The sequence below is a fragment of the Psychrobacillus sp. Z3-81 genome (assembly GCF_056620325.1).
On the sequence record NZ_JBWQPU010000019.1, the window covers coordinates 1 to 57671 of the forward strand.

The window sequence follows — 57671 nt, forward strand, 5'->3', positions numbered from 1 at the left end:
TTTTCTTTCATCCCCCACCAATCATTAGTTGAACCAATCGGGCTTTTAGGGACAGTTGATCTCCCACTTAGCTGTCTAATTTCTTTGTCATCTTGAAGTGGGGGTCTTACTGTCCCTTAATGCGGGATAAAACTTTTCATTTATTATAGAGAAGATATGTTTTCTACTATAACTATACATAACTAACTCAAAAAGGAGTCTAGAGATACCATATGTTTATCCTCATTCTACTTATCGCTTTGCTACTATATGGAGGCCTTGTCTATTATATCGGTTTCCGTGGGTACCGCTGGCTTCGTCCGAAAACATCAAGTCGGCGTTTCAAAATCCTCTATATTTTCGTCGTTGTGCTGGCAGCTACTTCTTTTATCGTCGGTCGTATGTCTGGCCTCGTTTTTATAAATATTATCGGTGCTTATTGGATGGCGTGCTTTTATTTATTGCTTCTATTCGTTCCTCTAGCACATTTGACAGTTGTTCTTTTACGTTTTACTCGTTTATCAAAGCATCGAACAGAGAAATGGGCAGGCACCGTTACTGTTGGGCTGCTTGTTTTATTTCTAGCATTCGGCACATATAACGCTTATAGCCCTGTTGTTCGTAGCTATGATATAAAGATAGAAAAAGGTACTTCCGCTCTTGATAGTCTTCATATTGTGATGGCAGCAGATACACATTTCGGCCTGCTATCAGGTAAAAATCACGCTGAACGTTTGGTTAAGGAAGTTAATGCTCTTCATCCTGATGTAATTCTGTTGCCAGGCGACCTCTTCGATGACGATATCCAACCTTTCCTTGACCAGAAAATGGACAAGACTTTATCCAAGCTTCATGCACCATATGGGGTATATGCATCGCTTGGAAATCATGACAGGCATGATGGGACGATGGAAGAACTAATCAACACATTAGAGAACAGTGGAATTCAGATACTATACGATGAGAAATTAGACGTTGAAGGGCTTTTCACACTTCTCGGACGCAAGGACCGAATTGACCAAGACAGACTACCCCTAGACTCACTAATGAATGATGTGAATCTTACGAAGCCTATTATTTTAATGGATCATCAGCCATATGATTTGGAAATAGCACAACAGACTGGGATTGATTTGATGGTTTCCGGTCATACCCATGGAGGACAAGTTTTCCCGGGAAATATAATTACAGGGGCAATTTATGAAAACGACTGGGGATATTTACAGAAAGAACAGATGCACTCCGTTGTGACATCTGGTTTTGGTTTTTGGGGACCGCCTATTAGAATTGGTACACGCTCTGAAATCGTGTCCATTCAGATTGAGTTTGAATAAAGGAGGAATTCCTTCTTTTCAATAGAAGACATAGAGACCTGGACCGGGCAAAGACTTGCGTATTTAGACATTTTCACCTAATCCCAAGAAGCAAGTTCCCGTTGCGGTTACTGGGCTAATTAATATAGAATTTTAATTGAAGTATTGCATTCTATGCCAAAACTTTTAGGAACAATTTAATAGAAGGATGATAGTAATGAGCGGTCTCCAATTAACCTTATATATTATAATTGCGTCATTGCTAATTTTTATTATTAGCGGGCAATTGATTGGCTCGAAAGTGAACTTAGCCAAACGCATACTATCTGTTGTGATCAGCGTTTCGTTTACAACATTTGTGTTTTGGTTTACCTATCTTCGCGATAACCAAATAAATACGGAGGGGCTTACTGATAGCGTGCTAAACGTCGCAACACTTTTGTGGTTCGGCAGCATGCTTCTGATTTCGATGCTTCTTTATTTATTTTTTGAGCTGATTGATCCGATCAAGTTAAATGAAAAGGGGTATCCCGTTAAAGGAAAACCGAATATTTTTAAGCGTATTATTGTTTCAAGGAGAAGACAGAAGCGGTTGCGCTTTGTGTTGAAAGTCGCGGTGACGAATGGTATTACACGTACCATGAAGTTTGTACGAAATCGGGAAGATGAAAGGGAATTGGCTTTAACGCTCCGGTTGACGTTAGAGCAATGTGGAGGGGTATTTGTAAAGTTTGGTCAAGTATTATCCACAAGAAAAGAGCTACTTTCTCCCGTCTTTATTGAGGAGTTAGAGAAGCTGCAACAACGGGTCCCTCCTTTATTGAAAGAACAGGTAGATGCTCTTTTGCAACATCATTTACCCGCACCAGTAGAAGAGATTTTTAGCTACTTTAGCGAAGTACCTTTAGCTGCTGCGTCCATTGGTCAAGTACATATGGCTGTTTTACGCCAAACAAATGAACCGGTTGTAGTCAAAATATTACGTCCTGAAGTAAAAGAAGTGATGCAAGATGATTTAGGCATCTTATTAGAGTTTGCAACTTGGATATCCAATAAATCCGCATGGGTAGAGAGCTTTGGATTTAAGGATCTCGCCAATGCTTTTGCAGCATCATTACGAGAAGAAGTTGATTTTGAAATTGAGGCTCGCAATATGATGCAAGTGGCCAATATCATGCGAAAAACAGGCTTACAGGTAAATATTCCACGTGCGCACCTGGAGTACAGCAATGCTAATATACTTGTAATGGATTATGTAGATGGAAAGTCCGTGGCAGATGCCAGTGAGGTCTTTGATACATTCCAAATCAACCGTCATGAATTTGCCCAAAATGTACTATCTGCTTTTTTAGAGCAGATCCTAATTTCAGGTATATTCCACGCTGACCCACACCCTGGGAATATTTATGTAGAAAATCATACAGGTATGTTAACCTTTTTGGATTTTGGTGCCGTTGGGCGTTTAACGGCAAGTCAACAGGAAGGACTAAAGCTACTATTAGCTGGGATACATCATATTGATGTAGACACTTTAGTAGATGGGATTGCGTTGCTTGTAGAGAACGCTGACAAAATCGAACAAGATAAATTGGAGCAAGCGGTTAGCCAAGTATTATCGAAGATTTCTTATGTCCAACGTGTGCCTACAGATGAGCTAATTTATTCCATCTTTTTGATTGTACGCGAATTCAGCTTACGTTTTTATCCGGCGGTAAGTGTGGCATTGCGTGCAGTTGTAACGCTTGATGGTACACTGAGAAATATTGACCCGGACTTTGATATTTTCCATGAGGCAAAGCTATTTACAAACGAATATGTAAGAAATAGTTTCAAACAACCATTCAAAGAACCAAGAGCTACAAAGGAACGCTTAGAAGAAGAAATCGCGCTCATTTTACCAAATATCCGCAAGATCCCTCGTCGTATCGATCAGCTGATGAAGAAGGTAGAGAGTGGAAAAATTACGATGCACCACGATATTTTCTCCGATAAGACAAATGCTAGCTTTGTTATGCAGCTGTTTTCCCAATTTGTATTACTGCTTGTAGGGATAACATTTGGTATTATATCAGTTGCACTACTTGCGATTTCACAATTTATGCATTCCGCCTATGCAGTTTATTTAAATACAGCGGCGTATTTAGGTCTATTCCTTTGTGCCATTTTACTTGTCCGCCTAGCAATCCAAGCGATTCGTAATATGAAAAAAACATATTGAAATTAGGTAGTACAAACGTTGGTTTGTACTACTCTTTTTTGATGGAAGTGATAGGTATCGCCCCTAAAAATACAACCCATACAGCGGTTTACTTTACACCCTTATTTGAATCAGAACCAGCACCTATACACTTCCGAAATGTACGCACTAAAACCTATGTTGACGGCGTTTATTATAAATAAATACGGGCGTGGTTGCGCTATTATGATGAGCTATATCATCGACAAGATTTTATATAAAGCATTCATTTTCAGGAGGAATGTTTCGTGACAATTTTTACTGTCTTCACAATCACGCTTTATATTATAAATTTTTTATTAGCTTCCGCAGTGATTTTTATAAGCCGTAAAAGCGCCTCTGCCACTTGGGCATGGCTATTCGTATTATTTTTCATCCCAATTGTCGGCTTTCTATTATTTATGATATTGGGACGAGAATTACAGTTGAAAAGCTTTATCGGCTGGCGCTTACTGAAACAGGTTGAAACGCTTGAGCCTTATAAAGAACAACGGAATGCACTTCAAGAAAAGACCTTTGAATTTCCAAATGAAGTATCCCAGAATTATGCCGATCTCGTTCGAATGAACGTGGAAAGGAACTACGCCTTATTAACAAATCACAATGAAGCTCAGTTATTTTCCGTTGGTCAAGATAAGTTCAAGGCATTGCTACATGATATTGAAAAGGCGAAACACCATATACATGTTCAATACTATATTTTCAAAATGGATTTGATAGGAGAAAACATTTATAAGGCCCTAATCAAGAAGGCCAAGGAAGGTGTAATGGTACGCATATTGTTTGACGATTTAGGCTCAAGAAAATTGAAGGTGTGCGATTTCCAGGAATTAATTGATGCTGGCGGCGAAGTTTGTGCGTTTTTCCCAGCATTTTTATCAATGATTAATCCACGCTTAAATTGCCGGAATCACCGAAAAATTGTAGTTATTGATGGTGAAATTGGATACACTGGCGGTTTTAATATTGGCAAAGAGTATGCTGGACTTGATGAGGGCTTTGGCTTATGGCGAGATCTGCATGTGAGAATCAAGGGAGAGGCTGTGCATCATTTGCAGCTACATTTTTTATTCGACTGGCATCAAGCGATGAATATTGACTATGTCGAGATGAATTCAGCTTACTTTCCTGAATCTAAAGTGGAGAAAGTGCTTCCGATTCAAATAATATCAAGTGGACCAGATACCGAGTTTGAATCAATAAAAGACAGCTATATTCGACTCATCATGTCAGCGAAGAAATATATTTATCTTCAAACACCCTATTTTATTCCAGACGAGGCGTTCTTAAAGGCACTCCAGATAGCGGCTTCATCTGGAGTCGACGTACGAGTGATGACACCAGCAAAGACAGATCACCCGTTTATTTACGGTGGCAATTCTGCTTTTGGTGGCGACCTTTTAAAATATGGCGGTCGCATTTTCAGGTACGAAAAAGGTTTTTTACATACGAAAATGATGGTCATTGATGATGAGATTTGCACGATCGGCACAACAAATTTAGATGTACGTAGCTTTACTCTAAATTTTGAGCTCAATGGAATCTTTTTTGATAGAGAAACAGCCATTAGTTGCCGTGAACTATATTTAGAGGATGAAAGGGATAGTTTTGAAATGACAAAAGAGCGTTATCTGAAGCGAAGAAAGTGGACAAGAGTACGAGAAGGATTTTCCCGGTTGATTGCTCCTATTTTGTAGCATACTCTACGATTCACTATCTATCATCATATAAAAAAGCAGTTGAAAGTTCGAATAAACGAGCTTTCAACTGCTTCATGAAAACTCTTCAGAATAGTTTTTTACTTGGAAGAGGCAGGGAAAAGTATTTGCTGCAAACGATAAAGAAGAATTCATTGATTTAAATGGCCTTCAACAAAATAATCCAAGTAATTGTTACATATCCTAAGACTCTTCAAGCAACAACCACCCCTTGGACATTCCCTCTATAGTAGTATTGTCTTTTTAAATGTAAGTTACGACTCAATCGTCTCTATCTTTCTAATAAAATAATAATGCTTATACAGACCAAGTGAGATGATGATAAGATCTACCACCAAGATATCTACCATAATGACAGAAAGAATGATAAAGAAATCCGCAATTAAGTTAATACGAATTTTTTCTTTTCTAGGCATTCCCCTTTTTTCAAGCAATGGAACAATGTATTTTTTATATGTGCTAGTATTTTTAAACCATGTCTCAGCCCTCTTTGAACTTTTGGCAAAGCAAAAGACAGCAAACAGAAAAAATGGTCCTCCCGGTAGTACTGGTAGCACCGTTCCTAAAATACCTACAGCAAAAGAAACAAGACCAACTAGCATAAATAAGATATTTATAAATCTACTTATAGAAATCATTTTTTACTATATCTTAATCCTCCTGTAAATCACTTCAAACTTATTAATGGTTTAAACTATTTTATAGTTAAAGAAACATACTGCTAACGTAATTATTAAAACAAAAAAACAGCTCCCTTACAATGAAAATAAGCGAACAACGAAGAACAGATTCATACAGCTATTTACATTGCTTTTAAGCCTAGAATAGTTTTTTTGTGAAAATAAAATAGCAAAACACCCATTATACCAAATTAAATTTACTACTTCTCAATCCTCGCTCTCCTTTTATCTCCCCAAAATGATTCCTAGTTATAGTAGTATTAATACCTATTATAACGGTGCATACTGGAAATCATCATTTTAAAAGTTCTATAAAACACTAACCTTATTCAGCAACTGCATTTGCCACACTCAACTGCTTAGCGCTAAGAATTTCCATTCATTTCTATTGAATACTTAGCAGAAATACGCTATATTGAGATTGTTTATATGTCTGATGTCTGACAACTAAATCTTTTCGGATTAAGGTTTAATTTTAGAACATACTGAGAGAAAATTAATAGTCTTGAATCCGAACGCAGAAAAAATATTACATATACGTTTGGAGGAAATTATGAGATACTTAATAGCTTTGTGTGGATTGCTAGTTGTTTTTGGTTTAGCTCTCTTAGTCAGCAAAAACAAAAAAGAAATAAAATACAAAAATATCATTATTATGTTGGTTATCCAATTTGTATTGGCAGCTTTACTGCTAAATACATCGATTGGTTATGTTCTGATCACAGGAGTAACAAATGTGTTCGATCATATATTGGCTTACGCAAATACGGGTATATCATTTGTTTTTGGAGGTTTAGCGAACGAAGGAGAAGCTCCCTTCTTTCTAACTGTATTATTGCCGATTGTCTTTGTATCTGTATTAATCGGAATCTTACAGCATTTCAAAATCCTCCCTTTCATCATGAAATGGATAGGATTACTTTTAAGTAAAGTAAATGGTATGGGGAAATTGGAATCATATAATGCTGTTGCTTCTGCAATGGTAGGTCAATCGGAAGTATTCATTACTGTAAAAAACCAATTAGATAATATCTCTCCGCAACGTATGTACACATTATGTACGTCCGCAATGTCGACTGTCTCTATGGCGGTTGTTGCATCATATATGACTATGATCGAACCGAAGTATGTAGTAACGGCAATTGTGTTGAACTTGTTTGGTGGATTTATCATTGCTTCCATCGTTAATCCATATAGAGTAGAAGAAAGTGAAGATATCTTAACGATTAAAGAAGAGCATAGGAAATCTTTCTTCCAAATGCTTGGAGAATATATCATGGATGGATTTAAAGTAGCCATCACTGTTGGAGCTATGCTTATTGGTTTTGTAGCATTGATGGATTTAATCAATTCATTATTCGACATCATTCTCGGAATATCTTTCCAAGAAATATTGGGTTATATCTTTGCACCTCTAGCTTTCCTAATGGGTGTACCATGGTCCGAGGCTGTTTCTGCCGGAGGAATTATGGCAACCAAATTAGTGACAAATGAGTTTGTTGCAATGCTAAGCCTTGGAGAAGTAGCAGGCTCTATGAGCGCACATACACTAGGCGTTATCTCTGTATTCCTTGTATCCTTTGCAAACTTTTCATCTATCGGTATTATTGCCGGAGCAGTACAAGGTTTGAATGTAAAACAAGGGAACATCGTTGCTCGTTTTGGTTTAAAATTGTTGTATGGGGCAACGCTTGTTAGTATCTTGACATCTATAATTGTTGGTTTGGTTATTTAATTTTTATAAAAGAGATGGATGTTATAAAGATATAACTAGGGGGTGCCCCATAAGTAAAAACTTATGGGGCACCCCCTTCCTTCTTTGATAGATAACTGGTATGTAGCATTGTTCTTCAATTATAATTGAAGGAACAATCAGTTTAATCTCACCATAATCTAATAGTTTTTTCTTTTGTTCATATGCATCCGGTTGATGACTTTTATTTCTTGATACGACCATATCTAAATAAATATTGGTATCTAACGACAAATATTTCATTAATTTCTACCTCTAATCTTTGATTCATAAAATACTTTTCTTGCCTTTTGTCTAAGTATCCTTAAATTTTTTTCTTTCTGTGCATTAGTTTTTAATATAAAATTTTCTAATTCACTTTTTCTTAATTTTATACTGGCTTTTTTGCTATACTCATGAAAAATTCTTTCTAAATATTCTACTCTTTGTTTAGTGTTTAAATACGCACACTCGAATACTAAATTAAATCTAGATCTAAGTTCAGGAGGTACTTTTTCAAGGTACTCATTTTTACTAAAATTCGAAGTAAAAACAATTATATAGCCATTTAAATTATGAATATTTCCAATCGCATCATCAAATTTACCTTCTTCTAACAATTGTAGGAAGAAGTTATGTATTGCACTATCTGCTTTCTCAAATTCATCAATAATTAAAACTCCTGCATTACTAATATTAATTTTTCTAACTAAATCGCTTTCTTCTTTGCTCCCTATATATCCTGGTGGACTTCCTATAAGTCCAGATAATGAACTTTCACTTTTATAATTTGCCAGATTAATTTTAGCTACACTATTTACCTCATCTAAATATCTGTGTAAAACTCTACCTATTTCTGTTTTTCCTGTGCCAGAAGGACCTAATAAAAATACTGAAAATATTGGGTGGTCTTCAATAACTTGATTAAAGTATTTATAGGCTTCGAGTTCTCGAAGGAAAAGTTCTTTGAATGCTTCATGCCCGACTATATTCTGATTCAAATAAGTTGTTAATTCATTAACTTTTATAGTGTCATTAACTATTAATTTCTTACTTTCATTTAAACTATTCTTTGCTTGGGTTTTTTCATCAATGATATCTCTATCAATTTTTTCTCCCTCTACAAATTGGGGAAAGGAATTTAATAGCTCTTCTAAATATGTCTCATCTATGATGAAATTTGCATTCTTATCAACATCAATTAAATATATGATTTTTTCAAGAAAATAATTTATTGAATCATTCACCTTTGATAGTTTGACCGCACTTGTTAAATCAATATCAACTTCAGAGTCTATTAAAAGTTCATCAAGCTCATTTTGATGGAGTTCAAGTAACGGTATTGTCAAAATCTCTATACCTTCTTCTCTCCTGATTTCTATATATTCCCTGTAGTTGTTTTGAGAGTAATAATCAACTTTATATGTAAACAATTTATACGCCCCTTACATATGAATCTTTTGAGTAATTGCAAGAATATCTATGTAATGATATCTTTCCATAATATTAGTATCTTCACCCGTTTGACTATCTATAATTTGATCTTCTTGATTATTATTCCCTCTCAAATATGTAAATGTATTTTTTAAATCACTAGAACTTTTTAATCCATTATATATACCAATCAAAGAGACTTTTCCTAAAAGCAAATCATCTATTGTATAATTATTTTCAAATTCATTGTCTGCATTAGCTGGGATTTTAATAAGATAATTATCTTCACCTTTTTTTCCTGTTAGTTGATAAGAATAGTCACTTAACATAGGCTTCATTACTTCTCCTATTGATATATCTTCATGAACAAATCTATCTAATACTCCTTGCTTTACTAATTTGATTTGCCTAGTTTCTTCCTCGTTCACTAAACTTAGATTAACATCATCTATCAAAATCAATTGACCTTCTTGTGCATCGTTAATATTTTTATCACTTAACTTAACTTCTTCAATTAAATCTTTTAAAACCACTGAATTAGTCATTTTAATTTCTACAGTTTTTCGTAACTGCGAACCTTTAGAGTAGTCATACGCTATATCTGCAGTACCTTCAAACACCATTGCCAACATATTTTTTATTTTGGCAGCTAGCTTTAAACTATGATTGCTACTTTTTTGCGTTTCTTCGCCAGTAGTAACTTTGTTATCTAATAACATGGCTATTTCAAACACTTTATTAAAATTGATATAATATAAACAAAATAAATCGCTTTTTTTCTTTCTAGCCATATTTATACCTCTTCTCATTTATAAATAATTTTTTATCCTTCTAGCCCATTCAATACTATTACTCTTTGTATGCTTAATTCGTACATAATCATATTTCTTTAATTTTTCACTATTCCAAGCCCCCGAACTATATATCAATCCTTCCAGGATTTCCTTGATAACATATTCTACTTTATCTTCTGGTAAACTTTTAATCATTAATGTTGATAATGATTTATTATCTGGTGTTGCCACTTATAGTTTTGAATTTTTAGATAATTATTGCGTCATTTAGGTCTTTTTCAAATTTAAGAGTACGGGCTTTATAAACAATTGAAATACTTTCTCTCATAGTTAAGAAGAAATCTGTAGTCATAACAATTGGCGTACTTGTTTTTTGTTTTTTTATCAGTAGGATGATTAATTGCTAAATCTTCGGCTATTTGTAGTGTTAATTCTCGGTCTAGAGGGAACCGCTCAGGAATTTCTATTACGTTTTCTGCCCAGTCAAAGAAGCAAAGATATTTAAATTCTAATTCCAATAATAAATGATGTTCTCGCGATCCACGAAACGATGTACACGACCATTTGGAACATCCTGCATTGTTATCCAAGGGTTTAAAAGCAAGTTCACCTTGCCCTCTACCTTCCTTGATATACCGAAAGATTTTTGCTTCAGTCCAACCAGTTTGACGTTTTGGCAATATCATTCCCTCATTTCAATTTTTAAAAGTTTAAAGTAGGTTTTTCTGAAAATCCAAGTTCAGCAATTTGCATAATTGAAGTAAATAAAACTAAACTGATATATGTTTCTGGTAAATCTTTAATCCTAGAGTAGTTAGATAACTTCCATCCTTGCGCTAATGCTCTTTGTCCGTGACTTTCACAAGATGATATTACCGAATTTTGCGCGTGAATTAATGTAATTTCTCCAGTTTGATACCTTTGAGTGCTATTAGCCACAGATCTAAAAATAATCCCATAAATTTGAGAAACTGAAAAATGCTCTAATAAATACTCAAAAACCCTAATTGTCTTTTCGCCTGGGTTAAATGAGTAGCCTACCTTCTTCATTTGGTATAATAAATACTCTAAACATTCTTTGAGTGATATTTTTTTCCACATTTCATAGCAAAATTCTTTAAAATTCTCTTCGCTACTAAAATCAGGATACATTAATCTTTTAATCATTTCATTATAATCTGAGTCATAAGGTTGTACATTGATTCTATATCGTACCTTATAAATACCATATGTTATTTGAAAAACTCCATCATCCTCATATTCAATTTTAAAGGCATTTATATCTGATAGAATATGTGGAACCAAAATTTTACGACCAGTTAAAGTTTTAATTAATTCAATTTCAAATAATTCTATTGGTGCTAATAAATTTTTATTTACTTCTAAAGCTTCAATATACATTGTGTTTTCGGATAAAGAGCTTCTCAAAATGACCGCTAAGTACAATCTATCTTCTAGGGTTAAATCCCTTTCAAGTTTCAGCTCCCAATTAGATTCGTCATAAAAGCTAGCTAAAGTAGACCCCTTCTGCTCTATAATTTTCTTTTGTCTTTCTTGTTCTTCTAGTATTTTTTGACGTTTGATTTCCTCACAGTATTTACAATTACAATATCTTGAATTTTCGTGACCGCAGTTGATACAATACTTTCTATTTTCATTAATAAATGAAGACCAAGATTTCGATTCCCAAGGTTTTACTGTATTAGATTCACAATGAATACAAACTTCATCAGTAATTACTGGCGGAAATAAAGAATACAACTGAGATACACTAATTTTAACTTTATATTCCTCTAAGATTTTCGCTACTTTTTCTCCCCCGTAGTACTTCTCCATTAGATTTGCTATTTGTTCTTTAGTTAAATGTGAAATTCTTTTATCTAGTCTTGAAAAATCCATATTTTCAGTTTTGATTTCCAATTACTATCCCTCCAAAACAAAAACATCCGTTCGCTTATTTTAATTATAAGCGAACGGATATGACCACACAAATATTAACAACTTTAATACTCTTTAACAATTATTGTACTGTACAAATAAAGTTGGAAACATAATTCCTTATGAATTACGGTTTCAAGGGCTATGTAATTTTGCATTAATTAAAATAAAGTTAGAAAAGTATATATTAAAAATAAAGAAACGGAAAAAAGGAATGCAAATAAAGTTGGAAACAGAATAGCTTTTATATTGTTCGCCAAACCTTTCTCCATTAATTTGAATTCCCTCTTAGTATCCGAAAGGGCTCAGAACGTATTTCACATTCAGAGCCCTTTTTATATGTATTAACCTATGAAGAAATTCAACAAATGCTTTTGTTTCAATACTTACTAAGCAACCGAAAACCTATAAGCTAGTCCAAAAAAAATACCAAATTAATTAAACTAAAAAGGTCTAGGCTTAAGAGTTAAATACCTTCTATCAACTATTTCCACCTAGACGATAATCTGACAGAATTCATCATACTTTACTCAGAGCGGTTTTCAATGTTTTTTTTCGATGTACTGCATTTTTTAGCAACATCTTAAAATTTCTAGCGATGTTATCTGCGGAGTATTCATCGTAACAATTTTCAGCTAAAGCATAAGCTGAAATTTCAATTTTTTGTTTATTGTTTAGTAAAGAATTAGTTAAAGTACTAAATTTTTCATTATAATATATAGCGATTACTTTTTCTAACTCTAACGACAATTCGCTCAACTCTTTTATTTCATCTCTTATATTTTCTTTGTTTTGAATAAAAACCCATTTAAATAAATGTTTATTTTCAACACCGTTTATATCTATTAAATCTAATACTATTTCAATCCCTTCCCAGCTTATTTGAAGGCTCTTAGCTATACCTACTATTGTATAGTAAATTTCTTTTGCTTTTGCTCGGGGATTTATTATGCCTATAGGAGTGATAATAAAAAAATACGAGGAATTATTTCCTTCATTTTTCTTTATATAAAGCTTAAAACCATTGTCTATTCCACTTTCCCCTTTATAGCTGAATGTAAAGGTCATGTTACTAAGTACTGCAGCTTGATCATTATAAGAGTCAGAGAAAGACAATACATTAAAATTCATTATTAGTGCCTCCTTTCAAGGACTAAATATTAGTGGCAGTACAAATGAATAAAACAACAACACTAGACAAGTATTTTTATTCAGTACTTTATCATATGTTTAAATGTGATTTTCTGCAACGGTATAGTAAAAATTTTTCAGCTATATTTGATAGTATACCCATAACATATCTAAAACATGCCAACTAATTACTGAATCATTTTAAAATAACTTTTAATTATATATAATTAAAATGAGAGCTATGGTATGGTAATAAACCTTCGCTCTCTAAAATTTGCTTCTAAAATAAATCTTCGTAAGTACTGCGAATAACCCCTACGATTTGATCAAAATAACTTTCGGCATCATTATAACTTTCAACCATTTTTTGTACAGGTGGCCCATCATGTTGAAGTGGATGTCTAGTTCTTTTATATTCGTTGTAAACCCTAAGTAAAGCAGACTCCTTAGCAGCTAAAACGGCATCATCTTCCCCTAACTTACTTTTTAAACCAGTTTTCAGAGTGGAACCACCACCTTCAAATACCCAGCTGAAATTAAACTTTGGTGTTCCGTTAGGTTTTAATTCTTCTATCTCTGTTTCTGTATAAAATCCTAGTTCAACGATTACTTTCTTCAAATAACCTTCTAAAACTCTTAAGGAAGGTGCAATATAACAATAATAATCACCATAGTCGACTTTTGACAAAAGCATACATTGAGAAGATGCAATCAGCTTTTTATCATGATCATATAAAAAGCTATACGAATTACCTAATCTATCTTGGATCAATTTTTGTCCGTCGTTCTTTAAAGTAGAAGTAACTACATCAGTTAGAGATGCACCTTCTTTACTCATTAACCGAATTAACATATCCTCCATAGAAACATCTAGAGCTTCATCGATCGAGTTACAAATTTCATCCCAGACTTCCCAACTTCGACCTTGAACCATTAACTTTCCAGATTGAAAACAAGAAATTGTGACTTTGTCTTGTTTTTTATCATGATTTATTTCTATTATAAAATAAACATGTGAAGCAGGCTCTTTTTTACTTATAATATAATTATTTTTAGTGGCACTTTTTTCAATAACTTCTTTGATTTCTTCAAATTTTTCTTCCTTCAAATCATAAATTGCAGTCTTACTTTCAATCCTTGACCCAACACCTTGACAATATCTATCGGTAAATAACGTTAAAACTAAGTCATTTATTTCTGTATTACCACCTGAACCATCTAATGTCTGACCATTTTTTTTTGTTTCATAAACACGAATTACTCCATCTGAAACTTCTGGTTTTATGAGTCGCAGCACTAAATGATCTTTTTTTTCCTGTTGCTCGATCTTTAAATCCATTTCACTTGCAATGCTTTCTATATGTGAAATACAAATTTCACTGGAATAACGGATTTTTGTTAATTTCATGACTTTCCCCCATGATAGCAAAATTTAGTGCTTTTTCGCAATTAATACACAAAAAAGCTACCCACTATAAATAATTGTATTTTTACAAGCATTTAATATTAACTGCCTTCCAAGATTCTGTCTGTTTCTTCTTATCATAGGTCGGTACAGCATCGAACTTGACCTTTGAACCCTCTTTTACTTCATTTTTAATGTCAGACTTATAACAAAAATATGAATTACTGTTCGTATTTATAAAACAAAAAGGTTTGTCCTCTTTAACACTAACTAAATTTCCGGTCAAGTCCTTTTTCATCTGTCTATTACTTTTTATTTCTCTCTGACTGCTTTTTATTGTAGTATTGGAGTTCCAATAAGTTCGACATCGATGTAGCACTTCTCTATAATTCATATTTTTGTGTTTATCTATTTTGGAATCCATTTCCTTCAGGAGTTTTACTACTTCTTCACTTACTGCCCACTCTCTCTTTTCTCGAATAAGTTTATACAATAATAAATGGTAATATGATTCTTCAACTCTATTTAATTCTTTGCATAACAACGCTATATCTAGTATCAATGCCACAATAGCTTCAACTTTAAAAGAGCGGGATGCTGCATCATACATCTTTAGAAGAGCAAATTCTTTCTCTCCCTGGTTCTTTAGCACATTAGCATGTTGGTGAACAATCCACCAATCTACATTCACGTTCTTACTAAGATCAGTTAGTATTTGTAAAGTTCTCTCTGGTTGCCCCTTTTTTTCATATGCTTGTGCTTCTAAACATCTAAAATATTTAGATACTTGCTTGGACTCCTTTTTGATACTTGCAATCAATTCAATTGCTTCATCATATTTTTTCTGATGAAGTAAGATTCTTACTTTATGATGGTGCCAGATTAAGAAACTACTCCATGGAGTAGTACCTTTTTCAAGGGCTATTGGTTCTTTATTTAAAGTATCTGGTTTAATCTGGTCAACCCACTTAGAAGCAACGTCCCACTTCTTAAACTGCTTTGCTTTTTTTAAAACTAATAAGATAGTTGTATTCTTCTGTAAATCATCAGGACTTAAACCCATTATTTTTGTAGCACTCGGTAATATACTATTTATATGAGTATTTTCACTTTTCATCTTTAAAATCCCAATATATGTCCAGATAATTTCGATTCTAAACCAATTAAAGTTCTTATATTTCTCTTCAGATTCTTCCGCCAAAGCCAACGCTTCTTCGTACAGTTTTAATTTACGAAGACAATGTAAATACCCGGCAACATCAAATTTATCTCTAGTAGAACTTGCACACAATTCTCTGTAAACAGGGAGAGCATCTTCTATTAGTCCTTGTTTTCTCAACATGTTAGCCTTTTGTTTTTGTTGCTGAATATTATTCATTAAATCACCTTCGATTCTTATAATTGTTCAATGGTCTTAAAATGAAGTTTAGCGACATTGACCAACTCCGACTTACCATATTGAGACACAAACTGCTTTCCTATTTGTATGGTGTTCGGTGATGCACCTTTAGGTAAATTCAACTTATACTTTGTAGATAAATGGTTCATTCGATTAACAAATTCATTTCTTGCAATGATACTAGCAGCTGCTACAGAGATAATTTCTTCTGCTCTTGGGCGTTGGAATAAAGTTATATCTTTTCCTTTACTTAATAATGCTTTTTTTATTAACATTTCATCTCCGAACTGGTCGGAGAGAGCATAATGACATTCATTTTTCTCTAACAAATTCTCAATTGCTCTGGCATGCCCCCAAGCAAGAAGCTTATTCAAATTTTTTATTTTATCATAAAGCTCATTATATTTTTTATTACCTATAACAACTACTGTACAGGAGCAATTTTTTTGAATTTTATCAGCCAAATAGGCAATTTGACTATCAGATAATTTTTTGCTGTCCATAACACCTATTTCATTTAGTATCTTCGCCTTATTCTTATCTACAAAAACACCAGCTATAACCAACGGTCCAAAAAAATCTCCTTTACCTGACTCATCAGTTCCAATTATTTCTTCTGGGTAACTTTCAGATGTACTCGATATTTTTTTAGAGGTTCCCTTTTGCTTAGATTGATTACCTCCATTTGAAACAAACGATTCAATTTTTGAAAGTAAATCTCTATCTTTCACTTGAGAAAAATCAAACCGTACACCTTTCTTTCCCTCAAAAATTCTAATTACTCCGCTTGTTTTATCAACTGTTAAGTGAAATTGTAAACCGTAATTTATTTCTTTGATATTCTTAATCAACCATCCTTGTGATTCTCCAATTGTCTTAAATTTATCTAACAACTCAAATTTATCTTTTCCGTTCATCATTATGGGTTCCCCTACTTAAATTTATATTTTAGGTATCCAATCAAAGAAACAATTTAACATATTATAACATTTTACATAAAAAAAAACATCTATTGTATTATACCCCATTTCGTTTCATTCGGATTAAAAAATGTAAGTAAATAGGTTATTTTTCATACTCAAGAACCCATAAGACCCTCTTCTGATATGTAAGAAACATTTATACCTATATAGAGTCTAAAATTAGCTCAATTATTAGAAACACTATTTCAAAGGCTATATTAAGAACGAGGTTTCAAGTATTAGAAACCATCCATCATCAGAGAAATGAAGTTACGGTGAACGATATGATAATTAAAGGGAATTTAATTCCCAATATAGAAACGTATAATATTCTTGATTATCTAAGTTTACCGTTTAAGGTTATTTCTTTAATCAACTAAAGGGGCAGCATTCCTATAATGAATGAAATAAATGGTTTCCTTATTTCATTAGGGAAAATCATCATGGTGAAAGAATGTACTTAAACTAATGGGATATTCGTTTAAAAATTGTTGATGTATTACTTCCATTCTATTTGTCTAGACTGTTAAAAATAGAGAAGGAGAGTAATAGAATGATACTATCTGAAGCTTGGAAATTATACAAAGCTGATAAACAGATCCAAGGGTATTCACCTCAGACCTTAAAGGCATATAATATCCAATTAAACTTGTTGATTAGGCATTTGGGTGATATTTCTCTTGATGAAATAACTACTGATTCTTTAAAGCTATATCTTGGGAAAGTTGCTGAACAATTAAAGGCAGCTAGCTTAGGACATAGGATACGTTTTATTAAATCATTGTTTCGGTGGGCACAAGATGAAAATGTTTTGAATGGTAATCCAGCTTCTAAGATTAAGGAGCCAAAGTTAGATATCAGAATACCAAAGTTTTTATCTGAAGAAGAAATCGAGCATTTAAGAGAAGCCTGTTACACGCCATTAGAAAATGCATTGTTCGAATTTATGTATTCAACTGGCTGCAGAATAGGTGAGGCAGTTCATTTAAATCGCCAGTCTATCAACTTTTCTAATCAATCCGTAATAGTATTAGGTAAGGGCAATAAAGAGAGAGAAGTCTATTTTAATACTAGGTGTGATATTTGGCTAAAGAGGTATTTGAACGAAAGAGAGGACGATCAGGAGGCTTTATTTGTGACAGTTCGTGCTCCTCATAGGATGAGTATTCCTCAAATGAGATATGTTATTAAAAGGATATCTAAGAGTTCTGGTATTAATAAAAGTATTCACCCCCATCAGTTGAGACATAGTTATGCTACTACTTTATTGAATAATGGGGCACCTTTAGAAGTCATTCAAAATTTGATGGGACATGAAAAGAGTGAAACGACTAAGATTTATGCTTATTTAAGTGGGACACTCAGACGAGAGCTATATAAAAAGTTTTTCTGATATAAACAGAGCATTAGATCAAAAATGATTAATGCCCTTTTCTTTAGATAAAAGGGGAAATTATATCCATTTTATGGTATTATTAGATTAAAGTAGCTTATTGAACAAACGGGGCAGTTTAGTTAAATAAGAAGTCCGAAAAAAAGTGAATTAGGGGATATTTTATGAACATTAGAAATTCAGCAAAAGCAATTATAATAGATGGAGAAAAGGTATTACTTACAAAAAATCAAGGTAAAGAAGGTTTCTTTTATCTATGCCCTGGTGGCGGTCAAAATCATGGGGAAACACTTTTTGATGCCTTAAAGAGAGAATGTATCGAGGAGGTTGGGTTACATATAGAAATTGGAAAACTGCTACACATTCGAGAGTATATAGGGAAAAACCATGAATACTCAACACACGATTATGATGTTCATCAGATTGAATACTATTTTATTTGTAAACTGAATGATAATGAAAGTAAACAAGTCGAGCCTATTAACCCTGATAGTCATCAAGTAGGAATCGAATGGGTGCATATTAATGATTTGTTACAATACAGACTTTATCCAAAGGAGATTAGAAAATATATTATAAAACATACAAAAAAAGAAAAAGCTCCTGTTTATCTTGGAGATGTTAATTAGAACTTATTCAAGTAATGGGAACGTTGATCTAAGAAGGGGTTAAGTTCTCTATTGTTGAACTAAAGGGGCAGGATAATTCAAGAAGCATAGATAATATATATGAAAAACATACCATTGAATAGAAAGGGTGAACGTATTGCAATGGAGTAAGACAAAATCAACATTAGAACGATTTTTATGTTACAAATTAAAAGGACGTCTCAAAATACATGCAACGGTATATCGTAAATTTCATGATAGTCCAAGTAGAGTTTGGTTTACATTCGATAAAAAAGAGATACTAAGTGCTTCTGATGCTACATATGCCGTAAAGCATCAAAAGTTATATCAACAAATAAAAGAAAATAATAACCTAAAAGCTATTCCCTATAACGCAAATTGGGATGTAATGTTTAACTCTGAAGAACGACAGAAACTAATAAGGGCATCAGATGATGTTGAAGAAAGCTTGATAAATCAAAACATCTTTGAAAGTTATCATCTTTATGCACCTTTAATGGATTATGGTTCTTTATCTATTAATGAGGCGATGAATTCAGATAATATAATTATTAAAGCATATTCAATGTTGGATAGAAGATTAGGTAAAAGAAGATTAGAGAAAATAGAATTTACTAATGAAACACATCCATTGATTGTGAAATTCTACAAAATAAGATGTGGTGTTGAAGGTATTACGCCTAATGATAAGTCCATCCTTTATTGAAGTAACGGTTGCGTTGATCCAAGAAGGGATTAACGCTCTTTTTGTTGAATTTCTTATTGTACAAAAGGGGCAGGTTTGTTGTGCGAAACGTTCCTAGTTTAAATGGAGGATGGTTACATCTCTCTGGTAAAGGCTAGGCAATTCCTTATGGAATTGAAGGATTATATCGAAGAATCAAATGAAGAGGTAACGCTCGGAAGGGTTCTCTCTTAGTCGAATAGCACAGGATTTAGTATGGATGATCGTGTTATAAGCTCGGTGAAAAGGCGTGAGAAACTACCGTACCAGTTCGGCTGACGAAAGCCTACTCGATGGAGGGGTGTAGTTCATGATGCTTGAGTTGAATGAATATGGTGAGAATGCGAATAAACCTACCAGAAAAGGTTAAGCTGACGAACTTCTGAATGTACGGGTCTAGAACTGCGATACATAGAAATGTGTATATCACCAAATTGTGAGGTTAGATGTGGATGAGTAAGACTAGCTAATATGAAAATCCATGATACGTTAAAGGCGTATGAATGCTAACAGGCTTACAGGAAGCACCTAAGTTCATTCTATAATAGATATAATTCAACGTTGTAAGCTGATAACGTGAAGGGCTTACTCCCGACGAAACGTTGGCAAGGAAAACAATTATGATATTAGTAGTTGTATAACTTGTCTTTATATTAGTGAAAGTGGTGGTACAGTACCGATGAAATGTTTAATCCACATGGAGGGATAGCCACTAGACTAACGAAGAATCATTTAATCATGCAAGGCAAATCTTTATCGGTTAATAAGGTTCTCGTGAGACTAATAGAGGTTCACCTCCCATGCCATATGCCTGCACCTACCAAATCATATACATCAGGTGTTTCCTTATCGATGCCCCAGCCCCATAATACAGAAAGCGACACAAACACGCCTCCATAGACAGCGTAAACTCTACCGAACGATGGAAATGCCTGCCATGTAGCGATGATGCCGTATAAAATTAATGCGATTCCTCCAAATAGCCCCCTAAATATATAGATTTCCCTTCTCGTAACCATTGCCATATAAGATATCCACCGCCAATTTCAGCTAGACCTGCTAATAAAAAATCATTGCTGCTTTAAACAAAACATACTCACCCTTCCATTACTTTAACTATATAACATTAGAGTTAAGGTAATGGAAGGGATTAGTTGAATTAAAAATTCATTAATTATATCTTTTTATTTCACTATAAGTGCTGGACATTGTACACGTTTCATCACTTTATGACTTACGCTACCGAGAACCATTTCTTGTAAGCCATTTAACCCTCGGCTACCTATAACTACGATATCTACTTTATTTTCATTGGCATACTTCACAATTTCAGGTCCTGGCGTGCCATGTAAGATTGTTAATTTAAACTGCTTGTCAGCTGCTTTTAGTACTTCTTCTATTGGTGCTACTTTACGTTTACGCTCTAGTAGTAAGCTTTCACTAGATGCTGCATGTAAAACCTCTGTTTTAGCCTTGTTAAAATCGGCCACATACACCATTTCAATTAATGAATCGTTTGAAGCAATTTTTACTGCTTCCTTTGCAGCACGAACGGCATTTTCAGAACCGTCGACTGCTAATAAAATGTGTTGATACATCAATAATCCCCCTTTAATGTGCATTACTCATGCCAAGTAATTTTTTATATAACTTTTCACTTGCAGGATTCATCCCAATAACTTGGACTGTTTTACCCTGTTCTTCTAGCTTGGTAACGACCTTCACAACAGCCCCTACCGCTGATTCGTCCCATAAATGACTACTTGATAAATCAATCGTCACGTTCGTTTCCTTCGCTTCCTCAATCGTTTGAATAAATTTTTGCGTCGATGCGAAGAATAAAGGTCCTTCCACAATAAATACACCGTTATTCTGTTGAATGCGAACCTTTGAAACGGATGCGACGAAGAATAATGCACTTAAGATGACGCCCAGTACAACACCAATCGCTAAGTTATGTGTATACACAACAACTGCTACTGTTGCAAGCATCACTATGGCATCTGTTCTAGGGGCTTTTACGACATATTTAAATGAACTCCATTCAAATGTTCCAATACTTACCATAATCATAATACCGACTAATACAGGCATCGGAATATCCACAACAATATTCCCAAGCACTAAAATTAAGAACATTAAGAACACCCCTGCAACAAGTGCAGAAAGACGTCCACGCCCACCTGATTTAACATTAATAATCGACTGACCAATCATCGCACAACCAGCCATTCCACCAAAGAAGCCATTGATGAAGTTCGCAATACCTTGCCCACGTGCTTCTTGGTTTTTATCCGACTTCGTATCTGTCATATCATCCACGATTTGAGCTGTCATCAACGATTCCATTAAGCCAACTAATGCAAGCGCTAAAGCGTATGGGAAAATGATTGATAATGTTTCAATGTTAAATGGTACGTCTGGGATAAAGAAGCTCGGTAAACTTTGTGTAATCGTACCTAAATCACCAATCGTTTTCATTTCTAAATTCATCATAAATGTGATAGCTGTTAGTAATACAATCGCAATCAAGGGAGCAGGAATCGCTTTAAAATAACGTGGCACGACATAAACAATTACCAATGTGATCGCTATAAAAATATATGTTAGTGTACCCTCTCCCAAAAAATGTGGTAACTGTGCCATAAAGATTAAGATGGCTAGTGCATTAACAAAGCCAATCATCACGGCATTTGGGATAAAACGCATTAATTTCGCGATACCAAACACTCCGAAGATAACTTGAATAATTCCTGTTAAAATCGTTGCTGCTAATAAATACTGTAAGCCATAATCTGCTACTAAATCGACTATCACCAGTGCCATTGCACCCGTTGCAGCAGAAATCATTCCAGGTCTACCGCCAACAAATGCTATAATAACAGCAATAGAAAATGACGCATAAAGACCGACCATTGGATCGACACCAGCGATAATGGAAAAGGCAATCGCTTCTGGAATGAGCGCTAAGGCGACGACAATCCCTGACAAGATGTCCCCACGCACATTACCGAACCATTGTTGTTTTAAAGTTTGCATGATATTCTCCTTCTAATCTAAAATAAATTCTTTGAATATCATAGCACACTTTTCCCAAAATGGAACCTTTATAGGACTAAAATGGAGTGAAATTGAATGATTTATGGTTATCAACGACCACTATATAACGATGAGGATATGCAATTACAAACAACTTCCTTAAAGGATTGCGATCAGATTTTTACAGAAAATCATAGTCGTGCGAAAAAGCGTATAGCTCTAGAAGATTTACTGATGACGATGGAAAAAGGCGATACCATTAGGGTACTTCGTTTCTTTAGTATTGCCGATACGACAAGGCATTTAGAAGAACTGCTAAAAATCTGTAAACGTGATGGGGTAACAATTCAATTTATAGAGGAAAATATTACATCTATACAAATCCTCGAAAAATCGTTAGAACAAGTTTTACAATTCTTTTTAACATTTCAAAGCGATATCGTGAAGCAATCTACTACTTTGGGAATGGCTGAAGCCAAAGCAAAAGGAAAATCAATCGGGCGACCTAAAAAATCTGATGACAATATAAAAAAAGCGATTGAAATGTACCAGACTGGAAATTTTACGTTGCTTGATATAAAAAATGAAACAGGAATTAGTAAATCAACACTATATCGTTATCTAGAGTCAATCGAAGCCAAACAACAGTAAATTAAAACCTAATACCAATGTCAAAAAAAAGCCTGCTTAGATTAATATTGAGCAGGCTTTTTTTAACATTCTTATTCTCTAGACTAGGATTTCGAACCTATGTTATAATTAAATTAATAAAATATACGATGCAAGACAAGGTGGAGCCATAGTCAACTATGGCTCCACCTTGTCTTTTTTTGCGTCGAAAGGGGAAATATTGTGTTTATTCTACAAATTGTACTTGTTTTAATTGCGACAAAACTTGCAGGTCATCTGGCTGCGAGGTTAGGGCAACCGTCTGTTTTAGGCAAAATCCTTGTAGGGATTATTTTGGGACCTGCTTTATTGGGGTGGGTTCACGATACAGAATTATTAACAACATTTAGTCAAATTGGTGTTCTTTTATTGATGTTTTTAGCGGGGCTTGAAACAGACTTACAAGAAATGAACAAAAATAAGAAAGCAGCAATCTTTGTGGCACTTGGCGGTATTATCCTGCCAATTATTCTAGGATATTTAGGTTCTCAATATTACGGAATGTCTGTTGGCGAATCGGTTTTCATTGGGTTACTATTATCTGCAACATCTGTAAGTATTTCTGTCCAAGCACTACGAGAGCTTGGTTGGTTAAATAGTAAAGAAGGTTCTACATTACTAGGAGCTGCTGTAATAGATGATATTGTTGTTGTTATTTTAATCGCATTTGCTATGAGTGCATTTGCAGGATCTGATACAAATATTGGCTTACTTATTGGGAAGAAAATTTTATTCTTTGTAGTATTAATATTAATCTCAAAATGGATTATTCCACACTTTATTCGAGTATTTATGAAGTTCAAAGTAACTGAAGCAGTGTTGAGTGCTGGATTAATTATCTGTTTCGGTTTATCGTATTTTGCAGAAATTTTAGGGATTGCAGGCATTATCGGAGCATTTTTTGCAGGGATTGCGATTGCTCAAACGAAATATAAAAAAGAAATTGAGCATAAGGTAGAACCCATCGCTTATGGTGTTTTTGTTCCATTTTTCTTTGTAAACATTGGATTAGCCGTTTCATTTGATGGTATTGGTGATCAAGTTGGTTTTATTTTAATCTTCTCGATTATTGCCGTTGCCTCTAAATTTATAGGGGCTGGTGTTGGCGCAAAATTAGCAGGGTTTAATACGAAATCCTCAATGGGTGTTGGCGCAGGAATGGTATCTCGTGGGGAAGTAGCATTAATTTTAGCTGCAATGGGATTAGAGAGTGGTTTACTACCAGCAAATTACTATACAGCAATGATTATTGTCGTGATTGTCACAACAATTGTTACACCACCACTATTAAAGTTAATTTTCGGTAAACGTGATACACTAGAAATATCAAAATAATGAAGAGCGTTTAGTATGTTATAATTTAAATGTACTTTATCACCAATTACAAGAGACATCATAGCGAGTCCGCTATGATGTTTTTATTTGTTTTTTCATTGTTTAGCTTTAGCTACCAATCTTTCATTTGGGAATGTTGTAGTTCATAACCTTGTGAACGCATAAAACTAATTACATTCGTTACTCAACAATCGGGGGCGTTAGTTGAATAACATATTAAAACAAAAAAATGAGCTGAGATATTATTCTCCAAGCTCATTTTTAATTTGATTTCCTTTTTACTAAAGCACGCATTAGTTGAATAAGAAACGCCATCTCTTATTCACGTAATTTCTTTAAAGTTATCTATTGCTTATAGATATGTAAATTTTCATTATACCGATCTGACAATTGATAAGGAATGGTTAGATAAATTCCAAACACAAGAACTTGAATGGTAGGACTAATAGCCAAGGAATGTAATGAAAAATTAAAAAAACGTAATATGCCTTATAATAAAGATGAAATTGAATTATCAATAATGTTTATTAACCTTAAATTTAAGTAAATCAATAAACACTGTCACTTAAATTCCATCGATATTAAACAAGGAAAAGATACAAGTTCTTTTTTACAATTTTTTACTAGTATTCCTAGTAAGGGGTTTTGGTAGCATCTTATTAAACCAAACTGAATCATTTCTATTTAGCCATCTATAATCGGTTCTAGCCAACTTTTCTATTTGCTTTCTTGTAAAAGTAGGATTTTCATTAATGATATTTATGATATTTTGCCTTCTAAGCAATAATAATTTATGATTATAATCCGTAGCAGATACTTCACTCATACCCGCCTCTATTTCAAGGATTGCCTTTTCTAATACACCATTACTAGATCCTATCCTTAAATTCATACAATGTAAAATTCTACTAGTTTTAGGATTAAATCTTTTTTTATACTCTTCCTTCAACTTTTCTTTCAAAAATTTTGCAATTGATTCCTTAGTTGTGCCTGATTCGATTAAATTTGTTATTTCTTTTAAAGACAATCCTTGATAGTATAGCTTCGTAACTTCATCCTCTAATAGTCCTCCCCACTTTAATAGAAAAGGCTTTTTAATTTCTCCCCCTCTTTCACCCTTATTCCATATCCATTTCCGACCGTATGTATAATTACATTGTGGGCATGAGAATATCCCGCTAACATACATCGGATAATACTTTTTTTTGTATTTGCTTATTATTGGCCTATTATAATAATCACAAATTTTATTTAAGCAGGGCTGAGGGTTATTTTTAAAAGGTATGTCTACAGAATAGCCCTCAGAGATATTCAGAAAGGTTTCTACAGTATTTAAAGTAAATTGAGTTAACAGTAAATATGCAAATATATTCGGACGAACATTGCCTTTCTTACTTATTAGCAAGTAGAATATCCTACTCAAATTAAAATCCTGAATATTAAAAATCCTACTCTTACTTATTACAAAATCAGAAAAATCCTCCTTTAACTTTTTTAGTTGAATACATTCAGAATAAATTTCTCCATAGCCTTGTTTACCAAGTGCTGAATATAATATGTTAACCACCAAGTCTCTATCTATTTTCTCTGAGTACGAAATTAAGACCTTAATATCTTGTAACATCCTTTTTAGCGATTCGCTATCCTCAATATAATCTGCACTCATAGTTAAGCAATGTCCATTCTTACAAAATGGAATAGTTAGAAGTTCCTTGTTATTATGATTGGAAAGACTAACATGGCATTCTGGACATTTATCAATAAGTTTAGTATTATGCTTATCACAACAATTTAAAAAGTTAATTTGATGCAGCCTATGTGAGAATACTTCACCATAATTTTCATAGTCATCTTTCAAACATGTGGGACAGTATCTCGTTTCTTTTGATATATAGTCTAGAAAAATTTTCTTGTTTCTTAGAGAATCTTTTAGCCATAGACTTTGTATAATAAAGTGTTTTTTTTCAGTAGATATAAAAGGACTAATAAGAGGAAAAATTGTGTGATTATCCAAAAAATATAAGACCGTATAATCTTCACTCAATAAACTAACTAATTCAATAATATTATGATGGAAATAAATATTTCTTTTTGATTTTACATTAAATAATTGTTTATTTGTTTCTTCGAATGACATATTACCTGCTCGCACATGATATCTGTGTATGATACTTCTAAAATCCTCTTCCGGATATGGCTTTGGGAAAAAAGCAATCATCCTGCTTCACCTCTGTAGATTGATTTCATCTTTAATTGCCCTTTGAACGATTTCATTGGAAATTCCCTTAATACCAGCAATTCTAGCTAGACTAGAAATAGAGAAATTAATATTTTTTCTTCTAAGTTGCTCTCCAAAATACTTAATTTTACGCACATAATAGTCTTCGATGGTTTCAGTAACTTCCTCAAGAACGTTCTTACAACCAGGTAATTTATCTCCATTTTTTTCAAATCTGGAACGTAAATCTAATCTTTGATAAATAAGTGTTTTTGTAACGCGTACTAATGGGATCTCTAAATACAAGGCATTAGCTTCTATAGTTATAAGTTGCGAATATTCCTCATCCCTTTTCTCCCAATCAATTTTATTCTTTGTGCTTGACACTTTCCTTTTAACGGGTGGTAACTTATCAGTAAACCATTCAATATCATTTTTATATAACCATCCGTATAATTTTGGTGATACTTCCCTCAATTCCGTTCTACTATAATTAGGATATTTTCTTCTCAACTCCTCGAATATCTCTCTTTTTTCATTTATGACATTCAGTTCATTATTTGGAGAAGGATTCTTCTCCTCGTTTAAGAGAAATTTCTTTGTTGTTTTTGAATCCACTCCTAATAAAGATGAAATTTCTCGTATTGACAAAGTTTTATTCGCATACAATTCATTTAACCTACTCTGCCATACCGTACCAAATTTTTTTATTCTCCCAATTCTATATTTATCTTCTTCCGAGGTATCTGGCCCTGAACGAGAATAAGAAAATCCACATTCTTTACATGTGAAAGTACCAATTGGCTTTCCTCTTTTGTAGTCCATAGTTATAATGCAATCCGTTATAATAAACTCTCTGTAGTGTTTTGCAGCTTTATTTAGGCAAGGCCAAGATGGTAAACCAAAAAAATTAAGCTCTTTATGTTTTATTAATAATTGATCCTCAATTCTTTGGTCCAAAAATAACAGTAACAATATATGTCTCAACGGATGACAAGTTACCTTTGGCTTTCTTAGTACCTTATGTAACCATGTGTCTTCGTCATAATAATCGAATTCACTATTCAATAAATTCAAGAAATAACTAGGGAAAAAATCTAAAAAATCTCTAATTAGTTTTTGAATTCTAATATTTCCGGACGGGGTAAGATAATTTCTTTCACGTAGTTTTCTAAGATAGAATTTGTCGATATTCTCTACTCTCAAAAAAGACAAGTTACTATTTATTAACGCATAAGACTGTTTTGCTATGAACAATAAGTAGGGATAAAATTCTGTGGGAATATCACTCACTTTTTTCCCGTTATCTACACAACTTTGTACCAGTGGAAAAAATCTGTGCCTATTAATTTTATTGCGATAAGGTACATCTGATATCCATAAAGTGTCTTTATGGATAGGACATATATAGACACCAGGTAATTGATGAGTTCTATGCCAATAAGCTTCGCCATATAACTCCTTTTCAATTAAATAACAATGTAAGCAATATCTAAAGTAATCTGGTCCTTTTACTTTACTTGCTGCTAAACCTAGTGTTAGAAAGATTGATTCCGAGTTGCCAAAAGTCATTTGTTCAATAATTTTTTGAGCTACTTTTTTAGTTATATACGGATTGTAATACGGAAATAGTGTATGTTGATGAATGAGCAACTTTGGTTCTTGATTTACCTTTCTGGCTAAATTATCAAGATTACTAGGAAAATCTATCACAGCGCTTGTTGTTCTATTATCAAACAAATTCATTAACGTATCTTTATCATTATTATTTCCACTCCTTAAGTGGAAGCGTGCTAAAGTGCTATACAATAATTCGTCTTCATACATATAAGGGAAAAACCCTAACAAATCTATCACCTATTTCAAAAATTCATTAAACGGCTTAATAATATCCAAATTTCTTAACTCTTCTTCTAAGATTCTCTTCTCTTTTTTTGCTTTTAAGCCAATTACCTGAAGAGCTAAAGGGGTATTAGCTTTAACATTTTTTATTTTATCTTCTCTAGGTTTGGCAACCAAACTATTATTAAATAGAATTTTTTCAGCTATTAATTTGTTTATACTTGCACTATTATTATCTACATTTTCTAGAACCTCAGATACAAGGTCTACCGACTCTTTTTTTGACAACCCTAGACTTTGCGCGAAATTAGTATAATGTATAAATTCTTTGATGGAAGATAAAGCATTTTCATGTTCTTTTTTTAATTTCCCTTCAATCATTACACTTTCTGGTATTTCTCTTAAGTAATTATTAATATCTACCCATTCAGGTTTTAAATCTTCGATTTTTTTTAGTTTTTCTATATCTCCAGTTCTAAGAGCAGTTAGTGTAGGCTTAAGGATTTTTAAATTGGTTTCTGCAGCTTGTTTGATAAGATTTAAACTAATTTTCTCTTTTCCTGTTGAAAGCGCTAACAATTGTACTTGAATAAATAAGTTAACAACTAAATCCGTGATACCCTGTGTCTCTTGATAAAACAATTCATTCATTTCATCAGACAAGACCGTGAATTCTTTAAGCCATTGATATTTCCATAACCTCTCTATAAGTAATTTCCATTTTTTATCTTTTTCCATCCTGTCAAAGAGCAAAATTCCCATTCCACTAGCCCTTCGCGCTGTCGCTAACAAGGGGGTAAAGAGATCTAGAGACGAGTACGTCCCAATAAAAATCATGGGCACACCTAGCTTGTTGTGCAGTTCCACAAAAAAATTCATCGTCGGTATACCTTCGTTACCTTTTTTCATTCGCTGAATTTCATCAAACACCAGCACTCCTATACAGTGTAGAGCTGCAACGTGTGCCATCTTATCAATTAAGTCAGATTCATTGGTTCTAGATTTAACAAATTGCTTGTAATAGCTTGTACCTAAAATATTATCTACGGCCATAAAAAAATTTTTACATAAAGAACCTCTAGATGCGTTAAAAGGGCATTCAATTACTAACCAGACGATTTGCTTTAAATAACCTATTGAAATTCCTTTATGTTCATAATCATCATGAATTATTACTTGCGGATATAATAAAAGGATTTTCTCGATAGCTGTAGACTTCCCAATACCACTTATTCCTATAATCGAAAAATTTGTTGCTGTGGAACGGTTTCCTAATATATTTCCCTTATCAAAATCATAGTTACCTTTTAAAATTTCAGAAACACCAACCGCAAACTGTTTTGTGTATAAGGGACTAACAGGGTTTCTCCCGACATATCCAGTCCTAAGCATTGAAGAAACTTTCATTTCTAGCTCTAAATGAATTGGCATCACTTGTATAAATTCATGTTTTATTTGCTGAATAAGGTGCATTCTGATTTCAGGACTTTCATCGATTTCCTCCTTATTAAAATTTGGTGTTTCTATTAGAAGTTCAATTACCTTCTGTCGAGACAATATACCTGGCAAGGCCTCGATCAGAGGATTATGTTTATAGGCCTGGACTTGTTGCTCCCGATAAACCGCTCTAGATTGTCTGCCCATAAGGACATTAGTTGGTTCCCTTTTGGACTCTTCGCCACTTACCCGCACTTATTTTCCCTCCTTAGTGTCGTGTTCAATAATTAGACTTAATAGATAATCATCTTCTTTGTTAATATCTTTAAATTTCTCTAATTCCAATACATCCGTTGTAGAAATATCCTTCTCTTTCTCAAAGGTACTTCCCCAATGTTCTAAATCTCTTATTAATTCCTTTTCATTTTTTCTATTTTCTCGTATATTCTTTACCTTCGCCGCATTACTTTCACCTTGATTGCTCATTTTGTTAGTATTCCTTTTCTCTTGTTCTATAATCTCTCTAATTTGAGCTTGAGTATCGATACTTAGTTGCCTTTGGGTTGTTACATATAATCCTTTATTTACATCTACAACAAACTGCTGCTCTTGTATTTCCTCTAACCTGTAGTCAGAATATCTTTTGTCACTCTCTACCAGATAACATTTGATAAAATTTTTGTCTTCCTTCTTTAAATAAATATGTTGAATATCTCTTGGATCATAGAAAACAACTATTTTCCACCTTTTTTTTCTCGCCTGTTCGAACCATCCATTTCGTAAACAAAATTCACTTGAATATCTCATTTTATTAAATAAGATACCTTCGGCCGTTACACTAACTTCTTTTGAGGGGAGTAAATTTAATCTTATTAAGTCTCGGTCAACAGTTTTTAGTAATCCGGATCTATGTTGCAACCCCCAATTCCATAAATTTAAAGGTGTTGGTAGCAAGTTAACTTCTAGCATTTCTTTCTGTAATCTGTATCCATTTATAACGCTATTATTATGCTCTAGTATTGTTAGTACAATTACACGTTCGAACGCTTTAATAGTTAGCTTAGCATCAAGCCTGTAGTCCCTTTCACCTCTCTCTTTAAATTCTTTATGAACTATTCCAGGCATCCAACGTTGCTTAATTTGGTCGTTGAGAATTCTAAAGTGACGTTCGACAATTCCTTTTAAATCTGCTCTATAGGGTGGAGTATTAATAATTTGTATACCAAGTGACTCTACGAGATTATCCGCATTCTTACTCTCCATTTCCCCTCTATCAGCCTTAATTCTCTTCGGCAATTGTTTACAAGGCCAATCCTCCTCTTCAATATTAATACCAAGCTTTTTACAATATTCTTTTTTATCAGTCGATGTGTTTTCCAATGCCATCATGGCTGCTATCCATGATGGGCCCTCTAATCCAACGTAAACACCAACTACCATTCTTGAATACACATCTTTTACAATATAAATAACAGGTCTTCCTATAATTCGTGATCGATCTAATTCACTTACCAAGTAGATATCGCCAATCGTAGCATCAATTTCGAAAATATCTCCGGGTCCTGAAGCTTTATTAGTAGCATCTCCTAGTAGTGATCGATGATTTAGATTAAATTTTCTTTGACCATACTTGTTTATAAGCTTTTCTTTGGCATTATAGGTTGAGTTATACCAATTCAGAAATTGTCGATAATTCGGCACTTTATCTGCCTGCTTTGTTATAGGAACTAAAGCTCCGTTTACATTTTTGTATCCATCAATATAATATTTTGACAAAATTTCTTGATATACTTGCTTTAATTTTGTCCCTTTTTCTTGATAGAAATTTTTAATTCCAATTTGAAATATCTCTTTATCTTCCTGTGTAATATTAACCCCTTGAATCCCTTCTGCAATAAATAGCTTTGAAGGTCTTCCTATCTTTTTATCCTTCAAGTTTTTTGGTTTTCCACGTCCACCACTACTAATATAATTTGGTAGTAATGCGTTAATTGTTTTCCCTCCCCTCCAATACTCTCTTAATATAGAGTATATTCTCTTGCTTTTTTTACCAGATTTACTTTTCATTTCACTTACCATTTCTTTTAAAAATTCTATATCGTAAATAGATGGCTCGTTCTCAATAAAATCTTTTATTATTTCCCATTTTTCATCTCTAATCTTCTTATGCTTTTCTAAATATTGTTTTTCAGGAGCATTTAACGTTTTAAAAGGATCAGCTTCAAGGAGTACCAAGTAAGGAGTGGATAGCTCTTTCTCCAGTTCATACATAGATTTAAATTTAGGTAAATGCGGAAAATTCTTATCAATATTAAAGAGAACAACTTCTTCTAAGTTAGGTGATATCCATAGAACTCTTTCAATAGCAGTCAATTCTAATTCATTATTTCTAGAACCAATAAGCGCATTAGGATAGATTTTCATAAAATACCTCCAAGTCTTTCTTTTTTTTTATGGTTTTTCTATTAATTATCTCTATTCTTTCTGATGGATTTATTAGTTTTTCCACTAGGTCAACTTCCCACCATTTATTTACTATTAAAAACTTGATAATAAATAAACATGAACCATATTCCAATCCCATAATTTCATCGTATTTTAAAGCAAAATTAGAGAGCCCCAGTTGTTCGTTCCTTATTGCTTTATATAATTCTGGTTCCAACCTTTTTATTAGTGCAAAATTAATATTGGCTCTATTCTCTAAATTTTTAGCGTCGTATAGCCAGCTAATATTTCTAATAAAGGTTTTTGGTACGTCTGTATCAGTAACAATTCCCCAATCCGTAATCCCTAACTCTTCAAAAAAGGTTCTCTCTATTTCAAATTTTTCAAGCTCTCTTATGGTAAGCTTTTCGATTGGCTTTACACTCCTAACAACCGTCTTTAGTTCACTTTCGGTTTTTACTATTAGGTAAAAATCAGTGGTAATTACTTTTAAATCCCCTTTACTTCCATTTTCTCTAGGATGTTCAACGTTAATCCTATTTGCAATTTCTATAGTTCTCTCAATAGGGAGTAATGGATATTGTTCTCTTATATCTAAAACATATGGAGACCATTCTAGTGTATAAAAATAGTGAAGCTCTAAATCCGACAGAAAGTGATGTTTACGTCGTGTCTTCCAACCTAAATTTCTTGTTGAATAACCGTTTGATGCAACATCTTGAATTTCTAACCATGGTCTATAGTTATAACCTTCGCCCTGCCCTCTTCCTTCTTTTATCCATTTTTCAATTTTCTTTTCTGATGAATTGTCCCTTTTTCTCTTTACCATTCTTTAACTTCACCTCAGAATAAGATTGCTATCTTATTATTTATTTGTTTTTTTATATTTTTTGAAACGGAACTGATATTAGTTCCTATATATAGGAACTATATAAAACAAAAAAACTCCACCCTTTAAAAAGGGTGGAGTTTTTTTAATGTTTGATTATTAAGCTTCATTTGTGTTTTCAAGAGAAAAACCTCCGTTTGAAGACTTTCTATCTCACACTTATCCACTATTTCCAACTTTATTTGTTCTTTTCTATCTTTTTTTGTTTATTTCCAACTAAATTTGACTTATACAATTATACTTGCTCGAACTATTCTACTACTCTACCGTAACAGATTTCGCTAAGTTTCTCGGTTTATCTACGTCACAGTCTCTGTGAAGAGCTGCATAGTAGCTGATTAGCTGTAATGGAATTACGGCTACTAGTGGAGCGAAGAATTCATGTACTTTTGGTAGGATGAAACGGTCTCCTTCTTCTTGGAAGCCTTCCATCGAGATAATGCATGGATTTGCGCCACGTGCTACTACCTCTTTTACGTTACCGCGGATATTCAGGCTTACTGCTTGCTGTGTTGCTAGTGCAATTACAGGAGTGCCATCTTCGATCAACGCGATAGTACCGTGTTTTAATTCTCCTCCAGCAAATCCTTCTGCTTGGATGTAAGAGATCTCTTTTAACTTAAGAGCACCCTCTAAGCTTACATAGAAGTCTACATTTCTTCCGATGAAGAATGCGTTTCTAGTTATAGAAAGGTATTCTGTCGCAATTTCTTCTAGCTCTTCTTTCGTATCCACAATTGTTTGCACAGCGTTAGCTACAATTCCTAGCTCTTGAACTACATCGAAGTCTAGCTCTTTTCCTTGCGCTTTTGCAAATACAGAAGCTGTTACCATCAATACCGCTACCTGTGCAACATAAGCCTTTGTAGAAGCTACTGCGATTTCAGGGCCTGCATGTAATAATAACGTATGGTCTGCTTCACGAGAAAGCGTAGAACCAGGAACGTTTGTAATAGTTAAAGTTGGATATCCTTTTTCTTTAATCTTTACTAACACCTGGCGGCTATCAGCTGTTTCTCCAGATTGTGTAATAAAGATGAATAAAGGCTTTTTCGATAGAAGTGGCATATTGTATCCAAATTCACTAGAGATGTGTACCTCTACTGGAACACCTGCAATCTTCTCGAAATATTCTTTTCCGATTAAACCAGCATGGTAGCTAGTACCTGCTGCGATAATATATAGACGGTCTGCTTCCTTCAATGCTTCTAAGATAGACGCATCAATTGTAAGCTCGCCTTGTTCGTTTTGATAAGCTTGAATAATTTTGCGAAGAACAGCTGGCTGCTCGTCGATTTCTTTTAGCATATAGTGAGGGTATGTTCCCTTTTCGATATCGCTCATGTCTAGCTCTGCTTTGTAAGGAGCGCGCTCAACGATAGCACCATCTAATGTTTGGATTTCTACAGCATCCTTACGTACAATAACGATTTCTTGATCATGAAGCTCTACATATTGCTCTGTTACTTGTAGCATTGCCATTGCATCAGAAGCAACAACGTTAAAGCCTTCTCCGATACCAACTAATAAAGGAGATTTGTTTTTTGCTACATAAATCGTGTTCTCATCCTCGTTATCAATCAATGCAAGCGCATATGATCCATGGATAAGGTTTAGTGTTTTACGAAGCGCATCGATTGTAGACAAGCCTTCCTGAGAGAAACGCTCGATCAATTGTACAATTACCTCTGTATCTGTTTCAGAAGCCATTTGAACATCTGCCAAATAAGCTTTTTTCATTAAATGATAGTTTTCGATTACCCCATTGTGTACAAGCGTAAAACGCTTAGATGTACTTTGATGTGGGTGAGCATTTTCTTGGTTAGGAATACCGTGAGTTGCCCAGCGAGTATGACCAATACCAATATTAGCTTGTACTTGCACATCAACGATTTCACGTAAATCCGCAATACGACCTTTTTCTTTGAAAACCATTACGCCTTCCTCATTTAAAACTGCGATTCCAGCAGAGTCATATCCACGGTACTCTAATTTCTCTAAACCTTTTAATAGAATTTCTTTTGCATCATTTTCACCAATATATCCAACGATTCCACACATAATTTAAATTCCTCCATCTACATTCATGTCAAAATAAGCATGCTGGAAGCTGTCGAAAGCATACTTCTCCTGTAAAAACATGCATAACCTATGCAATACCACGAGAATTCTGGTTTCAAACATATTCTTCCTAAGCACATGCTTCATCTGCTAAAGAATGCCTTCTCTTCTGGTTGTTCACTCGATCACTCGAATGGTTTAAGAAGAGAATTACAACCGGGCATTGACGGTCGGGAGGCACCCGCCGAAATTTCGATAACCTCCACCTCGTCTGCTGAAGATTCATTCCGTCCAATTTCTTCAGCTCAGGCGCTATAATTGTTTTCCGTTTTTAACGCGTTTTCGTTCCTCCTTCTACGCGGCTACTTACTAATATTGCAATATAAGTAACTTTTTCATTATATCTTTTCACTATATGCAAGTCAATTTAATCAAGTATACTCTTTTAGACTATATCCCTGTAAACCGCATAGGGACGAGCTTTCAAGAATCATTCCAATTAATTGAATAAGTAGCTTTCACATCCTTTTCTTCTTTCTATATAATGATAGAAGAAAGCGTATGCGTTAGGAGCAGTGAACAAATGGACCAATCAATTAACCACATTCAGCAAGCTTTACTTTCTTCTTGGTCTTTACAATCCAGTTCAAAGTGGAAAGAGGAAAACCCTGCAAAGGGGCAGTGAAGTAACCTATAAACGATACACAGCTGATGCAGGCAAAACTGCTATGGACGAAGTGTTAAATGAGAATAGCATGGAGATAGGTGTTCTTGCAAAATACCTGGTTGCTCACTCTCTAGTAGAGCAACTCTTTAATAGTCACCCCTCAACAAACTAAGAGGAGATACTTGTCTTAATCTCCCTATACATACTAGACCCTGTTGATGAGAGCGCCAAGCGACGACTCCGGTGGGATGAGTGAGACAGGTGAGACATCGCAACGGCACGCTTTAGCGTTCGGCGATGGCTCACCGCTCACCCCACGGAAAGCGTTCGCCTAAAGCGAACATCAACTTTTAGCATTCACTTTTTCATAAGCATAAGACGCTTGCATAGACCTTATTATAAAAATCATTCTCGTTGATGTTATCGACAGACGATGGCTCATTTTAGGGAGGGAAAACTAAGAACGTCACATCGTGTGACAACGTTTTCCTGACCAACATCCTGTTGGCCTCCGGAAAGCGTTCGCCTAAAGCGAACATCATAACCTTATGCTGAATAAAAAAGAGACCCTTAAAAGGATCTCTTTTACACAATTACCGCCCCATAGACAAGCGCTAGCACAATGACAAACGCTGGATTCAGCTTCACCTTTTCTAAAAGCAAATAACTTCCTACCATTAAAATAAGCGTAGAAACGACTCCGAGACCACCTACTGACTCCTGTAAGAACTGAAGCGTCATCGCTCCAAGCAGTACTGCTATCACTGGACGTATAAGCTTCGTTAAATTCTTGACCTCTGGCGCATCCTTATATCTCAGCAAAATCGCCATCATACTAACCATTAAAATTAAAGAAGGAGCAACGGTAGCAAATAAAGCAATTACCGCTCCTAAAATCCCACCCTCTTCATAGCCAATATAACCGGCCATCTTCGTAGCGATAGGACCTGGCAGTGAATTTCCAAGTGCTACAACCTCACTAAATTCTTGTGTAGTCATCCACTCATAATTATCCACTACCTCATGCTCCACTAACGGAATCGACGCAGGACCTCCGCCATATCCTAAAATACCTGGAATGAAAAACGCTAAAAACAACTGCCAATAAATCATTTCGTGATCCTCCTCTTAACAGCTGGAAGAAACACAATAAACATACAAGCGAGAATAATAATGGCTGGATGGATATGAAGTAGTTCCATCAATATAACTGCCACTAAAATCACCAAGAGTCCCTTCCACCAGCCGAAAGATTCGCCAGACTTTTTCACAAAATCCCACGTCATTACTCCGAGCATCACTGCAACTACTGGTATGACCGCAGCAGTCATAGATTGAACTCTAGGAGAATCCTTGAAGTTTTGCAGAAAACCCAGTAAGGCAATCATCATGATTACCGTTGGGACAACGGATGCCATAATAGCATTGACACAACCCCAGATACCTGCAATACGATAACCAATATAACCTGCCATCTTGGTGGCAATTGGTCCTGGCATCGTATTTGCTAAGGCTAACGTATCACTAAATTCATCCTCATCCATCCAACCATACTTTTTTACCACCTCTTGATGAAAAAGAGGAATAGAGGAGGGCCCACCTCCGAATCCAAGCATGCCAACACGAAAGAAGGCCATTGTAATATCTTTTTGAAGAACTGGCTTTGGACGTACAACACCATCCTTCAAAGGCAGGTGTTCTACCACGCTGCAATCGCTCCGTCGGTTCGAGATTCCGTTCCTCCTTGAAGTACTCCTGTCACTGGATTACGCCAAATAATCTGTCCACGTCCAAAGCTGCCCCCATCCGTTGTCACTTGAATATCATGCCCTTTTCTCACCAAGCTTTGGACAAGATAATTAGGGAATTCCGGTTCCACATGTACCGTTTTTCCCTTGATCCACTGCCAGCGAGGCATATCAAGAGTGGCCTGAGGGTTTAACAAGTAATCTACTGTATTGGTCACTACTTGGAAATGACCTTGCGGTTGCATATAACCACCCATGACGCCAAAAGGCCCAACAGCCTCTCCATCCTTTGTAAGGAAGCCCGGGATAATGGTGTGATAAGTTCTTTTCCCTGGTTTTAAGACATTTGGATGCGCTTCATCTAATGAGAAGTCATGTCCTCTGTTCTGCAAGGAAATACCAGTGTCAGGAATCACAATTCCCGAACCAAAGCCCATATAATTGCTTTGAATGTAGGAAATCATATTCCCTTCTTCATCAGCAGCTGCTAGGTATACTGTTCCACCCTTTGGCAATTCATATGGCGAAGGATCGGATGCCCGCTCTCCAATGACAGCACTTCTTTTCTCTGCATATTCTTCTGATAATAAATGCTCTACACTTACCGGCATTTCTTCCGGCTCCGTGATAAAAGCCTGACCATCTGTAAATGCAAGCTTCATGGATTCTATTTGCTGGTGAATGGTAGCAGCACTCTGCCACTCTGGCTTATCAAGCTTTTTAAACACATTAAGCGCCATTAATGCGACCATTCCTTGACCATTCGGTGGAATTTCCCATGCATCATAGCCTCGATAATTCACGGAGATCGGCTCTACCCATTGTGGCTCATAAGCCTCTAAATCACTCTTTGATAGATAGCCGTCATGCTCCTGCATAAATGCTTCTATCTTATCCGCAAGCTCTCCCTTGTAAAATGCTTCCGCATTTGTTTCTCCGATTGCGCGAAGCGTGCTTGCATGACCAGGTGACTTCCATACCTCTCCTATTTCTGGTGATCGACCGTCCGGAGCAAAGGTTTCAAACCATGATTTAAATTCATCAGCAGTGAAGGTAGCTTTGAATTTATCATAAGCGAGTTTCCAGTACTTTCCGAGAATCGGAGTCAGTGGATATCCTTCCTCGGCATAAGCAATAGCGGGCTCCAGGACTTCCTTTAAAGGAAGCTTACCAAACTTTTCGGATAAAGCCGCCCACGCAGCCGGCACTCCAGGGACAGTGACAGGAACTACTCCATGCACAGGCATTTTCTCATGTCCCTTTTCTTTTAGCTTTTCTGCAGAAATGGATTGCGGTGCAGGACCAGAAGCATTTAAACCATGTAGCTTCCCCTTCGTCCAAACTAAGGCAAATGCATCTCCGCCTATTCCATTGGAGGTAGGCTCGACAACCGTAAGGGCTGCAGCAGTTGCAATTGCTGCATCAATCGCATTTCCTCCCTTTTTTAGAATTTCCAAGCCCGCTTGTGCTGCTAAGGGCTGAGAGGTGGCAACCATCCCCTTTTTTGCGAAAACTGTATGTCTTTTAGCTGGAAACGGGTGATATAAGTAATCCATGATGTCATTCCCCTTTTTAAATTTTTGTCCCTGCAAAATGGCAGGCTGCGAAATGCCCCTCCTCTATTTCCTCCCATGCAGGCTTCTCTGTTCGGCAAACATCCTGAGCAATCGGACAGCGAGTATGGAAAGGACATCCAGATGGAGGATCTGCTGGGTTCGGAAGATCTCCCTGTAACCTTATACGCTTCACGTTTTTATTGATAGAAGGTCGTGGAATTGCAGACAAAAGAGCCTGTGTATATGGGTGCAGTGGATTGGTGAATAAATCCTCCACCGTACCAAGCTCCACTGTGTTTCCTAAATACATGACAAGAACACGGTCGCAGAAATAGCGTACTACCCCTAAATCATGCGAAATAAAAAGATAAGAAAGCTGGTATTTTTCTTGTAGTGTTTTTAAGAGCTTCAGAACCTGTGCTTGGACTGATACGTCAAGAGCAGAGACAGCCTCATCACAGATTATAAAAGATGGGTTTAAGGCAATAGCACGAGCTATCCCAATCCTTTGTCTTTGACCACCACTGAATTCATGAGGATAACGGTCATAATGCTCTTCTCTTAGTCCTACTTCTTGTAAGAGATTAAAAACAGCTGTTCGTCTTTCCTGCTTTGTCATATTCGTATGCATGACGAATACTTCTTCTAATGCATGCCCAATACGCTGACGTGGATTTAAGGAGGCATATGGATCTTGGAAAATCATTTGCATTTCTTTTACGAACTTTAATTTCTCTTTTCGCTTTAAGTTTTGGATTTCCTGCTCCTGGAAGATTATTTTTCCTTCTGTTAACTCTTCTAATCCTAAAATCGCTCTTCCTAAAGTCGACTTTCCACAGCCAGACTCTCCCACCACTCCCAGACTCTCTCCCTCGTAAAGCTTGAGGTTTACTTCCTGTACAGCCTGCACATGTCCTTGGACTCTTTTCAATATTCCACCTTTAATAGGGAAATATTTTTTAACTCCATTTAGTTCAAGGAGGACTTTTTTCTGATCATTTTTGGGCGACAAGGTGACCATTTTTCATCTCCTCCTCTTCGTATAGCCAGCAGCTCACCATATGCCCTTCATTAGTAACTAATTCCGGTGGGGCAATTTCACTGCACTTCGCAGTTGCAAATTTACAGCGTGGGTGAAACCTACAGCCTTGAATGTTCTCATGTAAGCTCGGTAAAGATCCAGGAATGGGCTCTAGCTCAAAATCTGGGTCGTCTACATTAGGAACAGAGTTTAGAAGTCCCTTTGTATAGGGATGCTTAGGATTATTAAAAATATCCTCGACTTTCCCTTCCTCCACCTTTTTCCCTGCATACATCACCATCACCTTATCAGCAACTTCTGCAACGACTCCCATGTCATGGGTGATAAGCATGACTCCCATGTTTAATATCTCTTTTAACTCATTAATCAAGTCTAAAATTTGCGCTTGAATTGTTACGTCCAGTGCTGTGGTTGGTTCATCTGCAATTAAAAGCCCAGGATGACAAGCAAGCGCTATTGCAATCATTACCCGTTGACGCATTCCGCCACTTAACTCATGTGGATATTGGTTTATTCGTTTTTCAGGATAAGGAATCCCCACTTGCTTCAACAGCTCAATCCCTTGCTTCGTAGCCTCCGCCTTGGATAAGCTATGATGAAGCATTAATGGCTCTCTTAACTGATAGCCCACGGTTAACACCGGGTTCAAAGCAGTCATAGGCTCTTGGAATATCATAGAGATTTTATTACCACGCATTTTTCTTAATTCTTCATAAGGAAGGCTTTGAATTTCCTTCCCCTCGTATTTGACCTGACCCGATGCTATTTTCCCGTTGCTCGGCAATAAGCCAATCACAGAAAGGGATGTAATGCTTTTTCCACATCCCGATTCACCTACGATACATAGAGTCTCTCCTTTTGATATCGAAAAGGAGACATCTCGCACAGCTTGGACTGTACCGTCTGCTGTGCGAAATTCAGTTACTAAGTTATTCACCTCTAATAATGTCTCCTTCATTCTGAAAACCTACTTTCCTGTAACATGTTTTAATGCCCATTTACCATTAGGATCTAGCTCTAGACCAGTGTAAGCATTGTTCATAGCAGAGGTAACCACGCCATGGTACATAACTACCGCTACGTTTTCTTCTAGCATAAGCTTATTTGCTTGATCTAATAGTTGCGCGCGTTCTTCTTGATCCACAGTAGTACGAGATTTCATAACTACCTCATCAAATTCTGGGTTGCTATATTGTGCTCTGTTTGAGTTTCCTACATTGTCACTGTGGAAGTTTGGATAGAATAGCTCCGAGCCATCTCCTGTTACGTTTGACCAGCTCAAGAAAGTTAAATCGTATTCTCCAGCACGAGCCGTATCAAGGAATGTTGCCCATTCCATAGATTCAATTTCCACTTTAAAACCTGCTTCTGTTAACTGCGCTTGCACGATTTCAGCCATTAAAGTAGTGTTAGCACGGTTTGCTGTTAAAAGTTTGATTGGCTTGTCACCATATCCATTCTTCTCCACTAGTTCTTTTGCCTTTTCTACATCAAAAGGAGTTCCTGCATTGTCTGCTGTCTCGTTGTAGCCAAATACCTTTGGTCCGATAACACTATCACTTCTTACTCCTAGGCCATTTAACTTAGAAACAAAAGCATCACGATCAATTGCTGAAGCTACTGCTTCACGGAATTCTGGGTCTTGGTTCATTTCTCTTTGGTGATTGAACGTTAAATAGTAAACTGGTGAACCTTCGATTTTTTCTATCTCAATATCCTTCATCGATTCTAAACGACCAATTTGCTCTGTTGGCAGGTTATCAATTAGTTGAACCTCTCCAGTTTGTAGCATGGAGATTGCCGTAGACACTTCTGGTACTACTTTGAAGACTACTTTCTTTAAATCAGGAGCTCCATCCCAATATTCTTCATTCGCCTCTAGCTCTAATTGGTCTCCAGGAGTCCAGCTCACAAATTTGAATGGTCCTGTTCCAACAGGCTCCTTCATTAAGTCTTGTTTCTGATCAGCGGTGGGACTAACAATTGCTGCATTTGAATGTGTTAATCCAGCTAAGAAAGTTCCGTACGGATATTTCGTTGTAATTTTCAGTGTGTATTCGTCTTCTACAATAATTTCTTCTACTGGTTCAAATAGAGATGCACGAGGTGCAGCTGTTTCTGGGTCGCGCATTTTTTCAAAAGTGTATTTTACTGCCTCTGCATTAAATGGAGTACCATCGTGGAATGTTATTCCCTCTCTTAATTTAAATACCCATGTATTTTCATCGGGGTTTTCATAAGAAACTGCTAATTTCGGTTCAATTTCCATTGTTTCTACGTTTCGTGCAAAAAGTGTTTCATATACTTGCTCAGTTACATTCGCTGAAGCTGAGTCATTTGTTAGAATTGGCGAAAGTCCAACTGCATCTGTTGTAGAGGCATATGTGAATGTTTTTCCACTTATATCTGATCCCGAGCCGCTTTCTTTCTCGCTTGAATCACCACCTGAACACGCTGCTAAGATAACTGATACGACAAATAGTAGTACGACTAACCATTTTTTCTTCATTTTTTATTCCCCCAATTTTTATTGAATATCCATGTTTGGATCTAATGCATCTCGTAAACCGTCTCCTAAGACGTTGAACGCAAATACGGTAAGCATAATTGCTATTCCCGGTATGATCGTCAAGTGTGGAGATGTCCACATAAAGCTTTGTCCTTGCGAAATCATCGCACCCCACTCCGGTGTAGGAGGCTGAGCCCCTAATCCTAAGTAGCTTAAGGATGCGGTAGATAAGATTGCGGTACCCATACGCATGGTTGCAAAAACTATGATAGGAGCCATTGCGTTTGGCAAGATATGTCTGACCATAATTCGTAGGTCTGATGCTCCCAATGATTTCAACGCCATAATATACTCTTTTTGCTTGATAGAGAGGACGGAGCCTCGGACAATACGTGCACAGCTGGGTATAGACCAAATACTAATTGCAATTGCTACATTTACTAGGCTCGTTCCTAGAATTGCAATGATTAACATTGCTAGAAGAATACCAGGGAAAGAGAAAAGTAAATCTACTATTCTCATGATAATTGCATCTAGCTTTTTATAATAACCACCTAGCAAACCGAGGATAATACCACCGAAAAGCCCAAGACTTACTGCAGCCAATCCTACTAGAAGAGAAATTCTTGAGCCGTATACTAATCTTGACCAAACATCTCTCCCGTAGTTATCTGTTCCTAGCCAATGTCCTTCCGAAAATACAGGAAGCTCACTTGCCTTTAAATTCTGTGTAGCTGGATTATGTGTAGCTAACCAGGGGGCAAACACTGCCATCAAGACTAGCCCGATAATGAGAATTAGTCCGATAACAGCTAATTTATTTTTCAGTAGCCGCTTCATTGTTGTCACATAGACTTTGTCTTTTTTCTTTGGAGTCGTTAATTGATTCGGATGAACTGAAGCTGCATTCGTCATATGATGCTTCCTCCTTTCTTAGTCATAGCTAATTCTTGGATCTATAAAGGTATAAATAATATCTACTAAAAGATTCACCACTACAAACAGGGTTGCTACTAAAAGCACAGATGCCTGAACCATTGGGAAATCACGTTGAGCTATCGCGTCTATCATTAAACGTCCTACTCCATTAATCGCGAAAACCTTCTCCGTAATAATCGTTCCACCAAGTAATCCACCAAAGTTCACACCGATGACTGTTACTACAGGAATTAAGGCATTTTTTAAAGTATGAACCCAAATGACCTTGTTCTCTTTGACACCCTTCGCTCTAGCAGTTCGTACATAATCTGCTCTAGCTACTTCTAATACGGAAGACCTTGTCATTCTAGCTATCATGGCAGCTGCACTTGTTCCTAAAGTAATAGCTGGTAAGATCAATTGCTTAAACCCTTCCGTTGTATAAAACGGCTCTGATAGACCACCTACAGGTAACCATTGCAGATTCACTGCGAATACAAGAATTAATAATGCTCCAAGCCAGAAGTTAGGGATCGATATTCCGGCTAATGCAAGAGTTGTAGAGCTCACATCCAGCCAAGAGTTCTGCTTTAAAGCGGAGATAAGTCCAGCAATCACACCAATAATGATGGCTACAACCATGCTGGCAACCGCTAGCTTTAGGGTGTTTGGAAAGCGTATGGCAATAGCTTCTGATACCGACTGCTTCGATTGATAGGAGTAACCGAAGTCTCCCTGTACCGCATCTTTCAGATACCTACCGTATTGAACAAGAAAAGGATCATTTAATCCCAAATCGTCTCTGATCGCCTCTAATTCTGACTCTGTTGCTGTAGGTCCTCCCACCATCGTTGCCGGATCTCCCGGCGCTATGTACATGGACGAAAATACTAAAAAAGAAATACCTAATAACAATAAAACTAGTTGAATCCCTCTTCGGACAATTAGATTAATCATGCATTCACCCACCCTTCAACGTTTGTTAATCTATTTAACTGTTTTAATTAACAAATGTCTGTTTTTTAATATTTCTGATTATAGTACATAAAAAAGGAAAAATCTATATGAATTTTCAAATAAATTTATTTATTCTATATTTTCTTTACTTTTTGAGTTTATTAGTTATAGATTAATTACATTTTGCATATATATATTCCATTTCATTGTCACATTGTATAAATACATATGTACGAAAGGAGAAAACGCTTACATTCATTTTGTAAAAAAGACTACTTAGCTAATAATTGTCTACTTGCAAGATTCATTTATATTCTTTGGAATGATAGCTCTTATTTGGAGGACAGAAAAGAGTATTTAGGGAAAAGAGGAGTGCTTAAAAAGTAGATATTGACCTCGTGGGGTAAGGAGTATGGTGTTAATATGGGACAATAAAAAACCATAAACTCTGGGTTTATGGCAACAAGTTGTGCATTTTCAAAAGCAGAAGAAGTTAATACCATTCTTCCTTTTGGCATTTTATAGCTTCAAACCGCTCCTGCTCTTAAATCTACGCAACAGAATATGACTTTCTACTCTCGTAATCCCTTCAAGTGCATAAAGCTCTTCATTGATGAATTTTTCTAGGCTGACAAAATCGTCTACCAGCACATGCATATGTAATGTAGAAGGCCCAGTCATTTGATAACAGCTCGCTACACTTGGATTATTCGCTAATTTTTCTGCTACCTCTACAAGTGAGGATGGCTCACAATCAACCTCAAAGAAACCGGAAACACCTTTCCCTACCTTCTCCGAGTTAATAACTACTGTAAAGCGCTCAATAACGCCTTCCCTTTGTAGCTGATGCACCCTTTCTCTAACTGCAACTCTAGAAAGGTTTAATTCTTTTCCGATATCGACATATGATAAACGCGCATTTGCGGTCAGTAACTCTAGTATTTTACGGTCTGTGGCATCAATTCCCATTATTTCTCACCCCTTTAATATTCTATCTTAATGCATAACATGTATTTTTGAAAGAAAATTCACAATTATTTTACCACAATGTAAAATTTAATGAGCCATATCATTCTAAAAGAAATATTAGTAAGATATTGAGATTTATCCCCGTCTTATGAATTTAAGTATGTATAAAAAAAAACAGGCAGGAATGCTAGATCCCCACCTGCTCCATATCATTTTTAAGCCAATAGTTTTACAATTTCACGATTAAATGCTGGTATATCATCTGGTGTACGACTTGTTACCAATTGGTTTTGACATACAAACACTTCTTCATCATGGAATTTAACCCCTGCATTTTCTAAGTCTACACGTATTGATGTGTAACCAGTAGCATCTCTTCCTTCCAATGCTTTAGCGGTAATTAGTAGCTGTGGACCATGACAAATTGCAAATACTGGCTTCTTTGCATCCATAAATGCTTTTGAAAACTGAACAAAACGATCATCTGCGCGTAAAATATCTGGAGAAAAGCCTCCAGGTAGGAATAATGCGTCAAAGTCAGCTGGGTTTACGTCGTCAATATTATAATCGATGGTTACCTTTGCTTCATCATTTTTCCCAGTCACAACCTTGCCAGCTTCCTTTTCAATCGTAAATACCTCATGTCCTGCATCCGTTAACGCTTTAGCAGGCTCTGTATATTCTACATCCTCAAACATATCTGTGATTAATGTTGCCACTTTAGCCATCTTCTCACTCCTTATTGTTTGTTCTCTTTTATAATTCCACATTTAAAAGGGATTAAACATTCGAAAGAGATTCAAAGAGCTATGTTAGAATTTCATTTGGAGAACCATAGGAACGAATTCGTAGGAAAAAACGAAAGGGTGTTCCATAAGTAGAAAACTTATGGGACACCCCTTTTTATTACACTCTAGTATTTATCCCGCATTAAGGGACAGTAGACTCCGACTTCAAGCTGGCAAAAGACAGTAGACAGCGAAGTGGGAGATCAACTGTCCCTAAAAGCCCGATTGGTTCAACTAATGATTGGTGGGGGATGAAAGACCCCCCCACCAATCAAAGTTCACTTTATTCTTCTAAGCCCATTTCAGCTTTTACCACTTCTGCAATTCGATTGACATAGCTTTCACAGCTTTCTTCTGTCGAAGCCTCTACCATGACACGAACTAGTGGCTCTGTACCGGAAGGACGAACTAATACACGGCCATTGCCAGCCATTTCTTTTTCTACTTCTTGAATGACAGCAGCTACCTTTTCATTCTCTGTTACCGCATGCTTATCCGTCACACGTACATTCACTAGCTTTTGAGGGAAAACTTTCATTTCACCAGCAAGCTCTGATAATTTCTTTCCAGTAACCTTCATGATATTCACTAGCTGTACGCCTGTTAGTAGACCATCGCCAGTTGTATTGTAATCTAAGAAGATAATATGACCAGATTGTTCTCCACCAAGATTGTATCCATTCAATTTCATTTCCTCTACAACATAACGGTCTCCAACGGCAGTTTTCACACTATTCATTCCGTTTTCTTCCAACGCTTTATAGAAGCCCATATTACTCATTACTGTAGAGACAACTGTATTGTTATTAAGACGACCATTTGCGTGAAGATATTTGGCCAGGATATACATGATTTGATCTCCATCTACGATGTTCCCTTTTTCGTCCACTGCAATTAATCGATCTCCATCACCGTCAAAGGCTAGACCAACGTCTGCTCCTTTTTCCAGCACGAACTTTGCAAGACCCTCTGGATGTGTGGATCCCACTCCTTCGTTAATGTTTAATCCGTTTGGAGATACACCCATTGTAGACAAATCGGCATCCAAGTCAGCAAATACATGTGTTCCTAACGAAGAGGTAGCACCGTTTGCACAGTCAAGCGCAACGTGAATCCCTACAAAGTCCTCATCTATAGTTTGTTTTAGATATTGGATATACTTCTGACCACCTTCGAAGTAATCAGAAACTGTACCAATAGCTCCTCCTGTCGGACGAGGCAACTCATCCTGCTCCGCATCTATTAGACGCTCAATTTCCTCTTCCTGTGCATCTGATAGCTTAAACCCATCTGATCCAAAGAATTTGATTCCATTGTCTGCGACTGGATTATGAGAAGCTGAGATCATGACTCCTGCATCAGCACTCATTACTCGAGTTAAATAGGCTACTCCAGGCGTACTAATTACACCAAGACGCATTACTTCTACTCCTACTGATAAGAGACCAGCTACTAACGCGCCTTCTAACATATGACCCGAAATTCGAGTATCTCGGCCTATTACTACCTTTGCTCGGTCCTTTGCCTCTCTTGTTAAAATATATCCTCCAAAGCGACCTAGTTTATATGCTAACTCTGGTGTTAATTCTGAGTTTGCTACACCTCGTACGCCGTCAGTCCCAAAATATTTTCCCATTTGATCAACTCTCCTTAATAACCTGTTATCCTACGTTTTAAGCTTCTGTTATCATTAGTGTTGCTTCGGATTCAGATGTTTCCCACTCTATATTAGATGGGGCATCAATTTGAATAGGCAGTACTGTTTCTCCAAGTTCGGAGTTCTTAGCATCAACGTATATGGAAATGTTGTTAGCTTGTACTTTATCCAAAGCTTCCTGTGGCCCTTTCGCCACTACTGTGATTACCCCATTTTCAGGAAAATGAAAGCTACTTCTTAAATTTTCAGCAAGCCCATTCACCACAATTTGCACATTTTCAAATGATTTTTCGGTGATGGAGGAAGATACATCCTCTTCTTTATTTCCTTGTTCCTCGTTTCCTTGTTCCTCTGGTTCAACTACCGTCACTTCAGCCCTAATTTTTATTTTTTCCGTGGATAGCTTTGTGACACCTTCTGGTACTAAGAGTTTCAAGTCAAAATTGCCCGATTCCTCTATCTTGCTAATATCAACATCCACATTTAACTGTTTAATTTTATCTAGAACGGATTTCGGTCCATAAAGCCTAATTTTCTCCGTTTCCGTAGTCAGTGAACGGATAGTCACTCCTTCTTTAGGCGAGCCTTCTCTACCTAAAGCAATCGGAACTTCCTTACTATACTCCTCTACTCCGACCTTTACTAGCACTGTTCGAGGTTCGACCATGACATCTAGTTTGTTTAAGTCCAAATCTAGTACTCGAACGCTGGCCTGTTGTTCAAAGGATTTATTTATTCCATTCGAACCAGTAATGGTCGCTTTTACATAACCGATGCTATCTATAACGCCTTTTGCACCCGTAATTGTAACTACTCTTGGCTCTACTGACGTATCAGCAATCACGTAATTATCTGCTAGCAGGCTCTCATTCATGTCTAATTCAACTACAAATTCTTCTGATATACGTTCATCTATTACGACATCTATATAAGCAGGCTCTACTTTAACTTTAAGCTTATCAGAAAAGGATTCAGTTGAAATAGCTACTCGGTGCTCTCCATAGGTTAATTCTCTTAAATCTACAAAGACTTTGTAATCCTTCATCACCTTTGTAGATTTAACCTGCTGAGCAGGTCCTTCTATGTTAACTGTTACAGTTTCAGGCGTTCCTGTTACGACTGAATTTTCATCATCGTAGTATACTTCTAAGGGAACATCTCTTAAGACCTCTACGTCGGTACCGCTTGTATTTTGATCGGAAGTATCAAATTCCGATTTAACAGAGACAAATAGCAGAATTGCTAAGGCAAGGGCAATAATTCTTAGAATCCATGGATTACTTAACATTTTATCCATTTTGCTTACCCCTCCTCAACCACTTGGAGGATGTCACCTGTTCCTCCGTTGCTCCGAACCAAAGTCGACTTAAATGCACCTTAAACTCATCCATGGAAAGATTCCGATGCAAATCACCATTTGAGGTTATGCTAACTGCACCAGTTTCTTCTGATACTACAATGGTAACAGCATCTGTTACTTCACTGAGCCCTATAGCCGCTCTATGACGTGTGCCAAGTTCTTTAGAAATGAACGGACTTTCTGATAGAGGCAAATAACATGCTGCAGAGGTTATTTTGTTCTTCTGTACAATGACAGCTCCATCATGTAACGGGGTATTAGGGATAAAGATATTGATCAACAGCTCAGAAGTAAGATTCGCATTTAAAGGTATCCCTGTTTCTATATACTCTGTTAGCCCAGTTTCTCTTTCAATAGAGATCAGCGCTCCAATTCGACGCTTCGCCATATAGCTCACAGATTTCGTCATTGCATCGATTAAACGCTCCTGCTCCTCTTGTTCATGTTGGGAGCCGCGAGAGAATAGCTTCCCTCTCCCAATCTGTTCTAGTGCCCTTCTAATTTCCGGTTGAAAAATAATGATAATTGCTAAAAAACCCCAGTTAATAACTTGACTTAATATCCAGCCAAGGGTATCTAATCCTAAAAAGTCAGTCATTATTTTTGTTACAACAATAATAAATATACCATTTAATAATTGAACAGCTTTTGTCCCTTTAATAAGGGTGATAATTTTATATATAACGAACCAAACCAATAAAACATCTAAAATATTTACAATTACGTTTACTGGCATAAAATCGGTAAATTGCTCCATAAACGACATGTGGCATCCCCCACTTTTCCTCACGAATCCATATGTTCTCATTATAACATATAAGCGTGTTTTAATTCTCTTTCGAAGAACGCAAAAAAAGTGCAGACATTAAAATATCTATCTGCACTCTTCCAGCTTGCCCTTATTCATCTTTCTTGAAAAACGAGCCTACTTCTTTCACACTATTCTTTATATGAAACCATAGCCAATCAAAGACCTCATTTATTTCTTCGGAAGTACCGGTAATATTTGCTGTAGAAGCCATGTACTTTGTTCCATTAATAACAGTCAAATTACCATCTAGCTCTCCATCTATTCGTACATTCCCATTCTTTACAACTAAGTCTCCCTTTACGACTTGTCCTTCAGGGATGATAACCGTTTCTCCTTCTACTATCACGTTTTCTTGCTTTGTGAAAGAGAATTGCTGGTCATCTTGATATGATGAGAATAGCATGCTGCTCATTAATACAAGAAATACTGCAGCAGCAGTCAAAACAGGATGATGGCGAAACCATCTACTTACACCGGTATGCGATTTTTCCTTTGGAAGTCTCGCCATAACAGACATAGTGAAATTATTTGGCGCCTCCACATGAGCCGCGCCCTTCACAAAAGCAACTACATCACTGAGCTCATGCATATGAGCCTGGCACTCTTTGCATGTCTGTAGGTGCGCCTTGAGCTCCAGCTCATGTTCACGACTTATTTCGCCATCTAAGTATTCGTGCATATAGTGAACAATTCGTTCTGGACACGCATTCATGATGATTCCTCCTACAATAGATTGGCTTGTTTGCTCAATTGTTTACGAAGTGCTTCACGACCTCGATGAATTCTCGTTTTTACAGTTCCCAGCGGCAGATCCAATATCTCACTTATCTCTTGTAAAGATAGCTCTTCCATATACTTTAAGACAATGGCTGAACGATACTTATCTGGTAGTCTGCTAATTTCATACTGTATTCTATCTTGCAGCTCTAGCTTCATCAATTCTTCTTCTGGAAGCTCCTCAGAGGCAGCTATTTGAGAATACATGTCTAATCCTTCTGTACCCTTTACTTCCGCGTCTAAATAATAATCTGGCTTTTTCTTTCTTATACGATCTATACATAAGTTCGTTGCAATTCTATATAGCCATGTGGAAAATTTTCTTTTTTGATCAAACGTATGAATATTGATAAATGCACGTACGAACGCTTCCTGAGCAATGTCCTCAGCCTCATGACGATTCCCAAGCATACGATAGCAAACCTGATATAACCTATGCTGGTAAAGGTCCACGATTTCCGCAAAAGCATCCTTGTCACCTTTTAACACTTGCTTTATTCTTTTGTTAACTAACGCATCCATTGAGATTTCCCTCCGCTCCATGCGGCTGTCTTACCTATACGTACGAGGTGTCAGCAGGTTTCATTTTTTTCATCTAAATTTAATTTTATCAAAGAAATAGCTCTTTGTGTTTAAATAAAAAAAGAAAAAGCAGACAAATCTGTCTACTTTTTGACTCATTTTTATATTAAACTTTCACCAAATAGAGAACCCATTAGTGCTACCGCTACATCAGCAGTCTTATTTCTTTCATCAAGTATAGGGTTTACCTCAACAAATTCAGCGGAAGTAATTAAACCAGAGGAATAAAGCATTTCCATTGCCAAGTGACTCTCTCTATAGCTTATTCCACCCGGCACCGGTGTTCCTACTCCAGGAGTGTACAACGGATCGATGCCATCTAAATCAAGTGATAGGTGAACCCCATCTACTTTACGAGCTAGAAAATGTGCGATTGTTTGATTCATCACTTCTGTCATTCCTAGCTTGTCAATTTCATGCATCGAAAATACTTTAATACCCTTTTCTTTAATAAGCGCTTTTTCGCCTGGATCAACGGACCTTGCACCAATAATCACTAGATTTTCCGGTTTTATTTTTGGAGCATACGCACGGATATTTACTAGCGCCTCATGTCCTAACCCCATGCTGACCGCAAGTGGCATTCCATGAATATTACCTGAAGGCGTCGTTTCCTCTGTGTTCATATCTGCATGGGCATCATACCAAATAACCCCCATATTTTCATAACGATCAGATAATCCAGCAAGCGTTCCAATAGCAATACTATGATCTCCGCCTAGCACTAATGGGAAATCACCTTTTGCTACTACCTCATGTACTTTATTAGCAAGCGCTGTATTACCCTCTATAACATCTTGTAAGTTTCTAAGCTTTTCATGAGGCGTCTTTTCTGGATTATTTTTACCGATAGGAATATCCCCTAAATCGTTCACATGATGGCCAAGTGCTTCTAGTCTCTCAACTACTCCTGCGTAACGAATGGCACTAGGACCCATATCTACTCCACGTCTATTTTGACCTAAGTCCATTGGAACTCCAATAATGGATAGGTTTAAATGATTCATGTTTTTAAGCCCCTTTCAATTCATACATCTATTGTAATTCCAAATTTCATATGGCTCAACAGCGCAAACTCACGTATATTTATGCAACAGTTGAAAAAGATGGGTTTTCGTTTTTCCCCACTCTTCATCAATGAAAGAATAAATAACGGTATTCCTTACCACTCCATTTGAACGAATTCTTTCATTCCGAAGAACGCCCTCTCTTTTTGCCCCTATTCGCTCAATCGCCCGTTGGGAGGAGAGGTTTTGTTCATCTGTTTTAAGTTGAACACGTATCAGCTGCAAATCTTCAAAACAATATGTTAATAAAAGATATTTGCATGCCGTATTCACATTCGTTCGCTGAAACCTTTTTCCGTAAAAGGTTGAGCCGATTTCACAAGACTTATTTGTATAATCGATACCATAAATCCGTGTAGTTCCCATTATCTCTTTAGTATCGGTATGCTCTACAGCAAAAGTAAGAGCCTTCCTCTCACGCATCTGGTCAATACCTGCCTGAAGCCACTTATTCAACTGATTCTGTGTTTCTACTTTATGTAACATAAATTCAAATATTTCCGGCTCAAACAGCCTCCATAATTCCACAAAATCAGTTTCTTTTAAAGGACGTAGTGTAACATTTTGATAATTTAGCATCCGTACACCTCTTTTTATATAGTGGAAGATAAATAATAGCTGTGAGTCGTGAATTGCTATTTCTAGCATACTTTCCTGAAAGCAAATTTCAAAGAGAACAAAATACATACAAAAGAAATACTTATCGTCCTATTAAGAAAGCACAAGGCATGCCTCGACAAGCAAATTAAGGACTGCGAGGAGGCAGTCGGCACCCATTTGACCTCGAGGTGCAAAGCGCTGAAGCTGAACAATAAGAAAAAATCCTTCCCGCCTGAAAGGTGGAAAGGATTTTTTAGGATGGAGCCTAGCGGGATCGAACCGCTGACCTCCTGCGTGCAAGGCAGGCGCTCTCCCAGCTGAGCTAAGGCCCCATATCAGGGTGATGTGTAAAATGGCTGGGGTACCTGGATTCGAACCAGGGCATGACGGAATCAAAATCCGTTGCCTTACCGCTTGGCTATACCCCAAAAAACTGGTGGAGGGGGACGGATTCGAACCGCCGAACCCTAAGGAGCGGATTTACAGTCCGCCGCGTTTAGCCACTTCGCTACCCCTCCAGGCTATATTAAATAAATTAAAATGGTGGAGGATGACGGGCTCGAACCGCCGACCCTCTGCTTGTAAGGCAGATGCTCTCCCAGCTGAGCTAATCCTCCATGTAGGTTTTATTGAAAAACCGGACAATAAATATATTATCATAAGCACCTTTTCGAAACAAGCACTTTTTTAAAAAAAGATATCTGTTTTCTAAAAAGAACTATGTAATCATTCTACTTTTTTATAGGTTGTTTGGCAAGAGTTTTTAGCGAGTTATCCAGGTAGTACTTTTCTTTCTGTTACCATTGGTAGATACTTAAACTAAAGCATAATTATGACAGAAAGGGTGTACCTTTATGCAATTAACCTTCCTTGGAACCGGAGACTTTCTACCAGATAGAATCGGACATAATAGCGCATTTATTGAATGGAACAATACTCGCCTATTTATAGACTTTCCAGCGACTAATCGACAGTCGCTTCAGAAATTAGGATTTGACTTAAATATTGTAGAGCATTTATTCATCACCCATCTCCATGAAGATCATATAAACGGTCTACAGCAGCTAGCACATTATAAGACAATCCTTGGGAAAGGAAAAATAAATCTCTATCTTGCAGAGGATTTGGTTGAAGGCTTATGGAATACATTGAAGGAGGGACTTGGGCTATCTACTAACGGTCCGAAAAAATTGGAGGATTATTTTCATGTAACGCTCGTTCGACCAGAGGAAGAATTCTATATAGCTTGCCAATCATTTCGTATTATCCGCACAGATCATATTCCCCAGATGATCAGTTACGGATTATTAGCAGAGCCGTATTTCTATTACAGTGGTGATTCCATAGTCAACGAGGCTTTGCTTCATTCTCTAAATGTTCATACCATCTTTCACGACTGTCATATGTGGGATCTTCCCATCCTTTCCCACCCTAGCTTACAGGAAATAAAAGCGCTTGACTCATCCTTAACTAAAAAAATGATTTTAATGCACTATCATAGTGGTTACGATACCGAGGACGCAAAGCTGCAGATAGAACGAAAAGAAAAAATAAGGCTAGCAAGACCGCTGTACTCTTATAAGTTTTCATCCTAAGTAAGGAGGGCGCTCATGTATTTAGAAATTTATCTTTATCCAGTAACTGAAGAAAATAAAGAACAATTTTTACAGATTAATCGAGAGGCCGAACGCATCTATAAAGAGTATGGCGCTATCGAAAGTGAAACATATGTCGCTACATCCATTCAGCCTGAATACGGTTGTGCCGGAATGGTATCTGCTGTAGAACTGCTTGAAAAAGAAATACTGATGATGGAAATTAACCGCTATCATAATAAGAGACATCAGATTCAGGTATTGGAGAAAGTTGATCAGGACGAACGGATTAATACGCTATATAACCAAATGACAAAGGTGATTGATATGAGCAGAACTGTCCGCGGCGAATTTGGAATGCCATAACGTCCATTTAAAAGCGACTTTGTGATTGTCTTAACAGAGCCAATCACAAAGTCGCTTTTTCATTTATGAACTAGCATTACTACCTATTGTTTAATACTTATCAATTACTCTCTGTTTGGACAGCATGGTAAATTCTAGACAGACAGAAAAAAGCGACTCTCCATTATCTTTGGAGATTCGCTTTTTGTTTTTCAATTAAGCTTCCAACCGGGCTCGAACCGGTGACCTCTTCCTTACCATGGAAGCACTCTACCTAACTGAGCTATGGAAGCAAATTAACATAAAAATGGCTCCGAAGGTAGGACTCGAACCTACGACCAACCGGTTAACAGCCGGTTGCTCTACCACTGAGCTACTTCGGAACGTCTAGATATAATTATAGGTAATTTAACAAACTTTTTCAAGTATCAATTTCTTTCATTAGTATGTTTTTGTACCCTTATTTTATACAGCTTTTTTTAAAAAAGAATATAAGAGAAAATAACCACGGTAACTATACCATGGTTATTTTCTTGTAAAAGGAGTTTTAGTTTACTCTCGTTTTACGTAGAATTTCTGCTGATTGATTGAATAGCTTTGTCTCTTCTTCATTCAACTTTAAGGTAGGAATTTCTTTCACACCCTCGTATGTTACAACGGCTGGGACACTCATATAGATATCTTCTTGGCCATATTCGCCGTTCAATAAACAAGAAACTGGAAGAATAGAATGCTCGTTATTGAGAATAGCCTTCGTGATTCTTGTTAAGCACATTCCTATTCCGAAATTCGTAACACCTTTACGATTAATAATCTCATAAGCAGCCCTACGAACTGCGTTAAAGATCGAGTTGAGTTTTTCTTTATCATTTGGATTATTTCGTCTTTCCAAGAAATCTTCCAGCGATTCTACCCCAATATTAGCTTGACTGAATACAGCTAGTTCACTATCACCATGCTCACCGATGATAACTGCATGAACATTCCTTGGATCTACTTCAAAGTACTCTCCTAAAAGTACCTTGAAACGAGCTGTATCCAAGGTAGTTCCTGAACCAATGACCTTGTTCGCAGGCAGGCCGCTTTCCTTGTATGCTACATAACTCATCACATCAACTGGGTTGGAAGCAATGAGAAGAATTCCATCGAAGCCGCTTTTTTTAATCTCCTGAACAATAGATTGCATAATTCGAGTGTTGCGTTCTACGAGTTGTAATCTCGTTTCACCAGGCTTCTGGTTGGCTCCGGCCGTAATAACAATTAGTTGTGCATCCTTGCACTCCTCATAGGTACCAACACTAACTTTCATGTTCGTTGTTGCCACTGCCATACCATGCACAAGGTCCATTGCTTCACCCTCTGCTTTTTCTTTATTAGCATCGATTAGTACAAGTTCAGTAACAACCCCTTGGTTAACTAGACTATATGCATAAGCAGTACCAACCGCACCGCAACCAACTAAAACAACTTTTCTCATTAAATCACCTCATATATAGAATCAAAAATAGTCAGATATACATTCAACGCTCGCTGTTAGTATGTCTTAAATTAAAGTATTTATTACACCAGTAAAAAGTATGTCGCACAGTAATGACTTGTATGTACTAAGAGTGAACTACTATTTTTAGGTAATCCTTTTCACAATACACCTGTCCATCCAAATTCAAGCTAGATCCAGAACAGTGTTCCATTTTGATTAAAAATTGGTTCAGGTGATGTAGTTGAACATACCGTATAGATGGTTCCAAATGGGCAACTACTTCTTCATATGTATCGCCGAATGCAATCTTTATTATAGTAGCTTATATTAGGGAGCGCAAACTTCCTTTTCTGTCCACAAGTCCTATGTTACAACAAATCATAGATGATTTTTTTGGAAATTAGATACAACTATTTTGCGCATAAATGTCGAATTTTATGTACGGGATTAAAAGATTTCCTTTTTAACTAAGAATTTTTTAGTCTGCAAAGAATTATTATTTTACTATCCCCATTATAACTTTTTTATATTGATAGGAATGCGGCACTGATATCCATTTATTTAGTCTGGCACGAACGAGAGTAAAATCGGCTTGTCTGAGAATAAATGCTCCGGGAACGAGAGTATTACTGCTGAATGAGAGTAAATCTGCTCTATCCTAGAGTAACCCACGGCTATACGAGAGTAACCACCATCTATCCGAGAGTATTGCTCCTCTGAACGAGAGTAAATCTTATGATGTCTCTGACAGGGATAGAATTTTGGAATCCTCCGCTTATCTAGGAGACTGGCAAGTTTCGGCCATGCCCTTCACCATACTAGTTTCATCTATTTATATAGT

Annotated in this window: 48 protein-coding genes, 6 tRNA genes and 2 pseudogenes; 13 read left to right on the forward strand and 43 right to left on the reverse strand. The window is 36.2% G+C overall.

Going from position 1 to position 57671, the window contains the following annotated elements:
- Nucleotides 1–212: 212 nt before the first annotated feature.
- From AC1ECF_RS15890 to cls, 3 genes are all read left to right on the forward strand, one after another.
- Nucleotides 213–1313, forward strand: coding sequence for a metallophosphoesterase (locus AC1ECF_RS15890; RefSeq protein ID WP_480390415.1), 1101 nt, complete (start codon nucleotides 213–215; stop codon nucleotides 1311–1313).
- Between the two features lie 196 nt (nucleotides 1314–1509).
- Complete coding sequence (locus tag AC1ECF_RS15895; RefSeq protein ID WP_480390416.1) at nucleotides 1510–3510, forward strand: ABC1 kinase family protein; 2001 nt, start codon at nucleotides 1510–1512, stop codon at nucleotides 3508–3510.
- 266 nt (nucleotides 3511–3776) lie between these two features.
- The gene (gene cls / locus AC1ECF_RS15900) at nucleotides 3777–5225 is read left to right on the forward strand and encodes a cardiolipin synthase (RefSeq protein WP_480390417.1); all 1449 of its coding nucleotides are present in this window, start codon (nucleotides 3777–3779) and stop codon (nucleotides 5223–5225) included.
- A 275-nt stretch (nucleotides 5226–5500) separates the two neighbouring features.
- On the opposite strand, the gene AC1ECF_RS15905 is transcribed toward cls, so the two are convergent.
- Nucleotides 5501–5884: a YbaN family protein gene (locus AC1ECF_RS15905; RefSeq protein ID WP_480390418.1), complete on the reverse strand. Its 384-nt coding sequence runs from the start codon at nucleotides 5882–5884 to the stop codon at nucleotides 5501–5503.
- 595 nt (nucleotides 5885–6479) lie between these two features.
- Between AC1ECF_RS15905 and AC1ECF_RS15910 the strand changes: the two genes are divergently transcribed.
- Complete coding sequence (locus AC1ECF_RS15910; RefSeq protein WP_480390419.1) at nucleotides 6480–7661, forward strand: NupC/NupG family nucleoside CNT transporter; 1182 nt, start codon at nucleotides 6480–6482, stop codon at nucleotides 7659–7661.
- A 260-nt stretch (nucleotides 7662–7921) separates the two neighbouring features.
- On the opposite strand, the gene AC1ECF_RS15915 is transcribed toward AC1ECF_RS15910, so the two are convergent.
- The 9 genes from AC1ECF_RS15915 to rnhC all read right to left on the reverse strand — a co-directional run bounded on the left by AC1ECF_RS15915 (nucleotide 7922) and on the right by rnhC (nucleotide 16679).
- Nucleotides 7922–9091, reverse strand: coding sequence for an AAA family ATPase (locus tag AC1ECF_RS15915; protein ID WP_480390420.1), 1170 nt, complete (start codon nucleotides 9089–9091; stop codon nucleotides 7922–7924).
- A gap of 12 nt (nucleotides 9092–9103) precedes the next feature.
- Nucleotides 9104–9883 (reverse strand): hypothetical protein, encoded by a 780-nt coding sequence (locus tag AC1ECF_RS15920; protein ID WP_480390421.1) that lies wholly within the window; start codon nucleotides 9881–9883, stop codon nucleotides 9104–9106.
- An 18-nt stretch (nucleotides 9884–9901) separates the two neighbouring features.
- On the reverse strand, nucleotides 9902–10117 hold the full coding sequence (locus AC1ECF_RS15925) for a Tn7-like element transposition protein TnsE (RefSeq protein ID WP_480390422.1): 216 nt from the start codon (nucleotides 10115–10117) through the stop codon (nucleotides 9902–9904).
- Between the two features lie 68 nt (nucleotides 10118–10185).
- Complete coding sequence (locus AC1ECF_RS15930; RefSeq protein WP_480390423.1) at nucleotides 10186–10566, reverse strand: hypothetical protein; 381 nt, start codon at nucleotides 10564–10566, stop codon at nucleotides 10186–10188.
- A gap of 22 nt (nucleotides 10567–10588) precedes the next feature.
- On the reverse strand, nucleotides 10589–11806 hold the full coding sequence (locus AC1ECF_RS15935; RefSeq protein WP_480390424.1) for a hypothetical protein: 1218 nt from the start codon (nucleotides 11804–11806) through the stop codon (nucleotides 10589–10591).
- Nucleotides 11807–12343: 537 nt separating this feature from the next.
- Nucleotides 12344–12955 carry a hypothetical protein gene (locus AC1ECF_RS15940; RefSeq protein ID WP_480390425.1) on the reverse strand — a complete coding sequence of 204 codons (612 nt, stop codon included), beginning with the start codon at nucleotides 12953–12955 and terminating at the stop codon, nucleotides 12344–12346.
- Nucleotides 12956–13235: 280 nt separating this feature from the next.
- Nucleotides 13236–14363, reverse strand: a complete 1128-nt coding sequence (locus tag AC1ECF_RS15945; RefSeq protein ID WP_480390426.1) for a type II toxin-antitoxin system RnlA family toxin — start codon at nucleotides 14361–14363, stop codon at nucleotides 13236–13238.
- An 82-nt stretch (nucleotides 14364–14445) separates the two neighbouring features.
- Nucleotides 14446–15738: a hypothetical protein gene (locus AC1ECF_RS15950; protein ID WP_480390427.1), complete on the reverse strand. Its 1293-nt coding sequence runs from the start codon at nucleotides 15736–15738 to the stop codon at nucleotides 14446–14448.
- Between the two features lie 17 nt (nucleotides 15739–15755).
- A complete protein-coding gene (rnhC, locus tag AC1ECF_RS15955; protein WP_480390428.1) occupies nucleotides 15756–16679 on the reverse strand; it encodes a ribonuclease HIII in 924 nt (307 codons plus the stop codon).
- Between the two features lie 272 nt (nucleotides 16680–16951).
- Here rnhC and AC1ECF_RS15960 point away from each other — a divergent pair.
- The 4 genes and pseudogenes from AC1ECF_RS15960 to AC1ECF_RS15975 form a co-directional block, all read left to right on the forward strand.
- Nucleotides 16952–17079 (forward strand): annotated as a pseudogene (locus tag AC1ECF_RS15960) (IS1595 family transposase); the annotation flags it as partial.
- Between the two features lie 195 nt (nucleotides 17080–17274).
- Nucleotides 17275–18114 carry a tyrosine-type recombinase/integrase gene (locus tag AC1ECF_RS15965; RefSeq protein WP_480390429.1) on the forward strand — a complete coding sequence of 280 codons (840 nt, stop codon included), beginning with the start codon at nucleotides 17275–17277 and terminating at the stop codon, nucleotides 18112–18114.
- Between the two features lie 164 nt (nucleotides 18115–18278).
- Nucleotides 18279–18743 (forward strand): NUDIX domain-containing protein, encoded by a 465-nt coding sequence (locus AC1ECF_RS15970; RefSeq protein ID WP_480390430.1) that lies wholly within the window; start codon nucleotides 18279–18281, stop codon nucleotides 18741–18743.
- A gap of 136 nt (nucleotides 18744–18879) precedes the next feature.
- Nucleotides 18880–19449 (forward strand): SF0329 family protein, encoded by a 570-nt coding sequence (locus AC1ECF_RS15975; protein ID WP_480390431.1) that lies wholly within the window; start codon nucleotides 18880–18882, stop codon nucleotides 19447–19449.
- A gap of 809 nt (nucleotides 19450–20258) precedes the next feature.
- Here the strand turns inward: AC1ECF_RS15975 and AC1ECF_RS15980 are convergent.
- From AC1ECF_RS15980 to AC1ECF_RS15990, 3 genes and pseudogenes are all read right to left on the reverse strand, one after another.
- Nucleotides 20259–20512, reverse strand: a pseudogene (locus tag AC1ECF_RS15980) (YnfA family protein).
- Nucleotides 20513–20651: 139 nt separating this feature from the next.
- On the reverse strand, nucleotides 20652–21065 hold the full coding sequence (locus AC1ECF_RS15985) for a universal stress protein (RefSeq protein ID WP_480390432.1): 414 nt from the start codon (nucleotides 21063–21065) through the stop codon (nucleotides 20652–20654).
- 13 nt (nucleotides 21066–21078) lie between these two features.
- Complete coding sequence (locus tag AC1ECF_RS15990; protein WP_480390462.1) at nucleotides 21079–22509, reverse strand: SulP family inorganic anion transporter; 1431 nt, start codon at nucleotides 22507–22509, stop codon at nucleotides 21079–21081.
- A gap of 93 nt (nucleotides 22510–22602) precedes the next feature.
- Here AC1ECF_RS15990 and AC1ECF_RS15995 point away from each other — a divergent pair, with 93 nt between their 5' ends.
- Both AC1ECF_RS15995 and AC1ECF_RS16000 read left to right on the forward strand, forming a co-directional pair.
- Nucleotides 22603–23157 carry a recombinase family protein gene (locus AC1ECF_RS15995; RefSeq protein WP_480390433.1) on the forward strand — a complete coding sequence of 185 codons (555 nt, stop codon included), beginning with the start codon at nucleotides 22603–22605 and terminating at the stop codon, nucleotides 23155–23157.
- Between the two features lie 201 nt (nucleotides 23158–23358).
- Complete coding sequence (locus AC1ECF_RS16000; RefSeq protein ID WP_480390434.1) at nucleotides 23359–24510, forward strand: cation:proton antiporter; 1152 nt, start codon at nucleotides 23359–23361, stop codon at nucleotides 24508–24510.
- A gap of 610 nt (nucleotides 24511–25120) precedes the next feature.
- On the opposite strand, the gene AC1ECF_RS16005 is transcribed toward AC1ECF_RS16000, so the two are convergent.
- From AC1ECF_RS16005 to glmS, 6 genes are all read right to left on the reverse strand, one after another.
- A complete protein-coding gene (locus tag AC1ECF_RS16005; protein WP_480390435.1) occupies nucleotides 25121–26728 on the reverse strand; it encodes a TnsD family Tn7-like transposition protein in 1608 nt (535 codons plus the stop codon).
- Nucleotides 26729–26734: 6 nt separating this feature from the next.
- Nucleotides 26735–28555 (reverse strand): TnsD family transposase, encoded by a 1821-nt coding sequence (locus AC1ECF_RS16010; protein ID WP_480390436.1) that lies wholly within the window; start codon nucleotides 28553–28555, stop codon nucleotides 26735–26737.
- A 30-nt stretch (nucleotides 28556–28585) separates the two neighbouring features.
- Nucleotides 28586–30262, reverse strand: coding sequence for an ATP-binding protein (locus AC1ECF_RS16015; RefSeq protein WP_480390437.1), 1677 nt, complete (start codon nucleotides 30260–30262; stop codon nucleotides 28586–28588).
- Complete coding sequence (locus AC1ECF_RS16020; RefSeq protein ID WP_480390438.1) at nucleotides 30263–32431, reverse strand: Mu transposase C-terminal domain-containing protein; 2169 nt, start codon at nucleotides 32429–32431, stop codon at nucleotides 30263–30265.
- On the reverse strand, nucleotides 32415–33281 hold the full coding sequence (locus AC1ECF_RS16025) for a TnsA endonuclease N-terminal domain-containing protein (protein ID WP_480390439.1): 867 nt from the start codon (nucleotides 33279–33281) through the stop codon (nucleotides 32415–32417). Before AC1ECF_RS16025 ends, AC1ECF_RS16020 begins: the two co-directional genes overlap by 17 nt.
- A gap of 318 nt (nucleotides 33282–33599) precedes the next feature.
- The gene (gene glmS / locus AC1ECF_RS16030; protein WP_480390440.1) at nucleotides 33600–35402 is read right to left on the reverse strand and encodes a glutamine--fructose-6-phosphate transaminase (isomerizing); all 1803 of its coding nucleotides are present in this window, start codon (nucleotides 35400–35402) and stop codon (nucleotides 33600–33602) included.
- Nucleotides 35403–35977: 575 nt separating this feature from the next.
- Here glmS and AC1ECF_RS16035 point away from each other — a divergent pair.
- Nucleotides 35978–36241: a hypothetical protein gene (locus tag AC1ECF_RS16035; RefSeq protein WP_480390441.1), complete on the forward strand. Its 264-nt coding sequence runs from the start codon at nucleotides 35978–35980 to the stop codon at nucleotides 36239–36241.
- A 413-nt stretch (nucleotides 36242–36654) separates the two neighbouring features.
- Here the strand turns inward: AC1ECF_RS16035 and AC1ECF_RS16040 are convergent, their stop codons facing one another.
- The 21 genes from AC1ECF_RS16040 to AC1ECF_RS16140 form a co-directional block, all read right to left on the reverse strand.
- Complete coding sequence (locus tag AC1ECF_RS16040; RefSeq protein WP_480390442.1) at nucleotides 36655–37182, reverse strand: chromate transporter; 528 nt, start codon at nucleotides 37180–37182, stop codon at nucleotides 36655–36657.
- A complete protein-coding gene (locus AC1ECF_RS16045; RefSeq protein WP_480390443.1) occupies nucleotides 37179–37775 on the reverse strand; it encodes a chromate transporter in 597 nt (198 codons plus the stop codon). The genes AC1ECF_RS16040 and AC1ECF_RS16045 overlap by 4 nt, the downstream gene beginning before the upstream one ends.
- A complete protein-coding gene (locus AC1ECF_RS16050; protein ID WP_480390444.1) occupies nucleotides 37769–39373 on the reverse strand; it encodes a gamma-glutamyltransferase family protein in 1605 nt (534 codons plus the stop codon). The genes AC1ECF_RS16045 and AC1ECF_RS16050 overlap by 7 nt, the downstream gene beginning before the upstream one ends.
- A 16-nt stretch (nucleotides 39374–39389) precedes the next feature.
- Nucleotides 39390–40394 carry an ABC transporter ATP-binding protein gene (locus tag AC1ECF_RS16055; RefSeq protein WP_480390445.1) on the reverse strand — a complete coding sequence of 335 codons (1005 nt, stop codon included), beginning with the start codon at nucleotides 40392–40394 and terminating at the stop codon, nucleotides 39390–39392.
- Nucleotides 40369–41373: an ABC transporter ATP-binding protein gene (locus AC1ECF_RS16060; RefSeq protein WP_480390446.1), complete on the reverse strand. Its 1005-nt coding sequence runs from the start codon at nucleotides 41371–41373 to the stop codon at nucleotides 40369–40371. The genes AC1ECF_RS16055 and AC1ECF_RS16060 overlap by 26 nt, the downstream gene beginning before the upstream one ends.
- A gap of 9 nt (nucleotides 41374–41382) precedes the next feature.
- Nucleotides 41383–42924: a glutathione ABC transporter substrate-binding protein gene (locus AC1ECF_RS16065; protein WP_480390447.1), complete on the reverse strand. Its 1542-nt coding sequence runs from the start codon at nucleotides 42922–42924 to the stop codon at nucleotides 41383–41385.
- A gap of 18 nt (nucleotides 42925–42942) precedes the next feature.
- The gene (locus AC1ECF_RS16070) at nucleotides 42943–43839 is read right to left on the reverse strand and encodes an ABC transporter permease (RefSeq protein WP_480390448.1); all 897 of its coding nucleotides are present in this window, start codon (nucleotides 43837–43839) and stop codon (nucleotides 42943–42945) included.
- Between the two features lie 18 nt (nucleotides 43840–43857).
- A complete protein-coding gene (gene nikB / locus AC1ECF_RS16075; RefSeq protein WP_480390449.1) occupies nucleotides 43858–44799 on the reverse strand; it encodes a nickel ABC transporter permease in 942 nt (313 codons plus the stop codon).
- Between the two features lie 519 nt (nucleotides 44800–45318).
- Nucleotides 45319–45768 carry an Lrp/AsnC family transcriptional regulator gene (locus AC1ECF_RS16080; RefSeq protein ID WP_480390450.1) on the reverse strand — a complete coding sequence of 150 codons (450 nt, stop codon included), beginning with the start codon at nucleotides 45766–45768 and terminating at the stop codon, nucleotides 45319–45321.
- Between the two features lie 215 nt (nucleotides 45769–45983).
- Nucleotides 45984–46496, reverse strand: coding sequence for a type 1 glutamine amidotransferase domain-containing protein (locus tag AC1ECF_RS16085; RefSeq protein ID WP_480390451.1), 513 nt, complete (start codon nucleotides 46494–46496; stop codon nucleotides 45984–45986).
- Nucleotides 46497–46839: 343 nt separating this feature from the next.
- A complete protein-coding gene (glmM, locus tag AC1ECF_RS16090; RefSeq protein WP_480390452.1) occupies nucleotides 46840–48192 on the reverse strand; it encodes a phosphoglucosamine mutase in 1353 nt (450 codons plus the stop codon).
- A 37-nt stretch (nucleotides 48193–48229) separates the two neighbouring features.
- Nucleotides 48230–49510 (reverse strand): CdaR family protein, encoded by a 1281-nt coding sequence (locus AC1ECF_RS16095; protein ID WP_480390453.1) that lies wholly within the window; start codon nucleotides 49508–49510, stop codon nucleotides 48230–48232.
- The gene (gene cdaA, locus AC1ECF_RS16100; protein WP_480390454.1) at nucleotides 49503–50339 is read right to left on the reverse strand and encodes a diadenylate cyclase CdaA; all 837 of its coding nucleotides are present in this window, start codon (nucleotides 50337–50339) and stop codon (nucleotides 49503–49505) included. The genes AC1ECF_RS16095 and cdaA overlap by 8 nt, the downstream gene beginning before the upstream one ends.
- 133 nt (nucleotides 50340–50472) lie before the next feature.
- The gene (locus AC1ECF_RS16105) at nucleotides 50473–51096 is read right to left on the reverse strand and encodes a zf-HC2 domain-containing protein (protein ID WP_480390455.1); all 624 of its coding nucleotides are present in this window, start codon (nucleotides 51094–51096) and stop codon (nucleotides 50473–50475) included.
- An 11-nt stretch (nucleotides 51097–51107) separates the two neighbouring features.
- Complete coding sequence (sigW, locus tag AC1ECF_RS16110) at nucleotides 51108–51683, reverse strand: RNA polymerase sigma factor SigW (protein WP_480390456.1); 576 nt, start codon at nucleotides 51681–51683, stop codon at nucleotides 51108–51110.
- Between the two features lie 161 nt (nucleotides 51684–51844).
- Nucleotides 51845–52750 (reverse strand): arginase, encoded by a 906-nt coding sequence (gene rocF / locus AC1ECF_RS16115; RefSeq protein WP_480390457.1) that lies wholly within the window; start codon nucleotides 52748–52750, stop codon nucleotides 51845–51847.
- A gap of 69 nt (nucleotides 52751–52819) precedes the next feature.
- On the reverse strand, nucleotides 52820–53389 hold the full coding sequence (locus AC1ECF_RS16120) for a GNAT family N-acetyltransferase (RefSeq protein ID WP_480390458.1): 570 nt from the start codon (nucleotides 53387–53389) through the stop codon (nucleotides 52820–52822).
- 280 nt (nucleotides 53390–53669) lie between these two features.
- Nucleotides 53670–53742, reverse strand: a tRNA-Ala gene (locus tag AC1ECF_RS16125).
- A 21-nt stretch (nucleotides 53743–53763) separates the two neighbouring features.
- A tRNA-Gln gene (locus tag AC1ECF_RS16130) sits at nucleotides 53764–53838 on the reverse strand.
- Nucleotides 53839–53844: 6 nt separating this feature from the next.
- Nucleotides 53845–53928, reverse strand: a tRNA-Tyr gene (locus AC1ECF_RS16135).
- 23 nt (nucleotides 53929–53951) lie between these two features.
- Nucleotides 53952–54027, reverse strand: a tRNA-Val gene (locus tag AC1ECF_RS16140).
- A 237-nt stretch (nucleotides 54028–54264) separates the two neighbouring features.
- On the opposite strand from AC1ECF_RS16140, the gene AC1ECF_RS16145 reads away from it, so the two are divergent.
- Together AC1ECF_RS16145 and AC1ECF_RS16150 are read left to right on the forward strand one after the other, a co-directional pair.
- Nucleotides 54265–55005, forward strand: a complete 741-nt coding sequence (locus AC1ECF_RS16145) for an MBL fold metallo-hydrolase (RefSeq protein WP_480390459.1) — start codon at nucleotides 54265–54267, stop codon at nucleotides 55003–55005.
- 15 nt (nucleotides 55006–55020) lie between these two features.
- Nucleotides 55021–55371 (forward strand): DUF1428 family protein, encoded by a 351-nt coding sequence (locus AC1ECF_RS16150; RefSeq protein WP_480390460.1) that lies wholly within the window; start codon nucleotides 55021–55023, stop codon nucleotides 55369–55371.
- Between the two features lie 198 nt (nucleotides 55372–55569).
- On the opposite strand, the gene AC1ECF_RS16155 is transcribed toward AC1ECF_RS16150, so the two are convergent.
- The 3 genes from AC1ECF_RS16155 to AC1ECF_RS16165 all read right to left on the reverse strand — a co-directional run bounded on the left by AC1ECF_RS16155 (nucleotide 55570) and on the right by AC1ECF_RS16165 (nucleotide 56827).
- A tRNA-Thr gene (locus AC1ECF_RS16155) sits at nucleotides 55570–55643 on the reverse strand.
- Nucleotides 55644–55658: 15 nt separating this feature from the next.
- Nucleotides 55659–55733, reverse strand: a tRNA-Asn gene (locus AC1ECF_RS16160).
- Nucleotides 55734–55897: 164 nt separating this feature from the next.
- A complete protein-coding gene (locus AC1ECF_RS16165; RefSeq protein ID WP_480390461.1) occupies nucleotides 55898–56827 on the reverse strand; it encodes an L-lactate dehydrogenase in 930 nt (309 codons plus the stop codon).
- Nucleotides 56828–57671: the final 844 nt, after the last annotated feature.

Excerpts from the sequence above, each read along its gene's own strand:
- AC1ECF_RS15890 (WP_480390415.1), top strand. The coding sequence starts at position 213 with ATGTTTATCCTCATTCTACTTATCGCTTTGCTACTATATGGAGGCCTT.
- AC1ECF_RS15895 (WP_480390416.1), top strand. The coding sequence starts at position 1,510 with ATGAGCGGTCTCCAATTAACCTTATATATTATAATTGCGTCATTGCTA.
- AC1ECF_RS15905 (WP_480390418.1), bottom strand. The coding sequence starts at position 5,884 with ATGATTTCTATAAGTAGATTTATAAATATCTTATTTATGCTAGTTGGT.
- AC1ECF_RS15910 (WP_480390419.1), top strand. The coding sequence starts at position 6,480 with ATGAGATACTTAATAGCTTTGTGTGGATTGCTAGTTGTTTTTGGTTTA.
- AC1ECF_RS15920 (WP_480390421.1), bottom strand. The coding sequence starts at position 9,883 with ATGGCTAGAAAGAAAAAAAGCGATTTATTTTGTTTATATTATATCAAT.
- AC1ECF_RS15940 (WP_480390425.1), bottom strand. The coding sequence starts at position 12,955 with ATGAATTTTAATGTATTGTCTTTCTCTGACTCTTATAATGATCAAGCT.
- AC1ECF_RS15945 (WP_480390426.1), bottom strand. The coding sequence starts at position 14,363 with ATGAAATTAACAAAAATCCGTTATTCCAGTGAAATTTGTATTTCACAT.
- AC1ECF_RS15950 (WP_480390427.1), bottom strand. The coding sequence starts at position 15,738 with ATGAATAATATTCAGCAACAAAAACAAAAGGCTAACATGTTGAGAAAA.
- rnhC (WP_480390428.1), bottom strand. The coding sequence starts at position 16,679 with ATGATGAACGGAAAAGATAAATTTGAGTTGTTAGATAAATTTAAGACA.
- AC1ECF_RS15965 (WP_480390429.1), top strand. The coding sequence starts at position 17,275 with ATGATACTATCTGAAGCTTGGAAATTATACAAAGCTGATAAACAGATC.
- AC1ECF_RS15970 (WP_480390430.1), top strand. The coding sequence starts at position 18,279 with ATGAACATTAGAAATTCAGCAAAAGCAATTATAATAGATGGAGAAAAG.
- AC1ECF_RS15985 (WP_480390432.1), bottom strand. The coding sequence starts at position 21,065 with ATGTATCAACACATTTTATTAGCAGTCGACGGTTCTGAAAATGCCGTT.
- AC1ECF_RS15995 (WP_480390433.1), top strand. The coding sequence starts at position 22,603 with ATGATTTATGGTTATCAACGACCACTATATAACGATGAGGATATGCAA.
- AC1ECF_RS16005 (WP_480390435.1), bottom strand. The coding sequence starts at position 26,728 with ATGATTGCTTTTTTCCCAAAGCCATATCCGGAAGAGGATTTTAGAAGT.
- AC1ECF_RS16010 (WP_480390436.1), bottom strand. The coding sequence starts at position 28,555 with ATGTATGAAGACGAATTATTGTATAGCACTTTAGCACGCTTCCACTTA.
- AC1ECF_RS16020 (WP_480390438.1), bottom strand. The coding sequence starts at position 32,431 with ATGAAAATCTATCCTAATGCGCTTATTGGTTCTAGAAATAATGAATTA.
- AC1ECF_RS16025 (WP_480390439.1), bottom strand. The coding sequence starts at position 33,281 with ATGGTAAAGAGAAAAAGGGACAATTCATCAGAAAAGAAAATTGAAAAA.
- glmS (WP_480390440.1), bottom strand. The coding sequence starts at position 35,402 with ATGTGTGGAATCGTTGGATATATTGGTGAAAATGATGCAAAAGAAATT.
- AC1ECF_RS16040 (WP_480390442.1), bottom strand. The coding sequence starts at position 37,182 with ATGATTTATTGGCAGTTGTTTTTAGCGTTTTTCATTCCAGGTATTTTA.
- AC1ECF_RS16050 (WP_480390444.1), bottom strand. The coding sequence starts at position 39,373 with ATGGATTACTTATATCACCCGTTTCCAGCTAAAAGACATACAGTTTTC.
- AC1ECF_RS16055 (WP_480390445.1), bottom strand. The coding sequence starts at position 40,394 with ATGGTCACCTTGTCGCCCAAAAATGATCAGAAAAAAGTCCTCCTTGAA.
- AC1ECF_RS16060 (WP_480390446.1), bottom strand. The coding sequence starts at position 41,373 with ATGAAGGAGACATTATTAGAGGTGAATAACTTAGTAACTGAATTTCGC.
- AC1ECF_RS16065 (WP_480390447.1), bottom strand. The coding sequence starts at position 42,924 with ATGAAGAAAAAATGGTTAGTCGTACTACTATTTGTCGTATCAGTTATC.
- AC1ECF_RS16070 (WP_480390448.1), bottom strand. The coding sequence starts at position 43,839 with ATGACGAATGCAGCTTCAGTTCATCCGAATCAATTAACGACTCCAAAG.
- nikB (WP_480390449.1), bottom strand. The coding sequence starts at position 44,799 with ATGATTAATCTAATTGTCCGAAGAGGGATTCAACTAGTTTTATTGTTA.
- AC1ECF_RS16080 (WP_480390450.1), bottom strand. The coding sequence starts at position 45,768 with ATGGGAATTGATGCCACAGACCGTAAAATACTAGAGTTACTGACCGCA.
- AC1ECF_RS16085 (WP_480390451.1), bottom strand. The coding sequence starts at position 46,496 with ATGGCTAAAGTGGCAACATTAATCACAGATATGTTTGAGGATGTAGAA.
- glmM (WP_480390452.1), bottom strand. The coding sequence starts at position 48,192 with ATGGGAAAATATTTTGGGACTGACGGCGTACGAGGTGTAGCAAACTCA.
- AC1ECF_RS16095 (WP_480390453.1), bottom strand. The coding sequence starts at position 49,510 with ATGGATAAAATGTTAAGTAATCCATGGATTCTAAGAATTATTGCCCTT.
- cdaA (WP_480390454.1), bottom strand. The coding sequence starts at position 50,339 with ATGTCGTTTATGGAGCAATTTACCGATTTTATGCCAGTAAACGTAATT.
- AC1ECF_RS16105 (WP_480390455.1), bottom strand. The coding sequence starts at position 51,096 with ATGAATGCGTGTCCAGAACGAATTGTTCACTATATGCACGAATACTTA.
- sigW (WP_480390456.1), bottom strand. The coding sequence starts at position 51,683 with ATGGATGCGTTAGTTAACAAAAGAATAAAGCAAGTGTTAAAAGGTGAC.
- rocF (WP_480390457.1), bottom strand. The coding sequence starts at position 52,750 with ATGAATCATTTAAACCTATCCATTATTGGAGTTCCAATGGACTTAGGT.
- AC1ECF_RS16120 (WP_480390458.1), bottom strand. The coding sequence starts at position 53,389 with ATGCTAAATTATCAAAATGTTACACTACGTCCTTTAAAAGAAACTGAT.
- AC1ECF_RS16145 (WP_480390459.1), top strand. The coding sequence starts at position 54,265 with ATGCAATTAACCTTCCTTGGAACCGGAGACTTTCTACCAGATAGAATC.
- AC1ECF_RS16150 (WP_480390460.1), top strand. The coding sequence starts at position 55,021 with ATGTATTTAGAAATTTATCTTTATCCAGTAACTGAAGAAAATAAAGAA.
- AC1ECF_RS16165 (WP_480390461.1), bottom strand. The coding sequence starts at position 56,827 with ATGAGAAAAGTTGTTTTAGTTGGTTGCGGTGCGGTTGGTACTGCTTAT.